The organism is Paenibacillus sp. FSL H7-0943 (genome assembly GCF_037963265.1).
GTDB classification, from domain to species: Bacteria; Bacillota; Bacilli; order Paenibacillales; family Paenibacillaceae; genus Paenibacillus_AQ; species Paenibacillus_AQ odorifer.
The window spans coordinates 980416-1038086 of record NZ_CP150148.1 but is presented as its reverse complement, the minus strand read 5'-3'; the positions used below and the strand labels follow the sequence as shown (position 1 = coordinate 1038086).

General features: G+C 46.6%; 40 protein-coding genes, 15 tRNA genes and 3 rRNA genes (2 of these 58 only partly in view). 15 read left to right on the top strand and 43 right to left on the bottom strand.

All coding sequences use genetic code 11. The annotated features are described in order from the left end of the window. From NSQ55_RS04510 to NSQ55_RS04485, 6 genes are all read right to left on the bottom strand, one after another. A protein-coding gene (locus NSQ55_RS04510) for a class I SAM-dependent methyltransferase (protein ID WP_076194391.1) crosses the window boundary here: on the bottom strand, window positions 1-455 show its start. Its footprint begins 1615 nt before the window's first position; 455 of the gene's 2070 nt are visible here — the first part of the coding sequence; the start codon lies at window positions 453-455; its stop codon lies off the left edge, out of view. Window positions 456-584: 129 nt separating this feature from the next. Further along, a complete protein-coding gene (locus tag NSQ55_RS04505) occupies window positions 585-1460 on the bottom strand; it encodes a radical SAM/SPASM domain-containing protein (RefSeq protein ID WP_036680750.1) in 876 nt (291 codons plus the stop codon). A gap of 22 nt (window positions 1461-1482) precedes the next feature. Further along, window positions 1483-2469 carry a Gfo/Idh/MocA family oxidoreductase gene (locus NSQ55_RS04500; RefSeq protein ID WP_038568824.1) on the bottom strand — a complete coding sequence of 329 codons (987 nt, stop codon included), beginning with the start codon at window positions 2467-2469 and terminating at the stop codon, window positions 1483-1485. A gap of 251 nt (window positions 2470-2720) precedes the next feature. After that, the gene (locus NSQ55_RS04495) at window positions 2721-3494 is read right to left on the bottom strand and encodes a glucose 1-dehydrogenase (RefSeq protein WP_036680744.1); all 774 of its coding nucleotides are present in this window, start codon (window positions 3492-3494) and stop codon (window positions 2721-2723) included. Window positions 3495-3571: 77 nt separating this feature from the next. After that, a complete protein-coding gene (locus NSQ55_RS04490) occupies window positions 3572-4384 on the bottom strand; it encodes an acetoacetate decarboxylase family protein (RefSeq protein WP_081386450.1) in 813 nt (270 codons plus the stop codon). Window positions 4385-4413: 29 nt separating this feature from the next. Beyond that, window positions 4414-6354 (bottom strand): NAD(P)/FAD-dependent oxidoreductase, encoded by a 1941-nt coding sequence (locus NSQ55_RS04485; protein WP_339171527.1) that lies wholly within the window; start codon window positions 6352-6354, stop codon window positions 4414-4416. Window positions 6355-6475: 121 nt separating this feature from the next. Here NSQ55_RS04485 and NSQ55_RS04480 point away from each other — a divergent pair, with 121 nt between their 5' ends. Next, complete coding sequence (locus NSQ55_RS04480; protein ID WP_339171525.1) at window positions 6476-7750, top strand: helix-turn-helix domain-containing protein; 1275 nt, start codon at window positions 6476-6478, stop codon at window positions 7748-7750. An 87-nt stretch (window positions 7751-7837) separates the two neighbouring features. Here the strand turns inward: NSQ55_RS04480 and thrC are convergent, their stop codons facing one another. The 8 genes from thrC to NSQ55_RS04440 all read right to left on the bottom strand — a co-directional run bounded on the left by thrC (window position 7838) and on the right by NSQ55_RS04440 (window position 18889). Next, on the bottom strand, window positions 7838-9229 hold the full coding sequence (thrC, locus tag NSQ55_RS04475) for a threonine synthase (protein ID WP_339171523.1): 1392 nt from the start codon (window positions 9227-9229) through the stop codon (window positions 7838-7840). Between the two features lie 248 nt (window positions 9230-9477). Further along, window positions 9478-9981: a CYTH domain-containing protein gene (locus NSQ55_RS04470; protein ID WP_076302808.1), complete on the bottom strand. Its 504-nt coding sequence runs from the start codon at window positions 9979-9981 to the stop codon at window positions 9478-9480. A 197-nt stretch (window positions 9982-10178) separates the two neighbouring features. Then, window positions 10179-10316, bottom strand: a complete 138-nt coding sequence (locus tag NSQ55_RS04465; protein WP_339171519.1) for a hypothetical protein — start codon at window positions 10314-10316, stop codon at window positions 10179-10181. 849 nt (window positions 10317-11165) lie between these two features. Beyond that, window positions 11166-12029 (bottom strand): IS3 family transposase, encoded by an 864-nt coding sequence (locus tag NSQ55_RS04460; RefSeq protein ID WP_256715985.1) that lies wholly within the window; start codon window positions 12027-12029, stop codon window positions 11166-11168. 11 nt (window positions 12030-12040) lie between these two features. Continuing rightward, a complete protein-coding gene (locus NSQ55_RS04455) occupies window positions 12041-12358 on the bottom strand; it encodes a transposase (protein WP_076301905.1) in 318 nt (105 codons plus the stop codon). A gap of 509 nt (window positions 12359-12867) precedes the next feature. After that, the gene (locus tag NSQ55_RS04450; protein ID WP_339174403.1) at window positions 12868-13833 is read right to left on the bottom strand and encodes an alpha/beta hydrolase; all 966 of its coding nucleotides are present in this window, start codon (window positions 13831-13833) and stop codon (window positions 12868-12870) included. A 324-nt stretch (window positions 13834-14157) separates the two neighbouring features. After that, window positions 14158-16311 (bottom strand): alpha-galactosidase, encoded by a 2154-nt coding sequence (locus NSQ55_RS04445; RefSeq protein ID WP_339171516.1) that lies wholly within the window; start codon window positions 16309-16311, stop codon window positions 14158-14160. Window positions 16312-16336: 25 nt separating this feature from the next. Beyond that, entirely contained in the window at window positions 16337-18889 is a 2553-nt protein-coding gene (locus NSQ55_RS04440; protein ID WP_339171513.1) for a glycoside hydrolase family 2 protein, read from the bottom strand. Between the two features lie 312 nt (window positions 18890-19201). On the opposite strand from NSQ55_RS04440, the gene NSQ55_RS04435 reads away from it, so the two are divergent. The 6 genes from NSQ55_RS04435 (at window position 19202) to NSQ55_RS04410 (ending at window position 26521) form a co-directional block, all read left to right on the top strand. Next, window positions 19202-20548: an extracellular solute-binding protein gene (locus tag NSQ55_RS04435; protein WP_076130663.1), complete on the top strand. Its 1347-nt coding sequence runs from the start codon at window positions 19202-19204 to the stop codon at window positions 20546-20548. A gap of 107 nt (window positions 20549-20655) precedes the next feature. Continuing rightward, window positions 20656-21549: a sugar ABC transporter permease gene (locus tag NSQ55_RS04430; protein WP_076105422.1), complete on the top strand. Its 894-nt coding sequence runs from the start codon at window positions 20656-20658 to the stop codon at window positions 21547-21549. A gap of 2 nt (window positions 21550-21551) precedes the next feature. Then, on the top strand, window positions 21552-22385 hold the full coding sequence (locus tag NSQ55_RS04425) for a carbohydrate ABC transporter permease (RefSeq protein WP_076130664.1): 834 nt from the start codon (window positions 21552-21554) through the stop codon (window positions 22383-22385). Window positions 22386-22420: 35 nt separating this feature from the next. Beyond that, entirely contained in the window at window positions 22421-24253 is a 1833-nt protein-coding gene (locus NSQ55_RS04420) for a sensor histidine kinase (protein ID WP_312149584.1), read from the top strand. A gap of 17 nt (window positions 24254-24270) precedes the next feature. Further along, entirely contained in the window at window positions 24271-25770 is a 1500-nt protein-coding gene (locus tag NSQ55_RS04415) for a response regulator (RefSeq protein WP_076130666.1), read from the top strand. Next, complete coding sequence (locus NSQ55_RS04410; RefSeq protein ID WP_339171506.1) at window positions 25742-26521, top strand: fused MFS/spermidine synthase; 780 nt, start codon at window positions 25742-25744, stop codon at window positions 26519-26521. The genes NSQ55_RS04415 and NSQ55_RS04410 overlap by 29 nt, the downstream gene beginning before the upstream one ends. An 87-nt stretch (window positions 26522-26608) precedes the next feature. On the opposite strand, the gene NSQ55_RS04405 is transcribed toward NSQ55_RS04410, so the two are convergent. From NSQ55_RS04405 to NSQ55_RS04385, 5 genes are all read right to left on the bottom strand, one after another. After that, window positions 26609-27496 (bottom strand): sugar phosphate isomerase/epimerase family protein, encoded by an 888-nt coding sequence (locus tag NSQ55_RS04405; RefSeq protein ID WP_339171504.1) that lies wholly within the window; start codon window positions 27494-27496, stop codon window positions 26609-26611. A 36-nt stretch (window positions 27497-27532) separates the two neighbouring features. Continuing rightward, window positions 27533-28555, bottom strand: a complete 1023-nt coding sequence (locus tag NSQ55_RS04400) for a LacI family DNA-binding transcriptional regulator (protein ID WP_036686912.1) — start codon at window positions 28553-28555, stop codon at window positions 27533-27535. 68 nt (window positions 28556-28623) lie between these two features. After that, window positions 28624-30201, bottom strand: a complete 1578-nt coding sequence (locus NSQ55_RS04395) for a DUF3502 domain-containing protein (RefSeq protein ID WP_339171501.1) — start codon at window positions 30199-30201, stop codon at window positions 28624-28626. 80 nt (window positions 30202-30281) lie between these two features. Beyond that, window positions 30282-31178 carry a carbohydrate ABC transporter permease gene (locus NSQ55_RS04390; RefSeq protein ID WP_076105429.1) on the bottom strand — a complete coding sequence of 299 codons (897 nt, stop codon included), beginning with the start codon at window positions 31176-31178 and terminating at the stop codon, window positions 30282-30284. Between the two features lie 28 nt (window positions 31179-31206). Beyond that, window positions 31207-32151 (bottom strand): ABC transporter permease subunit, encoded by a 945-nt coding sequence (locus tag NSQ55_RS04385; RefSeq protein WP_305953532.1) that lies wholly within the window; start codon window positions 32149-32151, stop codon window positions 31207-31209. A 643-nt stretch (window positions 32152-32794) separates the two neighbouring features. Between NSQ55_RS04385 and bglX the strand changes: the two genes are divergently transcribed. The 4 genes from bglX (at window position 32795) to NSQ55_RS04365 (ending at window position 37904) form a co-directional block, all read left to right on the top strand. After that, window positions 32795-34954: a beta-glucosidase BglX gene (bglX, locus tag NSQ55_RS04380; RefSeq protein WP_339171499.1), complete on the top strand. Its 2160-nt coding sequence runs from the start codon at window positions 32795-32797 to the stop codon at window positions 34952-34954. A gap of 116 nt (window positions 34955-35070) precedes the next feature. Further along, window positions 35071-36039 (top strand): metallophosphoesterase family protein, encoded by a 969-nt coding sequence (locus NSQ55_RS04375; RefSeq protein WP_076302802.1) that lies wholly within the window; start codon window positions 35071-35073, stop codon window positions 36037-36039. A 186-nt stretch (window positions 36040-36225) separates the two neighbouring features. Then, entirely contained in the window at window positions 36226-36978 is a 753-nt protein-coding gene (locus NSQ55_RS04370; protein ID WP_036686897.1) for a 3'-5' exonuclease, read from the top strand. A 173-nt stretch (window positions 36979-37151) separates the two neighbouring features. After that, the gene (locus NSQ55_RS04365; RefSeq protein WP_339171494.1) at window positions 37152-37904 is read left to right on the top strand and encodes a MerR family transcriptional regulator; all 753 of its coding nucleotides are present in this window, start codon (window positions 37152-37154) and stop codon (window positions 37902-37904) included. Between the two features lie 84 nt (window positions 37905-37988). On the opposite strand, the gene aroD is transcribed toward NSQ55_RS04365, so the two are convergent. Further along, on the bottom strand, window positions 37989-38753 hold the full coding sequence (gene aroD / locus NSQ55_RS04360) for a type I 3-dehydroquinate dehydratase (protein WP_076130672.1): 765 nt from the start codon (window positions 38751-38753) through the stop codon (window positions 37989-37991). A gap of 61 nt (window positions 38754-38814) precedes the next feature. Further along, a complete protein-coding gene (gene rbsK / locus NSQ55_RS04355; protein ID WP_339174400.1) occupies window positions 38815-39744 on the bottom strand; it encodes a ribokinase in 930 nt (309 codons plus the stop codon). Window positions 39745-40000: 256 nt separating this feature from the next. Here rbsK and glgP point away from each other — a divergent pair, with 256 nt between their 5' ends. Together glgP and katA are read left to right on the top strand one after the other, a co-directional pair. Further along, a complete protein-coding gene (gene glgP, locus NSQ55_RS04350; protein WP_339171492.1) occupies window positions 40001-41617 on the top strand; it encodes an alpha-glucan family phosphorylase in 1617 nt (538 codons plus the stop codon). A 262-nt stretch (window positions 41618-41879) separates the two neighbouring features. After that, complete coding sequence (gene katA, locus NSQ55_RS04345; RefSeq protein ID WP_076187446.1) at window positions 41880-43337, top strand: catalase KatA; 1458 nt, start codon at window positions 41880-41882, stop codon at window positions 43335-43337. Window positions 43338-43488: 151 nt separating this feature from the next. Here the strand turns inward: katA and NSQ55_RS04340 are convergent, their stop codons facing one another. After that, window positions 43489-43683 carry a sporulation protein Cse60 gene (locus tag NSQ55_RS04340; protein ID WP_036686883.1) on the bottom strand — a complete coding sequence of 65 codons (195 nt, stop codon included), beginning with the start codon at window positions 43681-43683 and terminating at the stop codon, window positions 43489-43491. A gap of 396 nt (window positions 43684-44079) precedes the next feature. On the opposite strand from NSQ55_RS04340, the gene NSQ55_RS04335 reads away from it, so the two are divergent. After that, window positions 44080-44535: a GreA/GreB family elongation factor gene (locus NSQ55_RS04335; protein WP_076130676.1), complete on the top strand. Its 456-nt coding sequence runs from the start codon at window positions 44080-44082 to the stop codon at window positions 44533-44535. Between the two features lie 69 nt (window positions 44536-44604). Here NSQ55_RS04335 and NSQ55_RS04330 read toward each other — a convergent pair whose 3' ends face one another. The 19 genes from NSQ55_RS04330 to NSQ55_RS04240 form a co-directional block, all read right to left on the bottom strand. Continuing rightward, window positions 44605-45069: a YdeI/OmpD-associated family protein gene (locus NSQ55_RS04330; protein WP_076130677.1), complete on the bottom strand. Its 465-nt coding sequence runs from the start codon at window positions 45067-45069 to the stop codon at window positions 44605-44607. Window positions 45070-45170: 101 nt separating this feature from the next. Then, a tRNA-Gly gene (locus NSQ55_RS04325) sits at window positions 45171-45241 on the bottom strand. A 12-nt stretch (window positions 45242-45253) separates the two neighbouring features. Then, window positions 45254-45327: transfer RNA gene (locus NSQ55_RS04320), tRNA-Pro, on the bottom strand. A gap of 32 nt (window positions 45328-45359) precedes the next feature. Then, window positions 45360-45436 (bottom strand) — tRNA-Arg (locus NSQ55_RS04315). A 10-nt stretch (window positions 45437-45446) separates the two neighbouring features. Further along, window positions 45447-45521 (bottom strand) — tRNA-Gly (locus tag NSQ55_RS04310). A gap of 7 nt (window positions 45522-45528) precedes the next feature. Further along, window positions 45529-45613: transfer RNA gene (locus NSQ55_RS04305), tRNA-Leu, on the bottom strand. Between the two features lie 15 nt (window positions 45614-45628). Further along, window positions 45629-45704: transfer RNA gene (locus NSQ55_RS04300), tRNA-Lys, on the bottom strand. A 7-nt stretch (window positions 45705-45711) separates the two neighbouring features. Continuing rightward, window positions 45712-45786: transfer RNA gene (locus tag NSQ55_RS04295), tRNA-Gln, on the bottom strand. Between the two features lie 16 nt (window positions 45787-45802). Then, a tRNA-Asp gene (locus tag NSQ55_RS04290) sits at window positions 45803-45880 on the bottom strand. Between the two features lie 25 nt (window positions 45881-45905). Next, window positions 45906-45982: transfer RNA gene (locus NSQ55_RS04285), tRNA-Met, on the bottom strand. A gap of 71 nt (window positions 45983-46053) precedes the next feature. Then, window positions 46054-46130 (bottom strand) — tRNA-Met (locus NSQ55_RS04280). Between the two features lie 15 nt (window positions 46131-46145). After that, window positions 46146-46221, bottom strand: a tRNA-Val gene (locus NSQ55_RS04275). 6 nt (window positions 46222-46227) lie between these two features. Then, window positions 46228-46299: transfer RNA gene (locus tag NSQ55_RS04270), tRNA-Glu, on the bottom strand. Window positions 46300-46314: 15 nt separating this feature from the next. Then, window positions 46315-46407 (bottom strand) — tRNA-Ser (locus NSQ55_RS04265). A 5-nt stretch (window positions 46408-46412) separates the two neighbouring features. Continuing rightward, window positions 46413-46488, bottom strand: a tRNA-Asn gene (locus NSQ55_RS04260). A gap of 3 nt (window positions 46489-46491) precedes the next feature. Then, window positions 46492-46568, bottom strand: a tRNA-Ile gene (locus NSQ55_RS04255). A gap of 57 nt (window positions 46569-46625) precedes the next feature. Continuing rightward, a 5S ribosomal RNA gene (gene rrf, locus NSQ55_RS04250) occupies window positions 46626-46742 on the bottom strand. A gap of 73 nt (window positions 46743-46815) precedes the next feature. Further along, window positions 46816-49741: ribosomal RNA gene (locus NSQ55_RS04245) — 23S ribosomal RNA — on the bottom strand. A 232-nt stretch (window positions 49742-49973) separates the two neighbouring features. Next, window positions 49974-51531 (bottom strand): 16S ribosomal RNA (locus tag NSQ55_RS04240). Together the 16S, 23S and 5S rRNA genes with 15 tRNA genes alongside form the textbook arrangement of a ribosomal RNA operon. Before the next feature lie 472 nt (window positions 51532-52003). On the opposite strand from NSQ55_RS04240, the gene NSQ55_RS04235 reads away from it, so the two are divergent. Further along, window positions 52004-52291, top strand: a complete 288-nt coding sequence (locus NSQ55_RS04235) for a hypothetical protein (RefSeq protein ID WP_076302934.1) — start codon at window positions 52004-52006, stop codon at window positions 52289-52291. Window positions 52292-52335: 44 nt separating this feature from the next. On the opposite strand, the gene NSQ55_RS04230 is transcribed toward NSQ55_RS04235, so the two are convergent. Further along, on the bottom strand, window positions 52336-55083 hold the full coding sequence (locus NSQ55_RS04230; protein ID WP_248549467.1) for an alpha-mannosidase: 2748 nt from the start codon (window positions 55081-55083) through the stop codon (window positions 52336-52338). Between the two features lie 21 nt (window positions 55084-55104). Then, window positions 55105-57671, bottom strand: the 3' portion of a protein-coding gene (locus tag NSQ55_RS04225) for an alpha-amylase family protein (RefSeq protein ID WP_248549466.1). It continues 655 nt past the right edge of the window; 2567 of the gene's 3222 nt are visible here — the last part of the coding sequence; its start codon lies beyond the right edge, outside the window — the gene reads right to left on this strand; it ends in the stop codon at window positions 55105-55107.

Genomic DNA, 57671 nt, shown 5'->3' with positions numbered 1-57671 from the left:
TCCGGCGGCACTTCTCCGCGAATTTGCTGTCCTATAAGTCCATGAGTCTCAATAAGCCGCTGAATCATCGCACCTTTCTCGGAGACAGCCCTCCCTAAATATCTCTCATATAACTGTGCGGAACCTAAATTATGTACAAAACAATTGATCCCTTCCTTCTGCCAAACCAGCCGCTCCTTTGCTGTACCTCCCTTAGCCGTTTCTGACCAAATTAACGTTTCTTCCACCAGCTCTTTTATCCAAATAGAACGGGGAAGTTGGTCCAGAATCTGCAAGCTACGTTCCACATAGTCCAGTACGGGATTCCTGCGATCCAGCTCCTCCAGAGATTCCACACGTTCCAAATTTACAATCTGCTCCTCCGCTTGGACAATAAGCTTCAGCCAGAGGTGATCCTCCAAATGATCTTGCACACCTTCACGGTATAAGGCGATGGCTTCCAGTGATTTCAGCATATGCTCCTCCTTCGCTCCAAAGTGGAGACTATAAAGACCTATTATTATATATATACAATCCCGTTAATTAAAAAACAGAACCAGGACTCATGAAATAGCCATGTCCCGGTTCTGTTTGCATTCCAATCATTAGGTTCCGAACCGCTGCCGATACCCACATTTGCGGCACAGCTCCTCCACCGCTTCTCTACGTGAGAAGCCATAGAATAAATTGTTCGCCCGCTCCCCCTCTACAATCTCTGAGAACGGAGTTTCATGGATGTTGCCTAGATTAATTACTCCTTCACCATCCAGACAGCATGGCACAACAGTGCCATCCACAAGGATTGCCGCTTGGCTCCGCAGGGCATGACAGAACCCTTTTCCGTCATCTTCCGGCTCATTCAGCGCTGGCCAACGGAACTCATGATCCTGATTAAGGTAGACGCGTGGGGCAATCTTGACACCACTGCCAGGCACAACCTTTTCTTCAATCTTGAAATCCAAGTTGAAGGCTTCCTCCAGCAGGGCAAGGGTTTCACGGTTACGGTTTCTCTCCAGATTCGTCAGATTATCCTCCGTCAAATTCCACAAGCGGAAAGAAATAATAACCCCTTGCGCTGAGGCTTCCCGTACAAAAGAAATTATCTCTGAAAGATAGCCTTCACGGTTCTCTGACCCTTCATGCCCATCAAAGCTGTGCAGAGAAAAGTTCATCTGACGCAGTGCGGGCTTACCAAGAATTTTAGGTCCGGCTTTATGAATTAACGTGCCATTGGTTGTAATATTAACCTTGAACCCTTTGGCATGAGCAGCATCCAACAGTTCACCGATCTTGGGATGCAGCAACGGTTCCCCTTTGACGTGAAGATAAATATGATTGCTGTGTGGTTTAATTTCATCCAATATCGTATTAAACGTATCAAGCTTCATGAAATTTTTCGTCCGGGCGGTTTGTGGACAAAAGCTGCAGGCGAGGTTGCAGACGCTTGTTATCTCAATATAAACCTTTTTAAAAGTCTTCAAGTCCTGCTCCCCATTCTATTTATTATAAATCTGAGGCATAGCGGAGACCGATCTGTGCTCTGGCTTCCTCCATAATCTCTGCTGCGGCCATGGAGTTCTCATGAGTATTAATTCTGCTCTCCCGTTCACCATTCTTAATCAAGTTGATGAATTCTTCAACCTCATAATACATAGGTTCAAACACCTGAGGCAACGTAAGCTCCTCAACTGTACCATCACGATAGTAAATTTTCACCTGATAAGGCTCATTGATCTTGTCGATCACCATCGTACCGTTCTCTCCATGAATCTCAGCTGGCAGATAGGAGTCGGAAATCTTGGAGTGCATAACTACCGCATCCATATCGTCATACTTCATAATGAGACTTCCTTCACCATCCACACCTGACGAGAGCATGACACCCACTGCCTGTACTGATTGAGGCTTGCCAAAGAGCACTACCATTGGATACAAACAGTACACTCCAAGATCCATTAACGAGCCATTGGAAAAAGCGGGATTAAACGCATTTAACACAGTCCCCTGCCGGTAGGCATCATATCTGGAGGAGTACTTACAGTAACTTGCAAAATAACGGCGAACTTGACCGAGTTTATACAAATTATCACGAATCACTCCAAAGTTCGGCATAAAGGTCGATTTCATCGCCTCTACCAGCAGCACATCATTTGTGCGCGCAGCTTCAATCATAGCTTTAAGCTCCGTACTGTTGGATGCAGCCGGTTTCTCGCAGAGCACATGCTTGCCGTGATTTAAGCACATAATCGCTTGTTCTGCATGCATAGAATTTGGGCTGGCAATATATATAGCATCTACATCTTTGCTTTTCACCATATCTTCCAAATTCGTATAAATTGTAGCTCCCGCATATTTAGCAGCAAAGGCCTGACCTTTCTCCATTGTGCGAGAGTACACGGCTGTCAGGATAAACTCCTCATTCTCCAAGCCGGCTTGCACGAAGCGGTCTGTAATAAAGTTTGTTCCAATGACCCCGAAACGAATTGTCATGATGTTATCCCGTCCTTTTTAGTTATTACTAACTCTACATGCTATTTTCTCACTCATAGGTAGTCATGTCTACTTTTTAAGGCAAATTAACGACAATTTCTGATAAATTCAGCAATTCTCTTGTTACTGGCGGAGCACCGCTCATCGTACAACGCAAAAAAAGGCGTATCCCAGCCACCCTTTCATGGCTTTTGAGATACCCTTTTTTTGGAGTTACAATCATTCCCCGAGCTTACAGAACCAGATGAACTCTATATAATTGTCCAGCCGCCATCTACAAACAAGGTCTGACCTGTAGTGTAGCTGGAAGCATCTGAAGCAAAGTAGAGCACGGCGCCGTTTAATTCTCCCGGATTACCAGGGCGCCCCATCGGACACACTGCGTTGTACATTTTTAGCGCTTTTTCTGCAAATAACGTATTCTCAGTCATTTCAGTTTTGAACAAGCTTGGTCCAATCGCATTAACAGTGATACCATGCTTAGCGTAAGTTGCCGCCACCCCTCTTGTCAGATGGATCACTCCACCTTTAGCAGCATTGTAAGAATGCGTAGGAACCGAAGCAGAAGCTGTAAGGCCTAGCATTGAGGCTGTATTGACGATTTTGCCGTAATTCCGTTCCTTCATATGCCGGATCACATGTTTCGACATCAGGAAAACACCTTTTAAATCCGTATCCAGTACCCGATCCCAAGCTTCTTCTTCCAGCGCCTCAATCGGAACCGCATCCACCACACCAGCATTATTCAGCAGAATATCAATTTTGCCAAAGGCTTCCATAACCTTTTGAACAGCCACAATAATCTGGTCCTCTTTTCTTACATCACACTCGATAGGAATTATTCTGCGTTCAGGGTATTTAGCCCGGATATCCTCGGCTACTGCTACAAGCTTGTCATATCTTCTAGCCAAAATAGCAATGTCTGCTCCTTGCTCAGCAAGCATCTCTGCGAATTGTACCCCGATCCCACTGGATGCTCCTGCGATAATAGCTGTCTTACCCGTCAAATCAAAAAGGTTAGTCATTCTAATTCCTCCTAATGTTTAGTTAGCCGATCCTTCTTCGGTTTCATTTCGCACAAACTCACTTCAAACACGTAGGCTTATACTGAGGAAACAGGTTGCAAATTGTTCTCCCACCAGTCCCAGCGGAGATAGCAGTATGGAAGATACTCCATTGGATTCAGAGGCTCCAGAATTTTACCTTTTTCAAGCACATTTGTACTGACGGTGTAAACCGCGCCCAGCATATTCACAACTTCAAGCTCACTCCAAGGATCATGCGGGGAGTCTTGGAAGGTGATAGAGGCTTCAGCCGCTTTATAGACTTTAACCTCACTTACTAAACGCTGTGTGACCAAGGTTGGCATCAGATCGAAGCCGTTTCCGTCAATTGCATTGGCATATTTGATGTTATACAAAGGGATATCTTTGCCGTAATATTCCTCCAGAATCTTCTCGGCTCCATTGTCATTGAAGTGTCCATCCATAGTGGCTTTTACGTTGAAAAAGTCAATGCCATGCCGGCCGATTGCCCCATCAATGCCATCTTCTGAGGTGTTCATACGCACATCGGCCATTTTCTTAGGCAGCCCACATACTTCCCGGCCCATAGCCATCCCGATATCGCTTGTAATAGGCATCGACAGGCAGTAGTTGCCTAATTGTCCGTTATAGTCCGCTAGAACGAACAATCCAGCTTCACGATAAGGTGGACAAAAGTTCGTAGCTGGGTAATTGGCGATAAAAGCATTTACCAGCGGCCGGCTTGTTGGCTTCAGTGGCTTCGGCAACAAACGCTCGATAATCTCTGGTTTGGTCTCCCAATACACCGTCAGCATCTCTGCATCATAAAAGGTGGTTGGCTTGCCTCCGTATTTCTGCATATCTGCGAAACTTTTCACAAAACTCACCATGAATGAACCCTCCTTAGATTAGTAACCCTTTAGTTCAGCACAAAAGCCGTTTCGAATCCAGATTGAATGGCCTGTCCAATTCGACCTGGCTTGCCTGCATCGCCGATCACCTTCACATTAGGCAGTACCTGCTTCAACTCATCAACAAATGAGCGATCGGGTGTAACACCAATGGATAATACAACAGCATCCGTCTTTTTCAGCGAAGTTTCCCCCGTGGGCGTATTCTCAAGCACAATCGCGCCATCCTGCACTTCTACCAGCTTGGTTGATGCTAAGAGCTCCACGCCGTTCTTTTTCAGTCTAGTCACAATGTCGATCAGATTTGGCAGATAGGCATCTGGACCAACCCGCGGCTGCATTTCCACCACCGTGACCTGATTTCCCATATCGGCTAAATATTCAGCCGTTTCCAGCCCTGTCATGCCGGAGCCGATGACCACAGCCTGCTTGTTCTTAATCACAACTGATCCACTAAGTACGTCAACAACGGTGCAGACCGCTGCCTTCTTCACTCCCGGAATAACAGGCACTATAGGCTGTGCCCCAGCAGCAACAAATATCGCATAAGGGTTCAGTTGCTTCAGTTGTTCTAGCGTAGGTTTCGTAGAGAGACGGACATCAACATTCAGATCCTCTAACTGATGCTGCATATTATCAATAAACCAGTTCAGCTTCTCCTTCAATGGTGGCCGGCTTCCCAGCTCCACGCTGCCGCCTAGCACATCTCTGGCTTCGAACAATACAGGTTTAAAATCTCTGAGCGCCAGAATCCGTGCTGCTTCCATACCTGCTGGACCCCCGCCGATCACAGCTACTACTTTGCCAGCGCCATCTTTTGTTGGTTCTGCAAATTCAAGCTCACGGCCCACTCTGGCATTGACAGCACACTTGATTACCTTGCACTCCATTACTTCCTGAATACAGTACAGGCAAGAGATACAGGTTCTGATCTCTGCTTCTTTGCCTGCTGCCGCTTTGTTACCCCACTCCGGATCGGCCAGTTGGGCTCTTCCAAGGGCTACAAAATCCGTATTTCCTTCCTGTAGCAGACTCTCAGCAAATTCAGGCTTACGGATCACATCACAAGCAATCACTGGAATTTGCACCGCTTGCTTAATGGCTACGGAGAGATGTTTTTTCCAGCCTTGCGGGTAGGATATCGGCTCAATGATCGTATTGGATGATTCATAAGTGCCGGAGCTTACATTTATGCAATCCACTCCGATGCTTTCCAGATGTTTCGCAGTCTGGATAGCCTCATCCAGTGTAATCCCGCCTGAGACAAATTCATCGCCGTCGATTCGCACCGATACAGGGAATCCTGCGCCACAGGTCTTTTTGATGCCAAGCACAATTTCGTTCAGGAATGACATTCTACCTTCCAGTGAACCGCCATATTTATCAGTTCTCAGATTGGTAAGTGGGCTCAGAAACTGTCCTACGAGATAGCCGTGGGCACCATGGATCTCCACACCATCAATACCTGCTGTTTTAGCTATATAAGCTCCGAACACAAATTTACGAACTAACTCTTCTACCTCTTCAGTAGACAGCTCCCGGGGCATTTCCCCAATCGCTGAAGACATCACTGCGCTAGGAGCAACAATTTGTTTGCCTCCAATAAGCCGCCCGTGATTTTGCCGGCCCGGATGCTGGAGCTGAAGGAATATTTTGCTGTCATGACGATGCACAGCTCTTGCCAGTTTCTCCAGACGCGGCACAAACAGCAAGTCACTTGCATTCAGCTGGTTCGGTGTACCTACTCCGGTCTCATTATCCACACGCGTAATTTCCGTAATGATTAGACCACAGCCACCTGCGGCACGTTCCTCATAAAAAGCAATCATTTCATCCGAAGCTTCACCACTGGCCGCAGCCAGTGACGTTCCCATAGCCGGCAATACAATTCTATTCTTAAGTTCAAGGCGTCCAATTTTACCTGCTGCAAACAGTTTTTCATATTTCATCTGCTTAGCACCTCCACCTTTAGTTTAAGGCGTCCAATACTTTGTGAATATATTTACAAGCACCAAAAATCACTTCTTTATAGTGCATATTGCACTATTATTGAACCAGGGGGCGATATGAATGGATGTTTCCTTAAATGAGCAAGTATCAGGTAAAATCGAAATGGAGCATTATACCGCATCTTTGTTTACTGCATACATTTCAGGTGCAGGCCTTTCAGCTATCGTACAGACAGCTGCCGAGCTACTGCAGAATCCCGTCATTGTATTTGATTGCAGCTTCAAAATTGTAGCTCACTCTGACCTTTCCGATATCGACGATTACATATGGAGTGATAATATCCGCAAAGGTTATTGCTCTTACGACTTCATTGCGGCCGTGAGCAAAATGAACAGTGTCCAGCGTGGGAAACAAAGCGATGAATCTTATGAGGTAACCTGCGAGGAAACATCAAACTCCAAACTGATCTCCAAAATAAAAGTAGCCGGCAAACAAATCGGCAATGTATTGCTTCTAGGATGCACAAATCCTTTTCGCGCCAGAGATAACGAGCTGCTGTCCATCACCGCTACCATACTTGCCGAAGAGATGGGCAAAAATAGCTACTATCGCAACGCCAAAAATATAAAAGTTGAAGATTTTATCTGCGCATTGCTAGAGGAACAGCTTCAGGACAACCGGATTATTCAGGACAGGATGCGGAGTGCAGGACTAAAGTTCGGGAATCAGCTGCTTGTGCTGCTGTTCGATCTTACCTGGTATGAGGGTTCAGGCCGTTATGATGATTATTTAAGAGAACGTTTGCAACAGCTTTTTCCGGGCAGTCCTTCCACCTATTATGACGGGCAGATTGTAATGATCCATGATGGAAATCTCTCCAAAGAGCTTGTAAATAAGCAGCTGCAGGAATTTCTAGCCCAAACCGGCATTTCACTTGGCATCAGCAATATGTTCACTAATCTTACGCAATGTAGGAGACACTATCTTCACTCCCGAAACGCTATTCGGATCGGTACCATTCTCAGCCCGCAGCAGCAGCTGACTTACTATTCAGATATCCAGCTCTATGAGATGCTCTCTGCTGATGTTGTGTTTAACGAGGATAATAACTACTACCATCCAGAGCTGCTCAAGCTTCAAGAATACGATACTGTGCACCAGTCCAATCTATATCATACCTTTTACGTTTATCTCAAAAATAACCGGAACATGCAGATTACCTCAGACGAGCTGTACATTCACCGGAATACACTCAGATATAAGCTCGATCTTATCAGCAGACTGCTGGACACCAACTTTACCGATTCTGAAAAAATGCTGTCGTACTATGTCTCTTACAAGGTCGCTGCTTTTTGTGAAAAAGCTAGGGAGCAGACCCGTACGCCGCAACGTTAATGTTAGAAGCTACTATAAACGCACAAACAGCCCCCGTCCTTATCCCAAGAACGGGGGCTGTGCTGTGAAGTAGGACTGTATATGATATTACAATCCGTAAAAAGCTTGCAGCTGACGCACGATTTCATCCTTGTCATGATCCACTACGGTTTGATGTTGTGGCATCTCGAACAATGCTTTAATCTGTGCCGGGAATTCCTGCTTAATATCAATCAAAGTAATTGCCTCATCGAACTTAGCTGGATGTGCAGTCGCAAAGGTAATGCCAATCTCATCCGGGCCATTAAAAGCTTCGTAAGCCGCGATTCCACATGCTGTATGTGGATCAAGCAGGTAGCCGTGTTCTTTTTGATACTTAGCGATCGTATTCAAGCATTGATCATTCTTCACACCCAGCGCTGCAAAATCCTTCTGCACCTGCTGAAGCACCTCGCCTTCAACCGTAATCTTGCCTTCGGTTTGCAGCTTGGACATATACGCGGATAACTTCTCAGAATCCTCGCCTACCAGATAATACAGATACCGTTCGAAATTACTTGCCACTTGGATATCCATCGAAGGGCTGTAAGTGCTTGTGAAATTACCTGGTTTGTATTCGCCAGTATTCACAAAACGCTCCAAAATATTATTTTCATTCGTAGCAATGATTAGCTTGTTAATAGGAAGCCCCATTTGCTTAGCCAAATAGCCCGAGAAAATATTACCGAAGTTACCGGAAGGCACGCTGATATTAATCTTTTTCTCGTTGCTGCCATCGACATGCAGATATGCATAGAAATAATAAACAGTCTGCGCCAGAATCCGCACAAAGTTAATGGAATTAATTGCACGCAGATGATACCGACCTTTAAAGTCCAGATCTGCGAACAGATCCTTAATCACCTTCTGACAATCATCAAAGTTACCATGAACAGACAGATTCAGTACATTGCTGTCGTCCACCGTAGTCATCTGCAGCTCCTGCACTTTACTTACCTTGCCATGTGGATGGAGAATACAGATCTTGATGCCTTCTTTGCCGCGTACACCTTGAATGGCCGCCGCTCCAGTATCCCCAGAGGTTGCACCGAGGATGTGGATGATTTTGTTTTGTTTTTTGGAAATATATGAATACAGCTCACCCATAAACTGCAGCGCTACATCCTTGAAAGCAAAAGTAGGCCCATGGAACAATTCAAGGACATATAAAGAATCATCCACTTGGTGTATAGGTGTTACTTCAGGTGTGCGGAAATTAGCATAACTGGTGTTGACCATTTCCTGCAAATCCTCGTAAGGAATCTCATCATTGGTGTAATAGGCAACAATCTTCAGGAACAACTCCTGATAGCTGAGACTTCTCCACTCTTCCAACGTTGCTGCTGAAACCACTGGAATCTCGGATGGAACCATCAGCCCACCGTCGTCCGCAAGTCCCATCAACACCGTATCAATAAAACCTTTAGGTTCCACATTACCTCTTGTGCTTATAAACTTCATGCTCATCCTCCTGAACCCCTCGTTAATATATGACAAGAATATATGATAAGAAGAAACAACGTTGTCGTCCTATATAGAAGACAACTGTTTCTCGCAGAAATATAAGGCTATTATAGTTGCACCACTTATAAATTCTTATAATTAACTATAAGTTTCACCCTAAACGTTATCCTTAAGCTAGTTAGGGATGATAAAGCTATTTCTGCTTGTTTTCCCTATATACTACCACGTTTACGCGCTAAAGTCCGTTAATTCTTTGTCTTATTTTGCAGCTCTCTCCAGACCGTTTTGTTGCTGTACTGCCGTTCTGTACTAACATCCTTACCGAACCATTCCGGCTCTTTAAAGCTTTCCGCTTCCTCCAGAGATTCAAATTCAACCTCCAATACGGACAATTTCAGCTGGGAATATACGTCGATCTCAACCGTTATGCCATTCCACACCGCTGTAATTCGCTCTTTGACCAAAGCTACCGCATTTACCGCTTCGATCATCTGATTATATAAACCCTCTGAGATAAAATATTCGATCTCTTCGCGTTTGATCCCTTTGCCATCCTTAAACGTATGCGTGTAGGTTACCTCACCTGAGTCCAGATCCGTAATTTTACGCACACGAAGCTCTTGACCACCATCTATCGCCAGATATGTCTGATCGATATTATGACGGGTAACAATCTTCAACTCTCCCTTTTGAATCAGCTGCTCCGGAAATTCCGGCAGCAGAAACTTGCGTTCGATCTCCAAAGCCATGATGTTTCGCTCCTCTTCGTGTCATATATTTTTATATTAATAATCATCATAGGGGTGTGACAAACCCAAGTCAATGTGGATTATAGGGAAATAGGACATGCTCTTGCTTAAAAAAGGCTACCGTGGGGCTCATTGTGGGATTTATGGAGGTTGTGGAAAGATAGGGCTCACCATAGATTACTGGAAACTACGGATAATTAGTGAGTCAGCCGGCGATCATTGGAATCACCATTCGATGAGTTGATCACTCGCCACTGGTCGTACTTACCCATTCGATTAGTTGGTTCCGCTCCACTGGTCGCACTCACCCATTCACTTAGTTGGTCACGCTCCACTGGTCGTACTCACCCATTCGATTAGTTGGTCACGCTCTACTGGTCGCACTCACCCATTCACTTAGTTGGTCACGCTCCACTGGTCGTACTCACCCATTTACTTACGGACCGTATAGCCACTATTTGCGAAAAAAACGCATATTTGAGATGGTATCGGACTCAGGTGCAGCTATTTACTCCAAAACACCCCATACGGTCGCGATAATTAGCCAATAACGTCGCTGGGGTCCGAAAGTAGCCTCAATTGCCTCTTTTTTAGCAAATAAGGACTCCTGAGTCCGATCCGAAGCAGGGTACCTAGGAACCTAGCAGCAACCAAGGGAACTCTCCATCATATGTAGTCGGCGCCTTCTCATTCTTATCCCAGACCAGACCATAATGATTGGAGCATCGTTAACTGGTGGCACTCCCTCATACTTCCTCATACTTCCTCATACTTCCTCATACTCCTTCATACTTCCTCAAATCCCCTTATACTTTCTCATACTTTCTCATACCACCCCTACTCCCCATTCACTTACGGACCGTATAGCCACTATTTGCGAAAAAAACGCATATTTGAGATGGTATCGGACTCAGGTGCAGCTATTTACTCCAAAACACCCCATACGGTCGCGATAATTAGCCAATAACGTCGCTGGGGTCCGAAAGTAGCCTCAATTGCCTCTTTTTTAGCAAATAAGGACTCCTGAGTCCTATCCGAAGCAGGGTACCTAGGAACCTAGCAGCAACCAAGGGAACTCTCCATCATATGCAGTCAGCCCCTTCACATTCTTATCACCGACCAAACCCTAAAGATTAGACCATCGTTAACTGGTGGAACTGGACCTCTGTCAAGAAAGTGGACAGTCACGCAACAGACATTCTAGTCAATTGCTCAGCAAAACGAACTGGAGAAAGATACCCCAGCGCGCCATGCATTCGCTTGCGGTTATAGTAAAACTCAATATATTGAAAAAGTGTCTGGTAGGCTTGCTCCTTAGTTTTGAATCGCGGATTACAATAAATGAGCTCCTTTTTCAAAATGCTGTGCCACGACTCGATACAGGCGTTATCATAACAGTTACCTCTGCGGCTCATGCTGGACTCCATGCCATACGCTTTCAACTGCTTCGTGTATTCATGAGAAGTATATTGAGAACCTCTATCGGAGTGATGTAATAGACCCTTTTCCGGTTGTTTAGCTTCGTAAGCATCTTGTAAAGCGCCCGAAATCAAGCTAGTTTCCATATGGTTCTCCAAACGCCACCCCACGATTTCGCGCGTGCAAAGGTCCATCACACTAGCCAGGTACAAGCGCCCTCCCCGGCAAGGAATGTACGTAATGTCGGTAACCCATACTGAATTGGGTTTGCGTATTTTAAATTGCTGGTTCAGCGTATTCGGGGCAATCGGATGGTCATGATTGGAGTCAGTGGTCTGTACCCGATACGTTTTGGAGACAATGGAGCGAAGTTTCATATGTCGCATGTACACACTCACCGTGCGTTCGGTAACGGTATAACCTTCTTGATGTAACAGGCGGGTGATCTTCGGACTCCCATACCGCTTTTGATGGTCTGTAAAATGATACTGAATTCGCTTCATTATCGCAGCCTTACGAAGCATATGCGTACTGGTTTTTTCTGTCCGCCACTTGTAGTACCCGCTCCGTGACACATGTAGGGTCATGCACATCTTCTCCAAGAGAAACTCGGAGCGATGTTTTTCAATAAACTGGAATCTCAGTTCCTTGGTTTGCTGAAGATGTGCACTGCTTTTTTTACGATCGCTAATTCCTCTTCCACATCGGCAATCTTGTTATCTTTTTCTTGAAGTTGACGGCTCATTTCTTTCAACTGTGCCTCGAGTTCCCGTACTCGATCCATGCTAGCCGCCGGTTCATTCTTTAGTTCTCGATACTGGCTCATCCATTGATGCAGGGTACTTTTTGGGATGTTGAGCTCTTCCGCCAAGTCGCCCACTGTCTTTGTTTGCTCTTGAATGAACTGCACTGTCTGTTTTTTAAATTCTTCGTTATACCGTTGTCGATGTTCTCCCATGTGAACACACCTCCGTGGACTCATTATCGCCAGTCTGTTAACTACTGTCCACTTTTTATTCTAGCTTCAAACCCCCTCATACTTCCTCATACTCTCTCATACCACCCCTACTCCCTATTTACTTACGGACCGTATAGCCACTATTTGCGAAAAAAACGCATATTTGAGATGGTATCGGACTCAGGTGCAGCTATTTACTCCAAAACACCCCATATGGTCGCGATAATTAGCCAATAACGTCGCTGGGGTCCGAAAGTAGCCTCAATTGCCTCTTTTCTAGCAAATAAGGACTCCTGAGTCCGATCCGAAGCAGGGTACCTAGGAACCTAGCAGCAACCAAGGGAACTCTCCATCATATGTAGTCGGCGCCTTCTCATTCTTATCCCAGACCAGACCATAATGATTGGAGCATCGTTAACTGGTGGCACTCCCTCATATCTTACGGACTAATAAAAAACCGAACGAAAATCAGAGGAAATCCTGAAATCCGGTCGGCTCGACGGCAGCACTTATTTTATTTCTTTCATAAATGCCCGAAAGTCTTTTACGATTTCTTTTGCTTTAGTGCGATATAAATAATGTCCCTCTTCAAACTTCACTATTTTTCCATGCACAGAGTCCTTGATTTGCTTTTCATGCTCTGGTATCCATCTATCCGTTGCTGGTTGATTCGCTTGTATAAAGAAAATAAGAGGAAGATTTTTAGGAAATGTTAAGCTTTCAGCTGATTTAAAATTAGAATACATCATTCCAGCTTCATTTAATTGGGTAGGATTAAATATGTTTTTGCGATTGATCAGTCTCATTTGTTCTTTTGTTTTATCATCAAATGGTAGTTCAGCAATTGGGTCAGCACTAAATTTCATTTGCAATCTGATTAAACCTGATTTTTTGAGCAGATTTATAGCTCTTAATTCCGAAGCTTCGATCTTCCTCTCGCTTATCGATGGAACACTACTATCAAGCCCGACAAATGCACTCACTTCATTTTCATACTTGTTAACATAATCTAGTCCATATATGCCTGAAATAGAGTGGCCCATTAGAATATAACGGTCAATATTAAGAGCCTGTAAAGCTTCATGAATTTCACTTACAATATTCTCTGTGCTGCGCTCCTTTTTGGTCAGATCACTTAATCCATACCCAAAAGGCTCAATCATGACAACTTTGTAAAACGGCGACAGTTCATCTATTAATGCTTTAAAATCAAGAGCTGGCGCTGCTGTGCCATAACCCGGTAGTAGCACGACTGTTTCTTCACCTTTTCCTTGAATATAAACATTCATGTTTTTCCCATCTACGGGCACTAACTGACCATAGGGTTCTATTTTATTTTGTTCCGATTTATTGCTGATCAAATTAACTGTATAGACAATAGCGAGAAAAAGCACGATTGCGATGATTATTGCTCCTACTACTTTAAGTAGTATGTTTAGTGTTTTACTTGTTCTCGTGCCCGCCTTCATTTTCATTACTTCTTTTATTTCCACTCGTATCTTCCCCTGTCATCAGCTGTGTTTTGGACTACCATAACTAACTGCTAAGCTAAGATTAACCAATGAAGATGTACTCTCTATGACCTCAATATGAACGGAATATGAACATGCAAAAAAGCTATAGCGTCATGCACAAGGGTAGCTGCACAGGATGCCAAAACAGGAGGAATATATGTGTGGAGGTGGATACGATCAAGGCTGCCTTGCCATCCGCAGCTTCAGCTGATTCAAATTCATCTTTGAACAAAAAAAGCAAACCACGAGCTAGGCTCATGGCTTGCTGATGACTTGCAATAAACTCTATTCCTGCACCTTCAATTTATAACATCCGCTAACAAAATCCTGCTGGATATCCGGCAGAGCCAGCCCAGCCTGCATTAGCCGATCACCACCGTAAACCTCACCACTGGCCTCCAGAATGTAATCCAGCTCCGGATTTAAACCATTCAGCTTCAGGCTACGGCGGGGCGGGTGCGGCACAGCCATTACCCGGAAGTAATAAACTAATGCCTCACGCTGATCATCGGACACGAACATCCATGCTGTCTCATTGCCCTCAAACGGGCTTTGCAGCCGGTACAGATTCCCTTGCTGCACAAGACTGCGGATTTGTTTATAGTTCGCAACCTGTTCCTTCACAAGTTCCTTCTCTTCGTCTGTAAACTTCGTAAGATCCAGCTCATAACCGAAATTACCGGACATAGCTACATCTCCACGAAAAGACAGCGGGGTGATCCGTCCTACCTGATGATTCGGCACGGCAGACACATGCGCGCCTATCGAACTAACCGGATACACCAGACTTGTTCCATACTGAATCTTCAGTCGTTCCACAGCATCGGTATCGTCACTGGTCCAGGTCTGCGGCATGTAATGCAGCATGCCTGGGTCGAAGCGGCCACCACCACTACAGCAGCTCTCGAACAGGATATGCGGAAACTCTGAAGTTATTCGCTCCAATAGCTCATACAGACCAAGCACATAACGATGTGCGGTTTCCCCTTGGCGTTCAGAAGGTAACTCTGCAGAGCCAATCTCCGTTAAACAACGGTTCATATCCCATTTCACATAACTAATAGGCACGGTCGAGAAAATCCGGGACAGTGACTCATAAATGTACTGACGTACATCCTCCCGAGTATAGTCCAGCACCAATTGCCAGCGGGCTTCGCTACGGCGGCGTCCCGGCACATGCAGACACCAGTCGGGATGCTTACGATAGAGCTCGCTGTCTGGCGAGATCATCTCCGGCTCGAACCAGAGGCCAAACTGCAAGCCTAGATTGTTCACACGCTGCGCCACATCAGACAATCCGCCTGGAAGCTTGCGCAGATCCTCTACCCAGTCTCCGAGAGAGGAGTTATCTGCGTCTCTTTTGCCAAACCAACCGTCGTCCAGTACGAATAGCTCTATCCCGAGTTTCGCTCCTTCCGCGGCAATCGACTCCAATTTATCCGCATCGAAGTTGAAATAGGTGGCTTCCCAATTGTTGACCAGAATGGGCCGTTCCTTATCTCTATATAACCCTCTGCATAAACGGGTCCGGTACAGGCGATGATAGGTTCTCGACATTTCCCCGATCCCCTCGGAAGAATACACCATCACTACTTCTGGGGTCTGGAATTGTTCGCCCGGCTCCAGCAGCCAGGAGAAATCAAAAGAATTCAGCCCCATCGTAAACCGGGTCATCCCGAAGGAGTCGACCTCTGCCTCAGCTTCAAAGCCTCCACTATATACAAGACTGAAGCCGTAGGCCTCTCCATGATTTTCATCCGTTTCAGGTTTCACCAGCGCTGCAAATGGATTTAACTGGTGGCTGCTCATCCCTCTGCGGCTCCCAATGGTCGTACCCCCTTGCACCAGACGTCTACGGGTCAGATTACCTTCCCTTGACCAAGCTCCTGCCAAATAGATCATATCCATATCGCCAGACGAGAAATCGACACTAGCACTCAGTGCACGCTGCAATCGCAGCTGTGTTTCCCCCGCATTGGTGAACTCCACAGAGCGGGTGATTACGTTGGTATGTTCAAAAACCGTATAGCGCAAAATAACACTCAGCTTGGCGTAATCATCCTTAAGTGTAAGCTCCAACGTCTGTGCTTCTTGCGCAGACTCAACATATACAGATGGCAGACCCGGCAGTGAGGGTTTACCCTCAACTACCCGGTACCCGCTGTATTTCAGCTCTGTAATACGAGTGCCGTCTTCGAGCCGAACTTGATAAGCTGGTGTTCTGAAATCTCCCGTGCCGTATTGGGGATATTCCTGCGGGAGCCGGTCGAGACCCGTATTTCCTCCCAGATTCAACAGCCCTTCCAAATTGCTGTCACTCCGCAGCTTCTTGCCCCAATACACATGTGCAGGATAATCATTAACAAGCTGAAGAATATAACTCATCCCTGCGCTCTGTAAATGGAATAATCCCTTATCTTCCTGAATTAAAATCCCCATGTGCCAGTCCTTCTCTCCTTAGGATTTACAGCAAATCTTCGCTCACAAAATCAACCATCGATTGAACCTTTAGCCCCTTAGGTGCGGCAGGAATCCAGTCTCTTCCATCGTTCCCGCGTTGTGAGAACTCTATCGTCTTGGTCTGACCTGGGAGAAGGTCAAAATAATTGTCAGAGAATATTCCTTCCTCTTCCGAAGTCAGGTATACACCTCTAGCCAATACATCACTGGTCACGGTGAAGCTTAATCCACCGCTCTCTGGAGTTTCCAGCACGGTAATTACTGAGCGCTGCAATGGAATTTCTTTTTCCGGAGTAAAATAATGCAGCTTGTGATCTATCACCTGGCCATCCGCCTGCAAGCAAATTCCAAGCAATACATCACCCACCCCTTGACCTTCTAGCAGCTCTGCCACAGGAGACGAGAATACGATAGCAGCAGAATCAGCTCCCAGCTCAACGGGATGTGCCCACTCTCGCAGCACCGAACCGTTAAACTGATACAAAGTAAGCACCAACTCAGCGCTCACTGCTGTTCTTAAATCAGATACGACATGAATGTCTACCTTCTCACGGTCTGTACCGTCGATAGACAACAAAACATCTTGGAAGCTTGAACGCACGGTATATTGCAGGGCTTTCCAGCGCCCGTTATAATCCATGCCCGCCCAAGAAGCCACCGGCCAGCAATCATTCATCTGCCAGTATAAAGTGCCCATACAATAAGGTTTATTTCTTCTGTGGCTTTCAATCGCGATTCGGATCGCTTCGGCCTGCAGGATTTGACTCATATATAAAAAGGCTTTGAAGTCCTTTGGCTGCGGCAGATACATATCCATATATTCTTTGATCAGCAGATTACCGCGACCATTCTTCTGATGCGCCAGCATCACCTCTGAGGTAAGCTCCAAATCCTGCTCTTCTGCATAGCTCATTACCGTTTTTAGTTCCGGGAACGACTGGAAGCCATATTCACTCATGAAGCGGCCAACCTTTGTATTATAGTTCTCAAAAGGCTCGATTCCGTGCCACACGCCCCAGTAATGCACATCCCCTTCGCCCACAATCCGTGTCGCATGCTGATTAATATCGCCAGTCAGCTCCCGCAGCGGCGAAGACGGCCAATAGTCCACTCCCGGATGGAACGCGGCTACAGCCTCCGGCAGAATACGGTGGAAGATTTTAATATAATCGGCCCACATTGTCGTTCTTTGCTCAGCGCCGAGTTTTTCTTTCCAGCCCCAGCCCATATTTTCCTCAAACTGTGACCAGGCCGAATCAATCTCGTTGTTGCCACACCATAAGGCGATGCAGGGATGATTGCGCAATCTTTTGACGTTGTATTCGGCTTCTTTTTTCACATTTTCAAGGAACGCCTCGTCTCCGGGATACATACTGCAAGCGAACATAAAGTCCTGCCAGACCAGCAGTCCGTATTCATCACAGAGCTGATAAAAAATATCTTCTTCATATATACCGCCGCCCCAAACGCGCAGCATATTCATATTCGATTCTACTGCCGTGGCAATTTCATGCCGATACCGCTCCTCGGTTACTTCTGTGGTGAAGCTGTCATTTGGAATATGATTGGCACCTTTGGCGAAGACGGAAACTCCATTCAGCGCAAAAGAAAACGAAGCTCCTTTGGCATCACGCTCCCGAATCAATTCAATACTGCGGAGTCCGGTTTTTACACTTTTGCTAACCTCTACTTCCGCATCTTGTATCAATGATGCCTGGAATGTATATAAATGAGGCTCTCCGAGCCCTCTGCACCACCAGAGCTGTGGCTCGGATATAACAATATTCATCTCTAATTGCTGCATGCCTTCTTCTAAAGTAACCGCTTGCATCCACTCCAAACCATCGGCACTTATTCGCAGCATTCCCCGCCAAGCAGCAGGAGCATCCACTTCTACAATTGCGGTCAGGCGAGCTTCTTCCTTAGCAATCACATTTTGACGGATATAGAGGTCTGTAATTTGAACGGTGTCACGTCCCACCAGAGCTGCCGCACGCCATATTCCACTGGTCAAGAAGCGCGGGCCCCAATCCCAGCCGTAATGATAAGGTGCTTTGCGCGCAAAAATACTAATCCGTTGTTCATCTAATCCCCCAAGCTCGGATTGATCATTCGAGGCAGGCAGCGCGTAACCCAGCTTCGCTAATTTCGGTAAATCTTCCTTAACCACAGAGCGGAACTTCACCCGTATATTATTTTCTCCAGTCTTTAACTGATCTTTGACATCCACTTTCCATGCCAGAAACATATTATCAGCAGCGAGCACATGTACATTATTCACGTACACATCTGCATAAGTATCCAGTCCCTCAAAAACTAGCTCCGTACAAGCAAGCTCCTGCCACTCTTCCCCCAACTGCAACGAGGTTTGATATTCCCAGTCCTTCTTATCGATCCACTGTAGATCATGTTCATTTGTTCCATAAAAGGGGTCTGAAATCTTCCCGTTCTTTAGTAAATCCGTATGGACTGTACCTGGCACAGTCGCCGGAAGCCACTCCTCATCACCACAGCCTCTAAATTCCCACTTCGCAAGATCCATATGCAAATGTTTCATAATACCTCCTAAAAGTTTTGTAAGCATAGACTTCTCTGAATGACTTCGCGCAAAACTCGCTTCGGAAGCAGATGCCTAAAGTTTTGTAAGCATAGACTTCTCAAAAATAGCATAAGACTTCAATTAATTCATTGAACCCTTTTGATATTCTTTGTATTTTGTTATCTGATTGTTAGGTACATGCTAATTATAAACGCAGAAACAAAACAAATAAAGACAATAAATAATAATACAATACATTTATTAACGGCTTTGATAAAGCTATAATGTTCATGTAAACGCTAACAATAAAAACGAAAAGGGGATTAAGCTATGAGAAATAAGTTATTTTCGTTATCCTTTGTTATGATTATGGTCTTATCTTCAACACTTGCTGGCTGTGGTTCGAATAATGACAACACCACGAATAACGGTGCTGCCGCAACTGAAAAGCCCGCAGCAACTAACGCAGAGAATACCGGCGGTGACACGAATGCAACTGCCGAACCTGCAGCAGGAGCTGATATCAGCGGCAAAATCACCTTCCTAACTAACAGAACAGACATGATCGGCAAAGAATATGACGAATATTTAAAGCGCTTTAATGAAAAATACCCGAACATTAAAGTCGAATTCGAAGCTTCCCAAACCGACTATAACCAACAGGCTAAAGTCAGAATGGCCAGCGGCGAGCTTCCAGACGTTATGTTTATTCCTTCCATCCCTAACTCCGACCTGCCGAAATATTTTGCTTCACTGGATGATCTCGGCTTGAACGATCAGATCACCTTTAAAGACTTCAAATCCTTTGATGGTAAGCTTTACGGAATTACTACAGGGAACTCTACTTCCGGTATTGTTTATAACAAAACAGCATTCACTGATGCCGGCATCACCGAAACGCCTAAGACTTGGGATGAATTCCTGGCTGCCTGCGAGAAGCTGAAAGCAAAAGGTGTTATTCCAATGTCCTCTAACTTTAAAGACAAATGGCCACTTGGTACTTGGGCTTATGACACACCACGCTTAATTGAAGGCAATCCTGATTTTCCAAATGCTAAGCTGAACTCTGAAACACCATTCACTATGGACAACGGTTATGGCAAAGCCTTCAGCCTACTTAGAGAGCTCAATGAAAAAGGCTATCTGGAAAAAGACATCAACTCCACCAACTGGGAGCAATCGAAAAAGGACATCGCTTCCGGCAAATTCGCTATGTACTATCTTGGCAACTGGGTTATTAACCAAGTTATCGGAGCAGGCGCTTCTTCAGACAATGTGGGCTTCTTCCCATTCCCTTATGACAATTCGGGTAAACCATCTGCTACCCTTAGCCCTGACTTCTTCTATGCCGTTGCCAAAAACAGCAAAAATTTAGAGGCAGCTAAAGCCTTCGTAAAATGGATGATTGAAGATTCAGGTTATGAGGATTTCGCCGGCTTTATCTCTCCATTAAAAGGCAAGGAATCCAATCTGACTCAGCTGAAAGAATTCCAAGCTACCGGAGTAGAACTGGTAGAAGGAACTGTTGACGATGCAAAGGTTACAGAAATCGGCAACAAGGCACAGCTGGATCTCCCTGCTGTTGTACAGGAATTTGTACTTGCCAAAGATCCACAAACCGTATTAGACAAGTGGAATAAAGCTTGGGCTAAAGCCAAGAAGGACCTCGGTTATTAATTTGAGCTTTTGATTCGAAGTACACTACGGAGCAAAATGGATTATTGCTTTTACGGATAATCCATTTTGCCTTTCCATACCACGTTTTTATGAAAGAAGGGCTAGCGATGTTCGGAACACTTTCCTATAACAAACAGAAGACGATTATCATTGTATCCTTCCTCACGATTCCTTTGTTGCTGCTCGCAACATTCACGTATTATCCGGCACTCAAGCTGATTTATTACAGCTTTACGAACTGGGATGGCTATAGCCCTGAGAAGCCTTGGGTCGGTCTCGATAATTACCGCGAAGTCTTCTCCAACCCCGATATTTTCAAGGTATTTACCCATAACTTTGCTTATTTCGCGATGGGAATTCTCCAGAATATCGTCGCTATTTATTTTGCGATTGTGCTCAATAGTAAGTTGAAAGGAAAAAATGCATTTCGAATCTTACTGTTCCTCCCTTACATTATGAACGGTGTCGCCGTCGCCTTTATGTTTGGTTATGTCTTTGACACCACCAATGGCTCTCTGAATATGTTCCTGAATAGCATCGGTCTTACCGGACTAGGACAAACCAGTTGGCTTGGAACAGAAGGACTGGTTAACTATTCTCTGGCGTCCACAGGATTTTGGCGTTTCATGGGTTATAACATGGTAATCTACATCGCCTCCTTGCAGGCCATTCCAAACGATATCTATGAGGCCTCAAAGATAGATGGTGCCGGACCTTTTCAAACACTTTGGAGAATTACTTTACCGAATATGAAGCCAGTCATCCAGCTTAACTTATTTCTTACCGTCACAGGAGCACTGGAAGTATTCGATCTCCCCTTCGTGTTGACCAAGGGCGGCCCCGCAGGCGCCAGCGAAACATACGTACAAAAAGTTGTAGATACAGCATTTGCTTACAATAATTATGGCCTCGCTTCTGCCATGAGTATTATCTTGCTTTTCTTTGTCGTCATCGTACTGTTAGTACAGCAACTAGTTCTAAGCCGGGGAGGGGACAAATAGATATGACATACTCCAAATTTCGCTTCACAGATGTTATTAAATACTTCTCGCTGCTTATCGGCGTATTTGTTGTACTCTTTCCTCCGTATGTGGTCATCGTCAATGCCTTTAAATCCACTGACGAATTTAACAGCAGCAGCTCCATGGCACTGCCAAAAAGCTTTTTGAATTTCGATAATTTCACTGCCGTCTTCCAGCGTGGGGGACTACTTAACGGATTTGGTAATGTGTTAATCATTATAGCTATTACTTTAATTCTGAACATTCTGTTCGGCACTATGGTAGCATTTGTATTGGGACGCTTCTCTTTCAAATTGAAACCCGTTGTCTTCGGTGCATATCTAGTAGCCACCATTATTCCTAGTATCACGACACAAGTGGCGACTTTTGGTATCATCAAAAGCATGGGGCTTTACAATACACTTGGCGCCCCGATCGTGCTTTATATTGGAGCGGATGTAATTCAAATTATTTTATATCTGCAATTTATCCGTAATATTCCCGTGGATCTCGATGAAAGTGCGATGGTAGAAGGTGCCTCTCTGTTCAGAATCTATCGGTCGATTATTTTCCCTTTACTTACCCCAGCTACGGCTACCTTGATTATTCTGAAAACCATTAGCATTTACAATGACATGTACATCCCTTACCTCTACATGCCGAAACAAAGCCTTGGTGTAGTTACGACGATCCTAATGCGTTTTCAAGGGGTCAATTCGGGGGAATGGAATTTAATCTGTGCGGCTATTCTGCTTATCCTGCTGCCAACAGTAATTCTATATTTCTTCCTGCAGCGTTACATCTTTGAAGGCGTAACCAGTGGAGCGGTCAAATAAGGTAGGTAGCTTATTACAGGAAAGGAACAACGCAAATGCTATCATACATCCGGTTAACTTTACGCAAAATGTGGTTGTTCCTTGCCAATCTACCGATGGAGCGCAAGCTGATCGTTATCTTTGTCTTTCTGATCTCTCTGCCGATCACTTATGTAAGTTATCTATCGTCCCGCTCCATGTTCAACTCGGTTCTTGTGAATGCGACTGACGGTGCGGGTCAAATGACATCGAATGCTTCAGATACCATCGACCGATATATTGCCGACCTCAAAAGATATACAGCCCTGCCGCTGTATAACACCGATGTGCAAGTCTACCTGACACAGCAAAATACCGACTGGGAAAAAAATACGGGCATGGCGATGTTCCTTAGCTATTTGAATCATACTAAGGAAGAGATCATTGCCGTGTATTTGGTGGATCAGTACGGCTCTGTCTTTTATGATAAAGACGCTGGAATTAATGAACTGTATCCCGAGGAACGATTAGCCAAATGGAGAACCATGAGTGAAGATGCCGGAGCAGCGCCTGTCATTCAGGGCAGACATACGATCCGCACCAACTCGAATGTCCATAAAGAGGTCTTTAGTGTTCTGCGTACGATTAACTCTGTAAGCACATTGCAGAATATAGGAATTCTCGTTTTCGATGTAGACATCAATCTGTTTAAGGGCATTATCGATCCCGTAAATGCAGTTACGCAAGGAAACACGTTCATTGTAGATAACAATGGAGATCTGATTTATGCCAGTGAAGATTCCGCGGTTCCGAATCTGGCTGCCGATACACAAACTCTGAATACAAAGCTGTTGCTGCAGCAAGTAAATCAGCAGCAGGATCATTTTCAAATAGACTTGAATGGCCAGTCTTATCTTGCAGTGTATACCGTCTCGAAACAGACCGGGTGGACCACTATGGTTACGATTCCTTTAACACGTATCCTGTCCCCTGTACAAAAGAATCGTAATACGCTTATCTTGACCACACTGATTATCATTGCTTTTGCACTTTTTGTTGCGACTATAATTTCCCATGCCCTGACCAAACCCCTTAAATCCTTGGTCCGCTTAATGAAACGGGTGCAGCATGGTAATCTGGATGTCTGGCAGCATTCCAAATATAATGATGAGATTGGGATGCTGGGCAGTCATTTTAATCGGATGATCATAAGGATCAAAGATCTGTTACAAGAAGTGTCCATCACGGAGAAACGGAAGCAAAAGGCTGATATGCGGGCGCTTCAAAACCAGATTAATCCCCATTTTATTTATAATACGCTGGAATCCATCCGCATGCTTGCAGAGAGCAATGATGATCCACGTGTGGCGAAGCTAACCTATTTACTTGGGCTTCAAATGCGTTACAGCATTGTCCGAAACGAAGAGGCTGTTACAATTAGACAAGAGCTGGATCATGTGAGAAATTATTATCAGCTGCTGGAAATCCGATTCCCAGACAAGTTCAGACTTAACATCGACGTGCCGGACGAATTCCTTCATCTTCCTGTTATTAAGCTTGTCTTTCAACCGATCGTAGAAAATGCTGTCTTTCACGGTTTGGATCAAAAGGTAGGACCGGGCACCTTGAGCATCACCGCATGGAGCGAGCATGGAGATGCCGTATTCTGTGTAGAAGATGATGGGATCGGTATGGATGAAGCCACCCTTCGTTCCTTAAACAATAGTCTGCAGACTGGAACGGACAATGAAAGGTTCGGGATTGGACTACGAAATGTAAATGAAAGAATTCGCCTGCATTACGGCAGTTCGTTTGGTCTGCTTGTTGAGAGTGAGCTTGGAATCGGCACTCGTGTTACCCTGCGCATTGCGGATATTAACGCTAAATACAGTGAAGATGAATTTATTTAGGAGAGGGGCTGCTCAGATTGCTGCGTATTGCGATTGTGGATGATGAGATCTTAATCCGCGAAGGACTGGCCCGAATGATCAGTAAAGAAAGCGCCGAATTCCTGGTCATCGGCACCTACTCCGATGGAAAACATCTATTAGATAAGTTAAGCACACTTCAACTTGATGTTGTGATTACAGATATTCGTATGCCGCAAATCAATGGCTTGGAGCTGATTAAACAGTTAAAAGCCACCCATCCGCAGATCTACTCTATTCTAATGAGTGGATTTGTTGAATTTAATTATGCCCGAGAAGCCATCCGCAGCTCAGCTGTAGACTATTTATTAAAACCAATTAATAAAGAGCAGCTGTTCGAGCTGCTTTATCGGCTAGACAAAGAACGGCAGCTCGCGCGCGACAAGGAAGAACGCCACCGTTCCGGGCTTTTATTGACAGTCTTACATATCGAAGAGCCCTCTTCCCCTCTCCTATTATCCAGCCTTACCTTGCCCCAGCCTTATTTCTCGGTCTTTGTCCTCAAAGGGAGCGCCAGAGAAACCGTCTGCTCCTGCGCAGACAGTCTGCGGCAAGAGAAGGCGTTGAGCTTCGACAGCTTGGAGATTCAAAAAGGACTCTACGTCTGGATTGTATATTCTGCTGAGCCGCTGTCAGACAACGATTTAAAAGATATCGGTGACATTATGCGGATATCTGCACACGGAAAGATCCTACATGTAGGTACCAGCGGTTGTTATAATGAGGTATCCAAGCTTAGACAGGCATACCTAGATGCTAAACAAGCCTGCAACATGGGCATATATAATCCGGAGCCTGTACATTACGCGAATATTCAGAATATTCAACAGCCGGAGATGAACCTCCTGGATCACTTTAATACAATTAGAGAACCGCTGATCCATAACCTGCAGATTCTGAATGTGACAGGCGTCTTAGAATGGATTCATGACCTGTTCTCAGTGCTGAAAGCACAACAAGCCGGTCCTGACCAAATTCTCCGGATCTGTCGCTGGGTTGAAGAAACTGCACAAAAGGAACTGCAAGAATTCGAGGCCCGCAATAAAAGTGCTCCCGACCTCAGGTTGGACGACAGAATTGCGTCCAGTATGAGCTTTTGCGACATTGAGGAGATGTTTACCGCTCATTTCACAAACATTCTGACCGAAATCAGAACCCATCGTCTGGAGATGTCCGGCACAGCCATAGAAACCATAAAACGCTGGATATCCGCTAACTATAATCAGCATGCAGATCTGAACACTTTGGCAAATATGGTTTTTTTGACTCCAAGCTATTTAAGCAAGCTGTTCAAGCAAGAGACCGGACTTACACTGACGGACTACATCACGGAAATTCGGCTGCGCAAAGCCAAACATCTACTCAAGAATGCTCCGGACCTGAAGGTTCACGAGATTGGGGCAGAGGTTGGATATGGCGATCCTGCCTACTTCAACAAGCTTTTTAAACGTGTTGTCGGAGTTACACCCAATGAATATAAACGAATTAGTATTGTATAAGGAGATTGATCACTTGCATTCAGAGCTTCAAAGAAATAGCGAAAATCATGAAATAACCGTCTACGACACAACAGAACTATATGGTGAAAAAGGCTCCTTCCGCGTTATGCAGTTCTCGAATCATGCCACTCAAGGTGCGATGGATCTTAATGACCCGCAACGAATTCTCTTTGAATATCCGCGGGCCATCATTCACTTCATGGAGTTCAACCTCCCCTCCTTTGAGGATGTTTTTCTTATTGGGCATGGAATTGGAACAATTGCCGGGCATTTTCCGGAGAAAAGATTTAAAGTAGCCGAGCTAGACAACGAAGTAGTCGAATTAAGCCGCCGCTGCTTTGGATATAGTCAAGATAACGTAGTGATCGGTGACGGACGTCAGATCCTTGAAGGCGAAGCCCCGCAGGTATATGATTACATCATTTTGGATGCCTTTACTGCCGCTGGTACACCAAGGCATTTGATCTCCCGTGAATTTTTCAGTATTACCCGTTCGAAGTTGAACACAAGCGGATATATTCTCATGAATCTAATGGGAAAAGGTGAACATGACCCGCTGATCAACGCGATTTATACAACGCTAGCCGAAGAGTACGCCTATATCAGAGCCTTTTCCCTGCCTTCAGAAGGGGCCGCCGATATCCAAAATATCATTATGGTTGGCGGCAGCACCCCTATCCGCTTTCAAGCCCGCCATTTGGCTGGCTTCAAAGAAATACAGCTGGGACAAGGATATCTGATTCAGGATTAAATCAGGATTAACTATAAAAAATGACCTCATCCTCCACTTCACTGTGGATTTCGAGGTCATTTTTGGGTTGTTTTCATACGGCACCATTTAAACCGGATTAGGCACAAAGCTGCCACCACGGCAATATTTCAAGTAATTCAATGCATGCACCTGGCCGGTCATTTCCATCTCATCACGATACACTGGATCATGCCAGCCTTCGATATCAATCGTACCTTTATAACCCGCTTGGCGCAGGATGGTGATTACATCTACCCAATTGGTATCCCCGAAGCCAGGGGTCCGGTCCCATACATAAGGTTTGGGGCCATGAATACCGTATTCCTTGACGATGTCCCAAGCGATGGTCGCATCCTTGCCATGCACATGGAATACTTTATCCATCCATTTGCGCAGCTGCGGAAGCGGATCAATCAATGCGATCATCTGGTGGCAAGGCTCCCATTCCAATCCCAGATTATCCGCCGGAACGGCATTGAACATCTTCTCCCAGGCCGAAGGATTGTGAGCGATGTTCCACTCTCCGCTCTGCCAGTTTCCGCCCATAGCGCAATTCTCAAAAGCAATCCGCAGGCCACGATCTGCCGCTCTCTTCGCCAGTTCTCCGAACACCTCTGTAAACTTCGGGATGGACTCATCAATGGACAAACCTGGCAATCGCCCAGTGAACCCGCCTATAATATCTGTGCCAAACAAATGTGCATGATCAATCAGCCGCTCCCAGCTGGCCAACGTGTCGGCATTGTCGCCGCTGCCTGCGAGCGGATTGCCATAGATGCCCACAGAAGAGATGACAAAATCATGTTCAGCAGCTAACTCCCTCAGTCGTGCAGCCGTTTCGATCAAATCGGTTTCGCCGGTGGTCTGCCAAAAGTTCAGATTAAATGATTCAAATCCATGCCCCACAATTTGTGGAATGACCTTAACGGCTTCTCCACCACGTACAATCGTACCTATTCTCAGTGTATCTTGCATTTCGGTTCCACTCCAATAAAGGTTTATAGTGTGATCTTAACGAGGTTTAATCATCTTGCAGGAACCACGCTTGAGCAATACCGCATCATAGACAATATGCTGATGGTTTGAACGTCCGGAAATGAGGTCGAACAGAACACCTACACTGGATAAGGCCATTTCCGTACCCGGCTGGCTGATTGTATCAAGAGAAGGATGATAATATTCAGCCATCTCGATCCCGTCAAAGCCAATGATCGAAATGTCATCAGGGATAGATAACCCCGCGGTAAGCACCGCTTTGGCAGCACCGATGGCAATCGTGTCGGAAGCGGCAAATATAGCTGTAATTCCCTTGTTCTTGTTGAGCAGTCTCCGCGCAGCATTAAATCCCGAGCTGGGACTGTATTCGCAATCCTCAACCAACCCTGAATCATAGGGCAGACCCTGCTCTTCGAGTGCTTTTTTGTAGCCTAAATACCGCCGGTTGCCCGTGGTTTCATCCAATAATGGAGACTTGGCTAAAAAGCCGATATTCGTATGACCTAATGAGATCAAATAATTGGTAGCCTTATAGGCTTCCTTCGTTTCATTGATAATAACGCTGGAAAAAATAAGCGGGTTCACCTCCTGCGTTGAGGTGATCGTTGTCAGCACAAACGGAACCGTCAGCTGTTTGAACTTCTCTTCAGAATGATCATAGGTTCCACCCATGAAGATAATCCCACACAGATTCTTCTCCTTCACCAGTTGAATTGCAGCATTGATTTCATCGGTCCCATCCTCTACTTGCTGGATAAGAAACGGGTAGCCCCGCAGATTGACCTGCCGTTCAATTTCTCTGATCATATTAGAGAAAAAAGGATTGGTAATCCCCTTGACCATAAGTGCAATGTTCTTAGATTGTGTAGTTTTCAAATTCCGCGCGTTGGAATTGGGAATATAATTGTATTCCTTAACCACACTCATCACTTTCTCACGTGTAGACTTGCTCACCGGTCCCTTGTTATTGATTACCCTGGAGACCGTCGAGATGCCCACACCGGAAATCCGCGCGATATCCTTGATATTTACATCCACTTTACTCCCCCATTTATGGGTAAAGGAGCTATATCGAATTATAGCTCCCTTACACCCCTTAACTTTCTTTAGTTGACAGGAACAAACGCAGCCAATTGCTTCTCTACTTCGGCAATGACCTTGTCAACTCCTGCTTTTTTCAGCTGATCGCGGTACTCTGCAACAGCTGCTTTTGGATCTTTGCTTGTTTTACCAAGCATCAATTGAATACCGAGCTGTGAATTCACGTTGGAAATCGAAGCAATTTCAGTTGTAACATTGGTTGGATCAAAGCTGAAGCCATTGTAAGGATCATCGATAGCCACTTTATCCCATTCTGCGAATAAGGAGTTACGGATTGGGTTTTCTGTATCCGTAGGAACTACGAATTTGTCATTACGAAGTGACCAAGCAGCGAAACCTCCGCCGTCCGTTTTATCGTTGAAGCCTGCAGGCTGCTTTTTAACACCATTTTCCATCACATATTGTTTGCCTTCAATACCGTTTTGGATGAGGTTGTAGTAGCTTTCATCGGTCATGAACTTCTCGATCACCATCAGAGCGCGCTCTGGATCAGCTGAGTTCGTGCTGATTACAGTCGAGTTGTCAACGCCCATCTTACGTTTGATCTTCTTATTAGCTTCCGCAAAAGTAAAGAAGTAAGGATCTGATTCCGGTTGTGCCTTCAAATCCGCACCGTATTGGCCGATCCAGTCCTGAGCATGAGTCAAATAACCTGCGGAGTTAGCTGCTCTGAAGTTATCCTTGCTGCCTAGGGTCGCAGACAGCACATCTTTACTCCAGTAACCCTTATCCGCCCATTCACGCATCTTCACAGCCCAATCTTCAAATTCCTGAGTGAAGGCTGGATGGAAGACGGTCTTGTAGTCCTCTGGACTTTTGGTCACAAGATTCAGCTCATTCAAAGATATACCAGGAGCGTTAAGCCACATCCCTGTAGTATCTACGAGCATTCTGAACATATTGGCTGCATCTTCTGCCTTGCCGTTAATTGGTGGGAAGGACTCATTAGCAACCACATTATCCATGTATTTAACCATATCATCAATGGAAGTGATTTTGTCCATTCCATATTTCTTCAGCAAGTCAGAACGATAGGCATAACCGGCAGGTGTGTATTCGCTATAAAGACTTGGTACACCATAAATTTTGCCTTTGTATTTTGTATTCTCCCACACACTTTCCGGGATTTCCGCTTTTAGCTTAGGAGCAACTTTATCCAGCATATCTGTAAGGTCCACTAGAGCGCCTTCACTAGCCAATGTGAAATAAGACACCGGAGCTCCGGGAGATGCATGCGACATATCAAATTCTTCGCCTGAAGCAAATAGCAGCGGGTACTTAGTAGCGATATCCGGCCAGTCAATATACTTCACTTCAATCGTAGCGTTTAGATCAGCCTTGAGCTTCTTGTTAATCTCAGCGAGGATTTCTTTATTTTTAACTCCTTCGCTGCCCCACAGGTAGTACACCAGCTTAGCTTCCTTGGAAGTATCCACTCCGCCTGCATTGGCTGAAGCCTCTGGAGCTTTCGTGGCTGCCGGATCATTACTCGGCTCATTATTGTTCTTGGATGTGCAGGCTGTCAGTGCTCCAGTAAGCATGAGGACAGCAATTAAAGAAGACGCGATCTTTTTACCTTTCATTTAGGTAAGCCTCCCTTTTCTCTTCTATTTATGAAACTTTCATTTATAATAAACGCTCTTCGAAAAGAAGATTGCGTCCATTAACCCTTTACAGCCCCGATGGTGAGGCCTGTTACGAAATAACGCTGTACAAATGGATACAGGAGAATAATCGGTCCAGTGGCCAGCACAGCTGTAGCCATCTTGATGGATTGCGTCGGAAGATCAGCAGTATTGATGACCGCTCCCGAGTTGATTAGCGCTCCTAAGTTCGTCTGATTGACCATTCGCTGCAAAAAGTATTGGAGCGGATATTTCGTCGGACTGTCAATATACAACATCCCGTTATACCACTCATTCCAAAAGCCTAGTGCTGAGAAAAGCCCAATAGTAGCCAAGGATGGAACCGCCAGCGGAATAAATATCCGCCAATAGATGCGAAAGTCGCCAGCACCGTCAATGGTAGCGGATTCATATAAGGAATCCGGAATCGCCTTCATGAAATTACGCATCAGGAAGATGGACCATGCACCAACTACACCCGGAAGAATCATGGCGAATAAGCTGTCCTTCATATGCAGGTGCTTAACCATCAGGATGTATGTCGGAATCAAGCCACCACTGAATAGTGTTGTAAAGTAAATCAAGAAGGAAAAGAAGTTGCGGTACTTGAAATCCTTACGGTTGAGCACGAATCCGGCCATCGACATCATAAACAGTCCGAGTACCGTACCCACTACGGTGATGAAGATAGTTACCTGATATGCATTCACCAGCTGAGTAGAGTTGTTGAATAGCATCTCGTAAGCCTTAAAGGAAAATGCCTTCGGCAGCAGCTTGTAGCCTTCACGAACAATTTCCTGCTCGTTCATGAACGATGAGGAGATCATCAACGCGAAGGGAAATAAACAGAATAGCGCAAAGATAGCGATACAGATATAACTGACTGCTTTTATGAGAATGCTTCCGGAATCCTGTTTGATTGTACTCTTTTCCATATTTATCACCCCTGTTTCGTGTCTAGTCTTAGAACAAAGCGCTGTCCGGTTCTACCTTGCGTACAATAAAGTTAACTACAAGCACCAGGATCAGACCGAATAAGGATTGGTAGAAGCCCACTGCGGCACCCATAGAGAAGTTGAATTGTCCCACCAGTGAACGGAAGACATAGGTATCGATGATATCTGTCTGCGGATACAGTACAGAGTTCGTACCGATCAGATTATAGAAAAGGTCAAAGGATCCCTTGAGAATTCCACCCATACCGAACAGTAGAAGCAGAATAAAGGTTGGCTTCAGAATCGGCAAGGTCATATAACGGATTCGCTGCCAGGTAGTCGCTCCATCCATATAAGCAGCCTCGTACAGATCATGATTAATCCCTGTGATCGTTGCCAGATAAACAATCATTCCATATCCGGTACCCGCCCAGATCTTGAAAGCCACAATAATATATTTCCAGATGCCCGGATCGGAATAGAACTCGTAACGGTCTAGCCCCATTCCAGTTAACATCGTATTGATAAACCCGGAATTGAAATTGAATATATTGTAGGCAAACACACCGACGATAACCATGGAGATGAAATTCGGTAACAGGATAACGGATTGTGATATTTTTTTGAACCACTTGCCTGAGATCTCAGACAACATAATGGCAAATACTATTTGAATGATATTACCTAAAGCCAGAAAGACGATATTATAGAGCAGCGTATTCTTGGTAATATTCCATAGATCCCCATTTTGAACCAGAAACTCAAAGTTCTTAAGGCCGATAAAGTTACTTCCAAAAATCCCCTTATTGAGCTTGTAATCTACAAATGCGACGTAAGCTCCAGGCATTACAGCATAGTGAAAGATAACGAAATATACGATTACAGGCAGCAACATTAGAAAAAGAACTTTGTTCTTAATGACTTCCCGAACAATGTTTCCACCCACAAGCTTCAGTCTCGCCAAAGTGCCCACCTCCAATTTGAAAGATGCATTCAGTCACATGCATAAATTACCTTCCTTTCTTGTCCAGCAGCCAGAATAAAAACAGTTTGCCCAACCTTCATAAAAAAGTGTATCGAGCGTTGTAGAAACGTTTCCAGTGTTTCTGTAAAACTCTCTGTGTGAGAAGCATACTCCCAAAATGTATGCGCTGTCAATTCATTTTATTTTTGAATTACAAGTACTAAAGTTACATATTTCACGTAAAAAAATATAAATTAGCTGTTTTTCTAAAGGCGATTGACTTTTTTTGGTGTTCAGACTAATATCGAGGTGTATCGTTTGTGGAAACGTTTTTATACTTTTCTTTCATAGACATGTCAGTCTCCATATGTAACATCTTAATGATGCAATCCTCTTCTGATTTAATTCATGCCTCAGCCCTGTATCCGAAGAGAGAAATGCTATGATTTTCACAACAACTGAACCTGATTATAGCTCAGGCCCATTCCGCATCTCGGAGCTGTGTGCCAGGAGAGTAAACGGTTCACTCCCATCCTTATCGCCTATCTAACGTAAGTTTTGCTAATAAAATCATGCTTACGCTGCCCGGCGGGGAACTACACATCTATTTAACAAACTAACTTTCAATGCGCTCACGAGGAAGGAGTTAACCATGACTAAAACGTTTATCCAAGATCTTGTGAACGATATGACCCTGGACGAAAAGCTGGCCCAATTAACCCAGCTAGGTCCTCACTATTGGGGTTTGGACGATACCGTGGATTTAACCGGACCATTTAAGGAACTGAATATTAAGCCGCAGGTAATGGAGAGCATCGGAAGTGTTCTGAACGGTATTGGAGCCCGGAATGTAATCGAGCAACAGACCCGACATTTGCAAACCAGCCGACAAAAGATTCCTCTGCTCTTCATGGCGGATGTCATTCACGGCTACCGGACCATCCTCCCGATTCCGCTGGCCATGGGCAGCAGCTTTGACCTTGAAGCCTGTGAAAGGTTTGCTGAAATCGCCGCCAAGGAGAGTGCGGCTGCCGGCATTCACGTCACCTTCTCGCCCATGACTGATCTCGTACGCGACCCGCGCTGGGGACGTGTCATGGAGACATCTGGTGAGGATCCCTATCTGAATGCCCGTGTCACCGAAAGTATGGTGCGGGGTTATCAGGGCAAGGACCTAAAAGAAAAAGGACGCATCGCTGCCTGTGTGAAGCACTTCGCTGGTTACGGTGCTCCCGAAGGCGGACGGGAATACAACACGGTGGATATGTCTTCCGGCGTATTGCGTGAGTTCTACTTGCCAGCCTATAAGGCTGCCGTAGATGCTGGTGTGGCCATGGTGATGGCCGCATTTAATACCATTGACCGTATCCCGGCAAGTGGTAATTCCGAACTTCTTCGCGGGATTTTACGGGAAGAATGGGGCTTCAACGGCGTTACCATCGCCGATTTCAATTCCGTTAATGAGCTGATTCCCCATGGCGCCGCAATAGATGGCCGTGAGGCAGCCGAGAAAAGTCTGGCTGCTGGGCTGGATATTGAGATGATGTCCACTCACTATCTAAACCACGGCGCTGCTCTGGTCGAGGAAGGAAAGCTTGATATCGCCTTGATCGATGAAGCCGTCATCCGGGTGCTTGAGCTCAAGGACGCGCTTGGCTTGTTCGATAATCCATTCAAGGATGCAGATCCGCTGGTGGATGAGGCTCCGAAACCTAGCGCGGAGCATCTGCAGGCCGCACGGGAGCTTGGAGCTAGCTCAGTTGTACTGCTCAAAAACGACAATGATGCTTTGCCCCTTAAACGTGGCATGAAGATTGGTCTGGCTGGTCCTTTCGCCACCTCCATTCATGTGCTGGGCGGTTGGGCCGGGACAGAAAAAGATCCGGCTGTATCACTCTACACCGGCATTTCGCAAAAAACATCTGCCGAAAATATTTTTACGGCCATGACTGGTGAGCTGGGAAGCATGCTTGAGGGTGTTTTTGATGTGGGGGATGAAATTGAAGACGCCTACCAGGCGCTGAAGGATTGTGATGTAATTCTCGCCGCTGTCGGTGAGAATCAGCAGGATACCGGGGAAGGCGGAAGCAAATCCAATCTCCGCCTATCGGCCAATCAGGAGAAGCTGATCTGGCGTCTGAAGGCTACCGGCAAAAAGGTCGTCACCATTGTATTCAGCGGCAGACCACTGGAGCTGAAACCCGTTCTTGATGCCAGCGACGCTCTGCTGCAGGCTTGGTTTCTGGGTACAGAGTCAGGAAATTCGCTGGCCGATGTGCTGTTCGGAGATTATAATCCTTCCGGACGTTTATCGATGAGCTTCCCCTACTCGGTTGGGCAAATTCCTGTCTATTACAATGCTTATCAAACGGGACGTCCTTATGATCCTATGTATCCTAATGTGCGTTACGTGACCCGTTATCTGGACTGCCCGAATGACCCGCTGTTCTGTTTTGGTTATGGCCTGAGCTATTCCAAGTTTGCTTACAACAGCTTCAATGTTGAAGCTGCGGATCGGGTGGTTGCCTCCATTGAAGTAGAGAATACTTCGGACATCGCCGGCAAGGAAACCGTTCAGCTCTACATCCACGACGTCAGCGCAAGTGTCGTGCGCCCGGTCAAGGAACTGAAAGGCTTCCAGCAGATTACACTCGCACCGCATGAGAAACAGGTGGTTTCCTTCGAAATCACCAGAGAAATGTTAATGTTCTACGGAAAAGACGATCAGTTGGTCTTCGAGCCTGGGGAATATGATATTATGATCGGTAGAAACTCTGGAGATCATTGCACTCAGCGGATCTGGATCGGCTGACCTGCGTATAGCTATGCTTCTAACGACGTCAGCCCTTATTGCCCTCTTGGCGCAATGAGGGGTTGGCGCCTCCACAGCTTGCTATTCAATATTCGATAGTAAGGGAGATTATTCTAATGAGACACAGTTTATCATTTCAGCAAGATGGCACTTTTAAAATCGTACAATTTACCGATCTGCACTGGATGGATGGAAGAGCTGAGGATCAGCTTACCGAGGCACTGATGGAACGCATTCTGGATGCGGAACAACCTGATCTTGTGGTTTTCACGGGAGATCTTATTTACACGGGTCCTGTATCACCGGGAAACAAGGCATGCGAGCACCCCGCACAAGCTTTTCGTGAGGCTGTCGCTGCCGTGGAGAGATCCGGCATCCCTTGGACCTTTGTATTTGGCAACCATGACACAGAAACTCTGATTTCAAAGAGTGAACTGATGCAAATTGCCCTGGAACATCCCCACTGCCTGACCGAAGCCGGTCCAGAAGAGCTGGAAGGCTCGGGCAATTACACTCTTGAAATTAAAGATCAGGAAGACCACTCGGCTGCTATTTTGTATTTTCTGGACTCTGGCGGCTACTCCGAGTATGAGGATATCCCGGGCTACAATTGGATTGGGCGGAATCAGATCAACTGGCTGACGGCTGAATCTGCGCGGCTGAATCCGAAGACTGCTGAGAACAGGCTGCCTGCCTTGGCTTTCTTCCATATTCCAATTCCCGAATATCGGGATGTCTGGTCTACACAAGTCTGTCATGGGCATAAGTTTGAGCGTGTATGCTCACCTGAGGTGAACTCGGGCTTATTCTCAGCTTTGCTGGAAATGGGTGATGTGCTTGGCACCTTCTGCGGACATGACCATATCAACGATTTTAGCGGCAACCTGTATGGCATACGTCTTTCTTATGGCCGTGCTACCGGCTACAATACTTATGGAAAAGAAGGCTTTATGCGGGGAGCACGCGTCATCGAACTGGTCAAAGGCACTCAAGACTTCAATACCTGGCTTCGTCTTGATGACGGATCCGTTATAAATGAACAGCCGATTCATATGCCTGAACCTGCTGCCGATTCAGGACATTAATCTTTTATAGGATTAAATTTTAATAGTGATTAAATGAACCAGTGCGCAGATGTTACGCTGGTTCATTTTTTTGTGCAAATATTAGCTTGTCTCCATATTCCCCATTACATCACTTTTTTTGTTAAAATAGAGAAGTCGACGTATTAAGCACTACAGCGTCAGTCATGGAAACGGAGGCAAGTACCTGTGGATTATATTATTCTGGACATCGAATTCAACGGCCGTAAGTTTGCCAGCGAGCACCCTATGGAGGTCATTGAGATTGGAGCCGTCCGGTTAGACTCTTCACTGCAGTATAAGGATGAATTTTCTTCCTTGATCAAACCTATATATTTCTCCACCCTGAATTCCTTTATTAAGAAAAAAACGGGTATCCCTCAAGAGGAAATCGACATTGCCGCCCGCTTCCCCAAAGTCATCACTGCTTTTAGAGAGTGGCTTGATCTAAGTACAGACGGAGTTCTGCTGCTTACCTGGGGTGGCGAAGACATGAAGCGAATCATTCAGGATGTGCGCATGCACAAGATGGACGAATCCTACTGGATGTCCGCTACGTATTTCGATTTGCTCAAAGGAGTTCTTCGTGCGCGTGGTCTTAGCAATGATGTCAGCGTGGAAAGCGCGATGGCATTGTTTGAGCTTGAGCCTACTGGATCTGCACACCGGGCGCTGGATGATGCACGGATGACGTCAGAGATCTTCCGCGCCGTGTTTAAGGATCTGGATTTTGAGCGTTCACAGCATTACGTAGATACCTTCTCCAATGCCAAAGAACGCAAAACAGTTAAGGTAGCCATAAAGGCTATGACCTCACAAAAAATTGTACCTACCTGGGACCTTGTCGTTGAACACTACTTCTCAGACAAAGCAACCCTTGCGGACCCTCGTAAGCTGGAGGAATTGCACAATTATTTCACAGCACAGATGGGCCATAAATAAATTCAAGCAGCAAAGCTTAACATTATAGACTTATTCATAGCAGCGGCAGACTTCCCCATGATCATTCAGAGGGTAGCTGCCGCTGTTTTGGATATGCTAAAAAAACCATTTGACCTTCACGTTACGTAAAGGTGTACATTTGATTTGTAGGAGGTGATACTACGGAATACACAGTGCAGAAGCTCGCAGAGTTAGCTGGAATCAGCACACGGACCCTGCGCTACTACGATGAGTTTGGCATTCTTAAGCCGGCGAGAATCAACTCTTCGGGGTATCGTATCTATGGCCGTACCGAAGTAGATCTACTACAGCAAATTTTATTTTATCGGGAGCTTGGCTTAAGTCTGAAACGTATCAAGGCTATTATGACAGAGCCCTCATTCGACGGAGCCAAAGCGCTGCGGGAGCATCATGACAAGCTACTGGAAAAAAGACAGCAATTAGATCTATTAATCGCTAACGTCGAAAAGACGCTGGCTCAAAAAGAAGGGAGAATTACCATGAGTGATACTGAAAAATTCGAAGGCTTTAAACAAAAGCTGGTAGATGACAACGAAAAGAAATATGGCCAAGAAATAAGGGAGAAATACGGAGATGACACCATTAATCAATCCAACCAAAAGCTTAAAGGAATGACAGAAGAACAATATGCCGCTATACAACAGCTTGAGGAAGAGATGTTCGAAACACTCTTGCAAGCAATGGAGCATGGAGACCCTGCCAGTGTATTAGCGCAAAAAAGTGCAGACCTACACCGTGAGTGGCTCTCCTTCTACTGGAATTCCTATTCCAAAGAAGCTCATGCTGGTGTTGCACAATTGTATGTTGATGATGAACGTTTTACCGAATACTATGACAAACGCCGCCCTGGACTCGCTGCGTTTCTAAGAGATGCCGTACATGTATATACGGGAAAAAATGCGTAAGCGCACGAACAATATTTTAAAATAGAAAAAGGCATCCGGATACTCCGGATGCCTTTTTTTTGAGGCAATAGCAATCAGCAGAAATCACAGACTGCGGTGCAGCAGCGACAATGTATTCCGAAGCTCAGCGACAGCTACCTGGCCAGGTGCAGAAGGTTTATGTGCAGCTCCGAAGGTAAGCGCTGAACCAAAAACTTCACCTGCCAAACGGCTGATCACCCCGGCTCCCGCCATAGACATCGTTATAATCGGACGGTCTGCATATTTTTCCTTCATGATATGTGTAGCTTCCAGCAAAGTTAACACATCGCCTGCATCTTGGGGCATAACGGCAATTTTGGGCAAATCCCCGCCAAGCTCCTGCGCCTTGCATAACCGTGAGATGATCTCCTCTTTAGGAGGTGTACCCTGAAAATCATGATTTGAAATAATGACAGACACGTTATGAGCATGAGCAGCTTCGACCAGTAGCTTTACATCCTGCTCATCATTAAATAGTTCAACATCTATTATATCTACTAGACCGCTCTCGGCAGCAGCTTTATTCAGTGCTGTGTAATATTCCGTGCTGACTTGCTTCTCTCCGCCTTCTTTTGCACTCCGAAAAGTAAAAATCAGCGGCAGATCTGGAATCACAGAACAGATTTCGCTTAGTGCGTTCTTTACAGCTGCAACGTCTTCCACTTCAGCAAAAAAATCCGTCCGCCACTCCACCAAATCAGGTTGCAGTACTTTCAGCGCTTCCGCTTCCTGCTTCAGCTCAGACAAGGTCGCTCCAATTAGCGGAACACATATCTTAGGGATTCCTTCGCCGATGATCACATTTTTAACGGTTACTGTTCTGCTCATTATTTAAGCTCCTTATCCTATCTCATCTAGTATAGATCTTGAATATCCTGTACTGTCTATTCTACAGCGATTTACGTTTTAGAAACTGCTCGACCTCGGACAACTGCGGCAATGAAGGGATCGCCCCTTCTTTCCCTACAGCCAATGCACCTACAGCATTAGCGAAGCTCACGGCTTCCTCCAAGGTCTTCCCTATGACCAGCTGCTGGGCTAATGCGCCATTAAATGAGTCACCGGCAGCAACTGTATCTACCGCCTTTACCGGGAAGCCTGGAACAGCCTTGGCACCTTCAGCATTCACAATCAGGGCACCTTTTGAACCCAAGGTTACAATTACGTTCTGTACTCCTTTTTGCAGCAAAATACGGGCTGCCTGCTCAGCAGTCTCTGCGCTATCCACAGTCATTCCGGACAAAATCCCGGCTTCCGTCTCATTAGGTGTCAGGTAAGATACCTGAGCCAGCATCTCATCCTTTAGCACTCTAGCTGGTGCAGGATTAAGGATGACCGGAATCCCCTTACGATGGGCAATCGCAATCGCCTGCTCACTCATCGCCAGATCCATTTCAAGCTGCAGCACAATGATCTTAGCCTGGCTAATCACAGCCTCCAATGCCTGAATATCCTCTACCGTAAGCTCAATATTCGCTCCAGGTACCACGATAATCCGATTTTCTCCATCTTCTTCAATAACGATTGAGGCGACTCCTGTTGCCTCATGTTCACTTACAGAAATATGCTCTATATGAATGCCTTCATTCCTGATAATCTCCAGCATTTCGCTACCAAAGGTATCTTTTCCAACTCTTCCGATCATACTAACCTCTGCACCCAGACGTGCTGCGGCAACGGCCTGATTTGCCCCTTTTCCGCCAGGAGATAGAGCAAAGGCTTGTCCAATCAGGGTTTCTCCTGCATCCGGTGACCGGTTTGTACGTACCACCATATCCATATTCAAGCTTCCAATCACAACTATATCCAACTTAGACACCACCATTAATTATTTCTTCAATCTCTTTATCTTAGGGGCTTCTGTCCACTTTATCAATCAATTCCGCTCAATTGGATTCAAAATGGTTGTTTTCACCAAATTGACGTTATGCTTTTATTCATCGAGTGTGCTAGAATAGTGGTGCAATCGCTTCCACAATGATTGGCTGCACTATTTTGAGCAAACGTTTGCACCTAAGATAATGCCCGCAGCTTCACTGCAATTTAATCTAATCCGTGATTAGGAGGCTTATCAAGTGAACGAACAAAAATTACCGTCAGTCGCTTATTTTAGTATGGAGTACGGGCTGCATTCCGATTTCAAAATGTATGCCGGAGGTCTGGGCATTCTTGCCGGAGACTACATCAAGGGTGCAAAAGATATCAACGCCCCTATTATCCCTATTGGGCTGAAGTGGAAACAAGGTTACACGGACCAAAAGATTGATGCCAATGGCAATCCGTACGACTCCTATCACAATTATGTTTATGAGTTTCTTGAAGATACAGGGGTTAAGGTAACTGTTAAAGTCCGAAAAACCGATGTGGTATGCAAAGTATGGAAAACTGATTATTTTGGCAACAGCACATTGTATTTACTGGATACGGATATTCCCGAGAATAATGATACCTGGATCACAGGCCAATTGTACGGCTGGTTCGGCGAAGAACGGATCGCACAAGAGATCGTGCTTGGGATTGGTGGAGTCAAAGCTATGCGTGCGTTGCAAATCCCTATTGATGTCTATCACTTCAATGAGGGTCATGCGGCTCTAGCGGCTATCGAGCTAATCCGTGAAAAAATGTCCGGAGGCCACACCTTCGAAGAAGCGTGGAAAGCCACTCGCGAAGAAGTCGTATTCACTACCCACACACCAATCAAAGAAGGCAACGAAACCCATCCTCTCGACCGACTTGAGTATATGAGTGCGTTCAACGGCTTAACCCGTGACCAGATGGAGCGGATCGGCGGCGAGCCATTTAATATGACGGTTGCAGGTCTAAGACTATCACGTATTTCCAACGCAGTAGCCCAGCTACACGCCGATACGGCTAATAAAATGTGGAAGGAAGTAGCCGGAAGATCAGAAATTATAGGCATTACTAATGCCATCCATACTCCTACCTGGGTAGATGATAGAATGACGCAAGCCTACGAACAGGATGGTGACTTATGGGCAGTGCATAAAGAGATCAAGGGCGAACTGATCCAGTTCATCAAAGAACGTTCCGGCATTAGCTTAAATGCTGACAATCTACTCATCGGCTTCTCACGCAGAGCTGCTCCATATAAACGAAGCGACCTGATCTTCTCGCAGCCAGAAATTATCGAACCTTATCTGGAGTCTGGAAAGATACAAATTGTATTCTCCGGCAAAGCGCACCCACTCGATGATAACGGTAAAAAAATCGTCAGTAACCTAGTAGCGATGATGAAAAAGTATCCAAAGAGTGTTGTGTTCCTCGAGAATTACGATATGACGATTGGCGCCCAGCTGACGCGCGGTACTGATATTTGGCTCAACAATCCACGCAGACCATTGGAAGCCAGCGGCACCTCCGGGATGAAAGCAGCTATGAACGGTGTATTGAACTGTTCTATTCTGGATGGCTGGTGGCCGGAAGCCTGCATCGATGGTGAGAATGGCTGGCAGATTGGAGACGGCTTCGAAGCTACAGACTTTGAGGTGCTGGATAAGCATGATAGTGATGCACTGTACGACACCTTATTGAAACGTGTACTCCCAACCTTTTACGAGAATCGTGAACAGTGGGTACAAATGATGAAAAAGAGTATCGAAACCACCCGTACGGAGTTTGCCACCAAAAGAATGTTAGATGAATATTACAACAGAATGTACATTAAAGCCTAAGTACAAGAACCGAATATCTTCTATATCAAAAAATACAGCGCACCCCTTCAGTGATGGTAGGGATGCGCTGTTTCTTTTTTAATTCTGCTAAGTAATTAATCACTTTGTCTATCATATATATCTGAATGTGCCAACGCTGTAATGACGATTACCACATATTGTAATGAGTCAATTATTTAAAAAGTGTTGCAATTTCTCTAAAAAACATTAATATAGAACTTATACTAAATCTAAAATCAAATCTCATGAGGTGATTCTATTAATGAGCTCCAATAATAATAATCTTACAACCAGCTGGGGTGCTCCAGTAGGCGACAATCAGAATTCAATGACAGCCGGTGACCGCGGTCCCACTTTACTGCAAGATGTCCATTTGCTTGAGAAATTAGCCCACTTTAACAGAGAACGTGTTCCTGAACGTGTCGTTCATGCTAAAGGTGCAGGCGCTCACGGGTATTTTGAAGTTACAAAAGATCTAACCCAATACACAAAAGCTAACTTTTTGTCTGAAGTAGGCAAACGTACACCGTTGTTCATTCGTTTTTCTACTGTAGCTGGTGAATTAGGTTCTGCTGATACCGTACGCGACCCTCGTGGATTTGCCGTGAAGTTCTATACTGAAGAAGGAAACTATGATCTCGTAGGTAACAATACGCCTGTATTCTTCGTTCGTGATGCGATTAAATTCCCGGACTTTATTCATACACAGAAACGTGATCCACAGACACATCTGAAGAACCCGAATGCTGTATGGGACTTCTGGTCTTTATCGCCTGAATCTCTGCATCAGGTAACGATTTTGATGTCGGATCGCGGAATTCCAGCTACGCTGAGACATATGCATGGGTTCGGTAGCCATACCTTCAAGTGGGTAAATGCCGAGGGCAATGCAGTCTGGGTGAAATACCATTTCAAAACAGAACAAGGCATTAAGAATCTAGATGCAGACCTTGCTGCCAAAATCGCTGGGGAAAACCCGGATTATCATACAGAGGACTTGTTTAATGCTATTGATAAAGGAGATTTCCCTGCTTGGAAGCTCTACGTGCAAATTATGCCAATCGAGGATGCGAAGACTTACCGTTTTGATCCATTTGATGTAACAAAGGTCTGGTCGCAAAAAGATTATCCGTTAATCGAGGTTGGACGTATGGTATTGGATCGCAATCCGGAGAACTACTTTGCTGAAGTAGAACAAGTTACATTCTCCCCCGGCTCTTTCGTTCCTGGTATTGAAGCTTCGCCTGATAAATTGCTACAAGGCCGTCTGTTCGCTTATGGTGATGCACACCGTCACCGGGTTGGTCCCAACCATAACAGTTTACCTATCAACCGTCCAAAAGTAGAAGTGAAGAACTATCAACGTGATGGTGGCATGGCCTTGGGCAACAATGGCGGTTCCGGTGCCTATTACGAGCCTAACAGCTTAGGAGGACCTAAAGAATCACCGCAGCATAAAACATCGCCGTTCGAAGTCTCTGGTTATGCGGATAGTGTCTCCTACAATAGTGACGATCACTATACACAACCAGGTGACTTGTACCGTCTAATGTCTGAAGAAGAACGTACCCGTCTAGTTCAAAATATCGTTGGCGCTATGACTCCTGTTGAAAGTAACGATATCAAACGTCTCCAGATTGAGCATTTCTTTAAAGCTGATCCAGACTTGGGACAGCGTATCGCATCCGGTTTGGGTTTATCTGTACCAGACGGAATGTAAGATTGTAAATGCACTTATAAACTAAAGAGGACCTTTGCCCGTAGATGGGAAAGGTCCTCTTTTTGCTAATTAGCTGAAAACATAATAAATGATGACAATCACAACGCCCAGCGTGGAGACAATGGATAGACATGAAAAAAACGTGTTCCAGTTATTGCCTTTCATTTGTCTTATACACGACCAGTATAGTGGTTCTTTGGTGCTCTGCCCCATCACGTGATGATTTAACTACCGAACCGTAACAGATATTCACAATCTGTTCCTCCCGTAGTCCTGCCAGGAACTCATTAGCTTTATTCTCTGCATAAGAATTATCAGCATCTACAAACTCTTTAACTTGAATCATCCTGATCTCCTCCTTTAATAAATTAAGTAGTTATTTTATAGTTCTGGAATCTATATGTGAACTCAACGAAATGTACATGGCGTATCACTCCCCAGGTAACAATTAATGTAAAAATATCTTCAAAATACAGTATAGGCATTTCGCAGTTTTCTACGAAATGCCTATGCATCAGCCTATCATAGCACCCAAGTATGTAATAGTCAAAGGTTTTCATTACAATATTTAGAAGGTTTTAATTCCCCTTTTAAAATGGATTGGATTTACAAATAGAAGCTGGTATACTGATCAGAAGGTCTCCATTGGGGGACCTCTATTTGTATAGGAGGGATTTTAAGATGGCAACACACCATAACAGGTTTACAAGGAATGTGCTACTTAGAGGGGGTGAAATCTACTATGAACCATAGTCTTATCTATGAAGGCTCACGGACACAGCTGCTTCAGCAGCTTATCTATTTTGATGAGGAAAAAATCGCATTTCTAAATCAGTACTTTCCGGTACGGAGCAAGGATAGAAGCAACGCTGAAACGCTGTTATCCCGTTATTGCTCCGAGCTGGAACAATTACTAACTGAGTTCAATGGTGAAGATTTAAATTCACAGGTCTTTATCGGAAGTCAGCTGCAGCTTCGTTACTTGGACGATAATACTACAGATATCTATACCATCGTATTTCCTAACCAAGCAGAACCTAACAATAACAAGATTTCTATGTTGTCACCTATAGGCATGCAGCTGCTGCTGGCTGAGCTCGGCAGTACTTGTCAGCTAGCGATTCCTTCAGGTCAACTAGAGGTGAAGATCGAAAGCATTAAGTTCGTGAATAATGGTGAAGTAGGCGTTCTTATATAAGGACGATCCCTTATATACCCGCTACAGCAGCGTCCCTTTCCAGATATTAAGGAGGAGGACGCTGTTCTATTATTTAAGCCTCAAACCTTCTTCCAGCTTATTAACTGACTTCTGGATCCTTGCTGCTCTGGTTTCCGGTCTTTTCGCCCCTTCGATCCAGCTCACATATTCCTTCCGATAGGAATAAGCCAAGCTGTTATAATACACCTCTGCCTGCTCATTGCTGCTTAGTGCGTCCAGAAAATCTTCTGGAGCCTCTATCTCTCGCAATTGATGATCTTGTTCCATTGTCACCCGTACTATATCTCCAGGTTGAGCATGGGCTAAGTCTCGCAGTTCTTTTTTCACGACCATAAAATGTTTCCCATTACCATGCGGCATGAGTGTTCCTTTATAGGGAATGTCATTCAGGCTTCCTTTAACTTGTATCCTTGATTTAGTTTCATATATTTGTTCAGCGTCAAAAGGAACCGTAAGATATGTCCAACTCCCATTCGTATCTGGTCTGACTAACCTTGCTTCAAATTCAAACATTGGCCCCTCCTCAAATAAAATCTCTAGTTCCTATTGTATCCATACGTGCTTAACTATACAAAAAAACACCCGCCTAATACCGGCAGGTGTTTCTCTTTATAAGCGGGTGATGGGAATCGAACCCACGCTATCAGCTTGGAAGGCTGAAGTTCTACCATTGAACTACACCCGCAAAGGTATAAAATCGGGATGACACGATTTGAACATGCGACCCCCTGGTCCCAAACCAGGTGCTCTACCAAGCTGAGCTACATCCCGTTAACAATACTATAACTGCTTAGTAATAAAAATGGCGCGCCCTGAGAGATTCGAACTCCCGGCCTTTTGATTCGTAGTCAAACGCTCTATCCAGCTGAGCTAAGGGCGCAAAATCTATATGGAGCGGACGACGGGAATCGAACCCGCGACCCTCGCCTTGGCAAGGCGATGCTCTACCGCTGAGCCACGTCCGCAAAAACATGGTGCGCGTGAAGGGACTCGAACCCCCACGTCGTGAAACGCCAGATCCTAAGTCTGGTGCGTCTGCCAATTCCGCCACACGCGCACACTTTAAAGAAAATGGTGAGCCATGAAGGACTCGAACCTTCGACACCCTGATTAAAAGTCAGGTGCTCTACCAACTGAGCTAATGGCTCTCATAAATGGCTGGGGATATAGGATTTGAACCTATGCATGACGGAGTCAAAGTCCGTTGCCTTACCGCTTGGCTAATCCCCAATAATAATTAACTAAATGGCGGAACCGACGGGATTCGAACCCGCGATCTCCTGCGTGACAGGCAGGCATGTTAGGCCAACTACACCACGGTTCCATAGACATAATGCATAAGTGTAAATTGGTTGCGGGGGCAGGATTTGAACCTGCGGCCTTCGGGTTATGAGCCCGACGAGCTACCGGGCTGCTCCACCCCGCGTCATTAATTAGTATATACTATTCATTTTCACCATACCAGCTTATCCCTAAACATAATGTATAAGAGTAAATTGGTTGCGGGGGCAGGACTTGAACCTGCGACCTTCGGGTTATGAGCCCGACGAGCTACCGGGCTGCTCCACCCCGCGTCAGTGAAAAAAATATGGTGGAGGCTGAGGGGATCGAACCCCCGACCCTCTGCTTGTAAGGCAGATGCTCTCCCAGCTGAGCTAAGCCTCCATGATATGACCCGTATGGGATTCGAACCCATGTTACCTCCGTGAAAGGGAGGTGTCTTAACCCCTTGACCAACGGGCCATGCTAATAATTTTATGGCGGAGAGAGAGGGATTCGAACCCTCGAGACGCTTGTGGCGCCTACACGATTTCCAATCGTGCTCCTTCGGCCAAACTCGGACACCTCTCCATAAATGGCTCCCCGAACAGGACTCGAACCTGTGACAACTCGATTAACAGTCGAGTGCTCTACCAACTGAGCTATCAGGGAATATGGTGGGCCTTAGTGGACTCGAACCACCGACCTCACCCTTATCAGGGGTGCGCTCTAACCAGCTGAGCTAAAGGCCCTTCTAAGACATATTAATATTAAGGGCAAAAAAAATACCACGGGTAATGTGGTTGTCCGCTTGGCGGCGTCCTACTCTCCCAGGACCCTTCGGTCCAAGTACCATCGGCGCTGGAGGGCTTAACGGTCGTGTTCGGGATGGGTACGTGTGGAACCCCTCCGCTATCGCCACCAAACGGGCATTTACAGCGTAAATGCTCAGGCTTGATGCCTGAAAACTGAATCCGAAACGAATCTGCATTCTAAGTATAGGATAAGCCCTCGACCGATTAGTATTGGTCAGCTCCATGCATTGCTGCACTTCCACCTCCAACCTATCTACCTCGTCGTCTTCAAGGGGTCTTACTAATTGGGAAATCTCATCTTGAGGGGGGCTTCACGCTTAGATGCTTTCAGCGCTTATCCCGTCCGTACGTAGCTACCCAGCCATGCTCCTGGCGGAACAACTGGTGCACCAGCGGTACGTCCATCCCGGTCCTCTCGTACTAAGGACAGCTCCTCTCAAATTTCCTGCGCCCACGACAGATAGGGACCGAACTGTCTCACGACGTTCTGAACCCAGCTCGCGTACCGCTTTAATGGGCGAACAGCCCAACCCTTGGGACCTACTTCAGCCCCAGGATGCGATGAGCCGACATCGAGGTGCCAAACCTCCCCGTCGATGTGGACTCTTGGGGGAGATAAGCCTGTTATCCCCAGGGTAGCTTTTATCCGTTGAGCGATGGCCCTTCCATGCGGTACCACCGGATCACTAAGTCCGACTTTCGTCCCTGCTCGACTTGTAGGTCTCGCAGTCAAGCTCCCTTATGCCTTTGCACTCTGCGAATGATTTCCAACCATTCTGAGGGAACCTTGGAACGCCTCCGTTACTCTTTAGGAGGCGACCGCCCCAGTCAAACTGCCCGCCTGACACGGTCCCCGTACCCGGTAAGGGCACTAGGTTAGAACCTAGATACGATCAGGGTGGTATCCCAACGGCGCCTCCACCGAAGCTTGCGCTCCGATTTCTACGGCTCCCACCTATCCTGTACAGATCGTACCCAAATTCAATATCAAGCTGCAGTAAAGCTCCATGGGGTCTTTCCGTCTTGTCGCGGGTAACCTGCATCTTCACAGGTATTAAAATTTCACCGGATCTCTCGTTGAGACAGCGCCCAAGTCGTTACGCCATTCGTGCGGGTCAGAATTTACCTGACAAGGAATTTCGCTACCTTAGGACCGTTATAGTTACGGCCGCCGTTTACTGGGGCTTCGGTTCATAGCTTCGGGTTACCCCTAACCACTCCCCTTAACCTTCCAGCACCGGGCAGGCGTCAGCCCGTATACTTCGCCTTGCGGCTTCGCACAGACCTGTGTTTTTGCTAAACAGTCGCTTGGGCCTTTTCACTGCGGCCCCCTCGTGCTATTCACACTACCGGGGCACCCCTTCTCCCGAAGTTACGGGGTCATTTTGCCGAGTTCCTTAACGAGAGTTCTTCCGCGCGCCTTAGAATTCTCTTCTCGCCTACCTGTGTCGGTTTGCGGTACGGGCACCTTCTCCTGGCTAGAGGCTTTTCTTGGCAGTGTGAGATCATGACCTTCGCTACTACAATTTTCGCTCCCCATCACAGCCCAGCCTTAACGATGTGCGGATTTGCCTACACATCAGCCTCACTGCTTAGACGGACATCCATCAGTCCGCGTCACTACCCTCCTGCGTCACCCCATCGCTCATAGCGGATTACGGTGGTACAGTAATTTCAAACTGTTGTCCTTCGACTACGCCTTTCGGCCTCGCCTTAGGTCCCGACTTACCCTGAGCGGACGAGCCTTCCTCAGGAAACCTTGGGCTTTCGGCGGATCAGATTCTCACTGATCTTTTCGTTACTCATACCGGCATTCTCACTTGTGTAGTGTCCAGCGCTCTTTTCAGTACACCTTCAACCCCTACACAACGCTCCCCTACCCCAGATACATAGTATCTAGCCATAGCTTCGGTGGTGTGTTTAGCCCCGTTACATTTTCGGCGCAGAGTCACTCGACCAGTGAGCTATTACGCACTCTTTCAATGGTGGCTGCTTCTAAGCCAACATCCTGGTTGTCTGTGCAACTCCACATCCTTTCCCACTTAACACACACTTGGGGACCTTAGCTGATGGTCTGGGCTGTTTCCCTTTTGACAATGGATCTTAGCACTCACTGTCTGACTCCCGGCAATAAGTATATGGCATTCGGAGTTTGACTGAGCTTGGTAATCCTTGCGGACCCCGCACCCAATCAGTGCTCTACCTCCACTACTCTTATACCGAGGCTAGCCCTAAAGCTATTTCGGGGAGAACCAGCTATCTCCGAGTTCGATTGGAATTTCTCCGCTACCCCCACCTCATCCCCGCACTTTTCAACGTACGTGGGTTCGGGCCTCCAGTGCGTGTTACCGCACCTTCACCCTGGACAGGGGTAGATCACACGGTTTCGGGTCTACGTCCACATACTAATTCGCCCTATTCAGACTCGCTTTCGCTGCGGCTCCACCTTCTCGGCTTAACCTTGCATGTTAAACGTAACTCGCCGGTTCATTCTACAAAAGGCACGCCATCACCCATTAATAGGGCTCTGACTTTTTGTAAGCACACGGTTTCAGGTTCTATTTCACTCCCCTTCCGGGGTGCTTTTCACCTTTCCCTCACGGTACTGTTTCACTATCGGTCGCCAGGTAGTATTTAGCCTTAGCAGATGGTCCTGCTGGATTCATACGGGGTTTCACGTGCCCCGCACTACTCGGGATCCGTCTCGGAGAGAATACAGTTTAGGTTACAGGGCTTTTACCTCTATCGCGGGCCTTTCCAGACCTCTTCACCTACCATATTCCTTTGTAACTCCATGTGAGACGTCCCACAACCCCTAAGAGCAAGCTCTTAGGTTTAGGCTGTTCCGCGTTCGCTCGCCGCTACTGACGGAATCACTATTGTTTTCTCTTCCTCAGGGTACTTAGATGTTTCAGTTCCCCTGGTCTGCCTCTACATTTCCTATGTATTCAGAAATGAGTAACTGCGAATTACCACAGCTGGGTTTCCCCATTCGGACACCCCCGGATCAAAGCTTGCTTACAGCTCCCCGAGGCAGTTTCGTTGTTCGCCACGTCCTTCGTCGGCTCCTGGCGCCTAGGCATCCTCCGTGTGCTCTTATTAGCTTAACCTTGATTCTTCCGAAGAAAAATCTCACTAATAACATTTACTTGTTTACACAAGTTGCTAAAAGATGTTCTAAAACGCAAATTCGTTTCGGTATCCAGTTTTCAAGGATCAAGTCTTACTTGAGAGCTTAAACTCTCAAAACTGAGCAACGAGTGAGTAACAGGCCTAAACCTGAGTTTTGGAAGCTTAGCTTCCGATTTGAATGTTCTCATTGCAGAGAACGATTCTCCATAGAAAGGAGGTGATCCAGCCGCACCTTCCGATACGGCTACCTTGTTACGACTTCACCCCAATCATCTACCCCACCTTCGGCGGCTGGCTCCCTTGCGGGTTACCCCACCGACTTCGGGTGTTGTAAACTCTCGTGGTGTGACGGGCGGTGTGTACAAGACCCGGGAACGTATTCACCGCGGCATGCTGATCCGCGATTACTAGCAATTCCGACTTCATGCAGGCGAGTTGCAGCCTGCAATCCGAACTGAGACCGGCTTTGATGGGATTGGCTCCACCTCGCGGCTTCGCTTCCCGTTGTACCGGCCATTGTAGTACGTGTGTAGCCCAGGTCATAAGGGGCATGATGATTTGACGTCATCCCCACCTTCCTCCGGTTTGTCACCGGCAGTCACTCTAGAGTGCCCAACATTACTTGCTGGCAACTAAAGTTAAGGGTTGCGCTCGTTGCGGGACTTAACCCAACATCTCACGACACGAGCTGACGACAACCATGCACCACCTGTCTCCTCTGTCCCGAAGGCCGCTGCTATCTCTAGCAGATTCAGAGGGATGTCAAGACCTGGTAAGGTTCTTCGCGTTGCTTCGAATTAAACCACATACTCCACTGCTTGTGCGGGTCCCCGTCAATTCCTTTGAGTTTCAGTCTTGCGACCGTACTCCCCAGGCGGAGTGCTTACTGTGTTAACTTCGGCACCAAGGGTATCGAAACCCCTAACACCTAGCACTCATCGTTTACGGCGTGGACTACCAGGGTATCTAATCCTGTTTGCTCCCCACGCTTTCGCGCCTCAGCGTCAGTTACAGCCCAGAAAGTCGCCTTCGCCACTGGTGTTCCTCCACATATCTACGCATTTCACCGCTACACGTGGAATTCCACTTTCCTCTTCTGTACTCAAGCCACCCAGTTTCCAGTGCGACCTCAGGTTGAGCCCAAGGTTTAAACACCAGACTTAAATAGCCGCCTGCGCGCGCTTTACGCCCAATAATTCCGGACAACGCTTGCCCCCTACGTATTACCGCGGCTGCTGGCACGTAGTTAGCCGGGGCTTTCTTCTCAGGTACCGTCACTCCGGTAGCAGTTACTCTACCGGACGTTCTTCCCTGGCAACAGAGCTTTACGATCCGAAAACCTTCATCACTCACGCGGCGTTGCTCCGTCAGGCTTTCGCCCATTGCGGAAGATTCCCTACTGCTGCCTCCCGTAGGAGTCTGGGCCGTGTCTCAGTCCCAGTGTGGCCGTTCACCCTCTCAGGTCGGCTACGCATCGTCGCCTTGGTGGGCCGTTACCCCACCAACTAGCTAATGCGCCGCAGGCCCATCCCTCAGTGACAGATTGCTCCGTCTTTCATTCTTCTCTCAGGAGAAAAAAGAAATTATCCGGTATTAGCTACCGTTTCCGGTAGTTATCCCAGTCTGAAGGGCAGGTTGCCTACGTGTTACTCACCCGTCCGCCGCTAAGTTATTTTGAAAGCAAGCTTTCAAAATAACTCCGCTCGACTTGCATGTATTAGGCACGCCGCCAGCGTTCGTCCTGAGCCAGGATCAAACTCTCCAATTAGTATTGAAAAGAGCGATATGCTCATTTTGAAACATCTGACGAGAAAATTAATTCTCTAATTTGGATTTCACTTACGTGATTTCCTACTCACTCGTTGTTCAGTTTTCAAAGATCAAGTTCTCGTTGGCGCCGTTTAATGTCTCAGCAGCAACTCTTATACTATATCATGTTCGGCTATTTAATGTCAAGCTCTTTTTTTAACTTCTTTTTCGAGCTCGGCATGTGTACTTCTTGGCCGGACTTAGAATATATCATGTATAGAGATCCATTGCAAGCTTTATTTTAAAAAAACTAAACACATACTTCTCCGCAATTGTATCGCAACCGTATTCCCCTTTTCCGCGTCTATCTATTTAACATCAGAGCCCCTTCATACATAGGTATCAATTCCATTATTTTTTGGCAAAGAGGTGATTCATATAAAGACCTTGCATGATCTCTAGCTTCCCTCTAAAAGGAGGTTGGAGAATCAATGAGCAGAAGTGTGAAAAAGCAACCCGTGTGCAGCGACCAACAGAAAGATGGTTCATCATGGGCTAAAAAACAAGCCAATAAAGCCGTCCGCCGTTACCCTGGCGACATCCCTAAAGGGAAATGGTATCAGAAACTGTATAACAGCTGGAACATTTGCGACTACAGCTTTTACCAAACTAAACAGCAGGCGATTCATGAATGGGAAACAAACAATTGGATCCAGATGAGATTCCCCTCCCGCCAAGAGGCCATTCAAGATTGGCACAAGTCTTATAGAAGAAAGTAAATCAAAAGATGCCCCGGCAGGGAAGCCCCGGGACATCTTTTTACTTAGAAGCTTAATTTCGCACCTACAGTTACAATCTCAGATGGTCCGACCTCTAAGTGGTGAACCGAAGACGTTGCTCCTTGTAAAGCAGGGTTAGGCTGCTCTAAGATATTGCTTTTAAATAAATACTCTTGAGGACTGTTCACTTTCAGTTGCAACTCTGTCTGCTGAGCGGACATATTGTACCAACGCAAAAACAAGTCGCCGGAAGCTCCGTTCATTTTCATGGATGAGAAGGCCATGTTGTCTCCCTCCCAAACCAATGGGGTATATCCAGAGTTCAACTTCCCGCTATGCAGGCCGGTCTGACATACCGTCCAAGGAGTCTGGAATTGATAGGCCTCCGTAAATGCCCGTTGTTCACTTCCCTCACCAGAATGAGGAATCAGCTCCAGTTGTGCTGTGTATTCGCCCAGGCACTGAGCTTCCGGAGTTGGGAACCAGCCCCAATCCCCCAATTCCCCTACGCTGCGTAGCAAGGTGACGGCAATAGTATTGCGTCCATCCCGCAGAACCTCATATTCGTTCAATCCCTGGTTGGCTACCGTAAGTCCTACATTGCCATTGCTGACATCGACAAAGGATTGCTGATGTTGAGTGTTGCTCGGATTTGCCCATTCTGGTGCCGGATTATTGTCCCGTGTAGCCACTTCAAACATAGAATCCACACGATGCACATCGGTAGACAGATCGGTCGGGAACAGCATTCGTATCCGGTGATCCTTGGCTTGGTTATTAATTGTGGATTCAATATGCACACCTTTGCCTTCCCGCTCCAGCGATACGACGGTACGAAGCTTCAAAACCACCGTATTTACACTCCGCTGCGCTTTACGCTCAGGATAATACACAAGTGCACGCTGTTCCGCCTCCAAGGTGTCATCCGCCGAAGCCGGAATCTCCCAGTCTATTCGGATCTCAATGGCCGCACGGAAGGGAGAGTCTTCAATCACCTTAATAACTGCAGGCTGGCCTTTGGTCGTCAGCGCTTGTTCACCTTCTGGCTGCTTGTACATGTATTCATTGCCTACGTCTCCGGTATTCTCGTAAATCCCCAACTCACGATAAGTGGTACCGCTATGCTTATCCAATAACGTAAATGAACCATCCTCAGCAACAACTACCTTGAGAGATGCATTCTCCAAGCTGCGCTCTCCTTCTATTAAAGAGCTTCCCTGAGCGGATTCCGTAGTTGATTGTACCCAAGCGTAAGTACAAAGCCCAAGTGCAGGCACATTGCGTGCTTCAAAAGTAAGTCTCACTTTGCGGCACATATACGGCTGACGGAATTGGTCATCAGGCAGATCATAACCAAAGCTTAAACCCAGATCTTCCACTGTAGACGCTAATTCCTCCCCTGTGTGATCGACGAGAATCCTGCCGGACAAATCAACAGCCAGCATTCTGCGGGCGGTCTCATCCAAAGGATAACCCTCGCGCAGATATAACCGTTCAGCATCCAGCTCTATAGTTACCGTTCCCGTACGCTTCCACCCCGTGGTATTCATCACTACAAAAGGAACTGCATCTTCCCCATATGCGGAAAAGCCAGAAGTCTCCACTTGATCTGCGATAAACTTAGCACTGTCATCTATGATGCTCTCAGCAACATGCCGGCTTTTATCAAAACGAGTTACCATCTCACGATGCACTTCATCCACACTACAACCACAGATACTGTCATGCGGATGGTTCTGCATCAGCGTCTTCCAGGCATAGGTGAATAGATGGTGCGGGTAGTCCTGTCCGGACAGGCGGGCGATGGAGGCCAGCGGCTCGGCTACTTTTTCCAAAAGAGTCTGGCCCAGCTGGTTCATCTGCTTCAAATAAACCCGGGCTGAGGCTGTGTTCACTAAGGTGCCCCATCCGTCTGTACGCTGGCTGCGCAGTTCCCCTGTAACGGTGGAGAGCTCCCGCTGACCCGAGGATAATTGCTGATCCAAGGCTTGCAGATAGTCCGGGAAATTTGAATGCACGAACTTCACTTCAGGGTATAGCTTTTCGGCGGTGCGGATAGCTTCCGGCAAATCCAATTGCAGAGGCTGGTGGTCGCACCCGTTCATGAACAATAACTCCCCCGTTGAAGCATACTTCTCTGCATCCGCAAGCTTACGGTCCCAGAATTCCCGAGCCGCACCTTCCTCAACAGGAACTTCATTGCCGTTAGAATACCAGTTGGCAAATAGGATACCGAGAATTTTGGATCCATCCGGCCCTTCCCAGATCAGCTCGGAGAAAGAGGACTCATAACCTGCATCCGATACAGTGTTGTTAAATCCCGTAGGCTTCACCCCGCGTCCAAAAAAAGCATTCGTAATCCCTGACTGCAACATCAGCTGCGGAGTCTGTCCGACCAATCCAAAGGTATCAGGAAAATAACCGATTTTGGAAGGCTCACCGTATTTCTCGGCATCCTGATGGCCGATCTGCATATTCCGCACATTTGCCTCGCCGCTCGTCAGGAATGCATCCTGCAAAATGTACCAAGGTCCAATCAAGATTCGCCCATCCCGGATATACTTCTCCAGCTTCTCTTTGTTCTCTGGCCGAACCTGAAGATAATCCTCCAGAATAATGGTTTGCCCATCGAGGTAAAAACTGCGGAAGGCGGAATCTCCGTCCAGCTTGGCAAGCAGTGCATCCACCAGCTGAACCAGACGGACGTGGTGTTTCTCATAGGGCAAATACCATTCACGGTCCCAGTGAGTATGGGACACGATATGGGCTGTTTTGGTTGTTGTGTGGGTCATCTGTGCGTACACCTCAGTTCTTCAGCATTTATTAAGCGTAATGTTAACCTCTTCAGGTCTGTAGACAGCTACCAGCTTGCCCGCTGAATCAGCTGCAAACAACACCGAACGTTCTTTCTCCAGTAAAAATGAGTAGTGAGCTCCAGTTGCAGGATCTTTTATTTCAAGTCCGGCATCCCAGGCGTATTCAGATACGAAGATATACAATGAACAACCTTCTGCAAAAGCAAGCTTTCGCCCGTACACACCTGGCAGGTCTCCACCGCTGATCCATTCCAGCCCGGTTTCGATACCTGCGGCTTGTGCAGCATATTGGTAGAGCGCGGCGATCGGCTCGTCGCGGTCATTCAGTTCTAAAGGTAGCGGGCACCAGATCAGGCGACCTGTGCCAAGCTGGCGTTCGATGAGGTAATCACCCACACCACCTGAGCTAGACGAATCAACATCTGCATTTGCTGGCATTTCTTTGACTAGCTCCGCGATTCGCTTCTGTCCATAGGACACCGCAAACTTGCGTCCGTTCAATAGAAGCTGCTCCTCACGGTGCATGTTGCCAAGTTTACGGGCTCCTACTATTGCGTCCATACGATCCGAAGGCTGCCAATACGCATCTACCCCCAATGCTCCAGTAATGAGCAGAACGGCACCTGTACGCTCCACTATGTCGAGCAATTGCTGAAGGGCGTCATTATCCAGATTGTGCACACTCGGCAGGAGAATCAACTTAGCCGGCTCTGCCTCCAGCGGAGCCAGATCGTATTCCGATACGGCGCGGAAAGGCAAATGAAGCTGATAAGATAAGATCCGTGTCAGGCGGGTAGTCGCATCATAGGCGAGCTTCCGGTTAGAGAAGTCATTAGAGTAAGGGAAAACCACGGCAATCTCTTCCAGCTTCCGCCCGTCAAATAATCCCCCGGCTTCGCCGATGAACCGCCCAAAATCATAAGACACATCCGCTTCCGGCTTCTCAGTCCCATCGGCCCGCAGCGCACCGATCTGTGATTCATTGGCATTATCCATATAAAAGTTCGTGTTCCAGATCCATTGCACAGCCCCGGCACCTCCAGAAGCAAACGCATAGGCATATTTGCGCTCCAGCATGGCCCGCAATTCTTCCTCACTGCGTTTAGCCCGTCCGTCTGGCGTCTCTACGTACATGATGCCGGTCTCCTGAATGAGGTTCGGTTTGTGATGGGTTTTGGCAAAAATTCCATCCCAGAGCAGATTGTCATTCAACCACCAGCTGTGAACAGTGGTGTAATCGACTTCGCGCTCATAAAAGAACGGCGATGGCCGTTGGGCACCTAAAGCCTCATCCTGCCCTACGGTCACTAAATGATCTGGGCAGAGTTCCTTGATAGTCCCGCTAAGCTCCCTTGCCCATACGTTGTGCATGTCCATGGAGAACAGGCAGTAGTCGAGCCAACGTGTGCCGCGCTTCCCGGAATGAATATCCTGCACACTAAAGTTAATCTCTTCTCGCTCAGGAGGTTGTGCAGCCGCAAAATCCGGCAATTCCAGCGGCGTCATATTCCAGCGCTCTTGCAGCAAAGTTATATCACCATGGCGTTCTTCCAGCCAAGCAGAGAAAGCAGCGTGTTCATATTTATCTCGCGCCGAGCTCGGTCCGTCCGAGAAAATCCGCGGCGGATCGAACATTGACGGTTCATTGATCAAATCCCAATCCACATGGGTTGTCGTGCGATGCCGTGCGATGATGGAGCGGATGAACCGTTTTTGCGCTTCTACACTGCGCGGATCGAGATAAGGATTCGTCCCTTCCCAAGTCTCCGGTGTAAAGGAGAAGAACGTAAAGGTTACCTGCAGCTCATGCCGCTTCGCAGTCAGTAGAAAAGCATCAATCGCCCGCAGCACTTCTTCCGAGGCATGACCGTCTACCTGCATAATATTGCGGTAGGCTGTCCAGATGCCAGTACGAATCCAGTTGATGCCTGCCTTCCGCATCTGTGCCATATCCCGATCCCAGACATCAGCATTTGGCAGGAATAGAAACTTCCGCGCTACGTCAGAGGTCATATAAGTCATGCCGACAACAGGTAAAGGCTGACCGTCTTTGATAAAATAATCTCTTCCAGCCTTAATCGGTTCCCCCTGCGATAACAGGCCCACGTCATATCCCCAAAAGCCTTGACGCAACATCCGCACTTCGCCTTCTTCCGATACAGCATGGCAAGAAAGATGATACAGGCCAGGTTGAATTTCTATAGCAAGCGGTACACGTAGGAAGTTCAGCTCGCGACTGACCTCAAGCTTGCACTCGTGAGTGAAACATGGGATAGACTCCCCGTCTTTGTTCAGAGTGATGTTCAGGGTCCACTGCGCTGCTGTCGGTGACGATTGGCTACGGCTTAGCCGCTGACCCTGCAAAAACAGCAGCGGCCGCTCGCCTTCTTCATAAGAAGCATAGTTAGGCTTCAGCCACAGCTCTGTTACTCCCCGAGCGGCAAAAGTTGCCCAGCGGGTTAATGCTTCCGTTCCGCCTTGATTCCAGAAATCAGGCGTAAGCGGTTGGCCGATGAAGATCCAGCGGCCACCGGCAAAAGGACCGCCGATATGCTCCCACAGCA

Excerpts from the sequence above, each read along its gene's own strand:
- NSQ55_RS04500 (WP_038568824.1), bottom strand. The coding sequence starts at position 2,469 with ATGACAATTCGTTTCGGGGTCATTGGAACAAACTTTATTACAGACCGC.
- NSQ55_RS04495 (WP_036680744.1), bottom strand. The coding sequence starts at position 3,494 with ATGACTAACCTTTTTGATTTGACGGGTAAGACAGCTATTATCGCAGGA.
- NSQ55_RS04490 (WP_081386450.1), bottom strand. The coding sequence starts at position 4,384 with ATGGTGAGTTTTGTGAAAAGTTTCGCAGATATGCAGAAATACGGAGGC.
- NSQ55_RS04485 (WP_339171527.1), bottom strand. The coding sequence starts at position 6,354 with ATGAAATATGAAAAACTGTTTGCAGCAGGTAAAATTGGACGCCTTGAA.
- NSQ55_RS04480 (WP_339171525.1), top strand. The coding sequence starts at position 6,476 with ATGGATGTTTCCTTAAATGAGCAAGTATCAGGTAAAATCGAAATGGAG.
- thrC (WP_339171523.1), bottom strand. The coding sequence starts at position 9,229 with ATGAAGTTTATAAGCACAAGAGGTAATGTGGAACCTAAAGGTTTTATT.
- NSQ55_RS04470 (WP_076302808.1), bottom strand. The coding sequence starts at position 9,981 with ATGGCTTTGGAGATCGAACGCAAGTTTCTGCTGCCGGAATTTCCGGAG.
- NSQ55_RS04455 (WP_076301905.1), bottom strand. The coding sequence starts at position 12,358 with ATGGGAGAACATCGACAACGGTATAACGAAGAATTTAAAAAACAGACA.
- NSQ55_RS04450 (WP_339174403.1), bottom strand. The coding sequence starts at position 13,833 with ATGAAAATGAAGGCGGGCACGAGAACAAGTAAAACACTAAACATACTA.
- NSQ55_RS04445 (WP_339171516.1), bottom strand. The coding sequence starts at position 16,311 with ATGGGGATTTTAATTCAGGAAGATAAGGGATTATTCCATTTACAGAGC.
- NSQ55_RS04440 (WP_339171513.1), bottom strand. The coding sequence starts at position 18,889 with ATGAAACATTTGCATATGGATCTTGCGAAGTGGGAATTTAGAGGCTGT.
- NSQ55_RS04435 (WP_076130663.1), top strand. The coding sequence starts at position 19,202 with ATGAGAAATAAGTTATTTTCGTTATCCTTTGTTATGATTATGGTCTTA.
- NSQ55_RS04430 (WP_076105422.1), top strand. The coding sequence starts at position 20,656 with ATGTTCGGAACACTTTCCTATAACAAACAGAAGACGATTATCATTGTA.
- NSQ55_RS04425 (WP_076130664.1), top strand. The coding sequence starts at position 21,552 with ATGACATACTCCAAATTTCGCTTCACAGATGTTATTAAATACTTCTCG.
- NSQ55_RS04420 (WP_312149584.1), top strand. The coding sequence starts at position 22,421 with ATGCTATCATACATCCGGTTAACTTTACGCAAAATGTGGTTGTTCCTT.
- NSQ55_RS04410 (WP_339171506.1), top strand. The coding sequence starts at position 25,742 with ATGAATATAAACGAATTAGTATTGTATAAGGAGATTGATCACTTGCAT.
- NSQ55_RS04405 (WP_339171504.1), bottom strand. The coding sequence starts at position 27,496 with ATGCAAGATACACTGAGAATAGGTACGATTGTACGTGGTGGAGAAGCC.
- NSQ55_RS04395 (WP_339171501.1), bottom strand. The coding sequence starts at position 30,201 with ATGAAAGGTAAAAAGATCGCGTCTTCTTTAATTGCTGTCCTCATGCTT.
- NSQ55_RS04390 (WP_076105429.1), bottom strand. The coding sequence starts at position 31,178 with ATGGAAAAGAGTACAATCAAACAGGATTCCGGAAGCATTCTCATAAAA.
- bglX (WP_339171499.1), top strand. The coding sequence starts at position 32,795 with ATGACTAAAACGTTTATCCAAGATCTTGTGAACGATATGACCCTGGAC.
- NSQ55_RS04375 (WP_076302802.1), top strand. The coding sequence starts at position 35,071 with ATGAGACACAGTTTATCATTTCAGCAAGATGGCACTTTTAAAATCGTA.
- aroD (WP_076130672.1), bottom strand. The coding sequence starts at position 38,753 with ATGAGCAGAACAGTAACCGTTAAAAATGTGATCATCGGCGAAGGAATC.
- katA (WP_076187446.1), top strand. The coding sequence starts at position 41,880 with ATGAGCTCCAATAATAATAATCTTACAACCAGCTGGGGTGCTCCAGTA.
- NSQ55_RS04340 (WP_036686883.1), bottom strand. The coding sequence starts at position 43,683 with ATGATTCAAGTTAAAGAGTTTGTAGATGCTGATAATTCTTATGCAGAG.
- NSQ55_RS04335 (WP_076130676.1), top strand. The coding sequence starts at position 44,080 with ATGAACCATAGTCTTATCTATGAAGGCTCACGGACACAGCTGCTTCAG.
- NSQ55_RS04330 (WP_076130677.1), bottom strand. The coding sequence starts at position 45,069 with ATGTTTGAATTTGAAGCAAGGTTAGTCAGACCAGATACGAATGGGAGT.
- NSQ55_RS04235 (WP_076302934.1), top strand. The coding sequence starts at position 52,004 with ATGAGCAGAAGTGTGAAAAAGCAACCCGTGTGCAGCGACCAACAGAAA.
- NSQ55_RS04230 (WP_248549467.1), bottom strand. The coding sequence starts at position 55,083 with ATGACCCACACAACAACCAAAACAGCCCATATCGTGTCCCATACTCAC.